This is a genomic window from Asticcacaulis benevestitus DSM 16100 = ATCC BAA-896 (assembly GCF_000376105.1).
GTDB classification, from domain to species: domain Bacteria; phylum Pseudomonadota; class Alphaproteobacteria; order Caulobacterales; family Caulobacteraceae; genus Asticcacaulis; species Asticcacaulis benevestitus.
This window is the reverse complement of the sequence record NZ_AQWM01000002.1, coordinates 340,756-398,426: the sequence shown is the minus strand read 5'-3', so window position 1 is coordinate 398,426 and position 57,671 is coordinate 340,756. Positions and strand designations below refer to the sequence as shown.

Below are 57,671 nucleotides of genomic sequence, written 5' to 3'. Positions count from 1 at the left end.
TTTCGGCGGTATGGCCCCATTTCGGCGCGGTCACATCATAGGCCGGCACATAGAGCTTGCTTTCCGAGCGTTCATATTCGCCACGCGTCGTCAGCGTCGAAGCGGTTTCCGTGCCCACCACCGGCAGGTTCGGGTATTTTTCGCGCACCGGCCCCAAACGTGTCACATAATAATTGACGCCCAGCACATCGAGCGAGGCGGTGATGCCGTAGCCCTGACCATTGTTCATGGCGGCCGTCACCTTGCGCGTCGGGTCGAGGCGCTTGACCAGCCGTACCATGTCGCGCGCGATCTTGGCGCCGCGCGGCGTACCCTGCTGCGGTTCTTCATTGCCGATCGACCACAGGATGATGGAGGGGTGATTGCGGCCGCGGCGGATCAGGGTTTCCAGTTGCCCCAGCCCTTCCGGGGTCGAGGTCATCAGGCGCGTCTCGTCCAGCACCAGTATGCCCAACCGATCGCAGGCTTCGAGCAGTTCGCTGGTCGCCGGATTGTGCGAGGCGCGATAGGCGTTCGAGCCCATCTCTTTCAGTTGCTGCAGCCGCCAGATCTGCAAACCATCGGGTATGGCCGAGCCAACGCCGGCATGATCCTGGTGATTGTTGGTGCCCTTGATCTTCATCGCCTCGCCATTGAGGAAGAAGCCATCAACCTTGAACACCACCTCGCGCACGCCAAAGGTGCTGGCGAAGACATCCACCACCGCCCCGGCCTCGATAATCTCGCTGCGGACGCTGTAGAGGTGCGGGTCTTTCAGCCCCCACAGACGCGGTTCGGTGAGTTTGGTCGTCTGGTTGACCGTGGCCTCGGCTTGCGCCGCCAGCACTACCGGCATTTCCAGCCGCCCTACAGCCTTGCCGTCGCCATCGCTGATCGTGGAGAGCAGGGTGACCGTCTTGTCGGCGTCGGTCGCGTTGACGATGCGCGTTTCTATATCGACCGCGCCGGATATATCCGATTTGATATAGGTGCCCCACTGCGGCACGTAGGTGCGGGCGGTCTTGACCAGCCAGACATGGCGATAGATGCCGGCGCCTTCATAGAACCAGCCCTCACCCAAGGATGCATCAACCCGCACCAGCAGGATATTAGGCTTGTCGTCGGTATTGATGAAGTTGCTGATATCGACCTCGAAGGGCGTATAGCCGCTCTCATGCTGGTTCAGGATATAGCCGTTGAGAAAGACGGTCGAATTGCGGAACACGCCGCCGAATTCCAGGGTCAGGCGCTTCAGCTCATCGCCTTTTTCCAGCTTGAGCACCTTCCGATACCAGCCGACACTGGTTTCGGGAAACTTGCGACCCACCGGCTTGTAGCCATGGGCGGCGGCCTCGTCCTCTTCATACTCACGGCGCTTATCCGGCGCCGGCAGGCTATAGGTGTCGTTATTGACGAAGGGCAGCTCGACCGCCCAGTCATGTGGCAGATCGACCGCGCGCCAGGTGCTGTCGTCGTAATCGGCTTCCGCGGCGGTGACGCCGGACAGGCCCTGCTTGGCGAAGGTCGATTGAAAGCCACCAAAACCGAAATCGCGCGCGATATCGAAGGCATGGCCAAAGGCGAATTTCCAGTCATGATCGAACAGGATGCGCTGGCGAGGCGCCAGATCGTCAGCGACACGCATGGCCGCCGACATATCGGGACGAAGCGCCAGCCCCGCTCCCAGAACCGCAGTGCCCTGCAACAGATGACGACGATTTAACTGGGCCAAGATGCTCTCCTTAAATGTTATGTCGATAGTAAAAGCCGGTTTCGCACGCTACACAAGCATAAAGTATACGATTTGGGTCTAACAGCCGCATTCACACCGGGTTCAGTCGCAAGGTCGTAATACAGCTTGCAGGGCTTTTGCTTATGCAGGCCGTAAAAATGTCGTCAGCCTGTGATGTTTCAAGACATTGGCTTTTTATGATTATTGGATTTATGGGTAAGGCTATGAACGATCTCAACAAACGCACCTTCCTGCTGGGTTTGGCCACGACCGGCCTCGCCCTTTCCGCCACCTCCGGCTTCGCCGAAAGCGGCAAGAACCAGTTCAGCGGCCTGATCACGCCGCCCAGCTTTAATCCGGCCGATAAGGCGCGCATCAAGAAGGCCACCGATTTTCTCGAAGGTCTGCGCACCGGCAAGGGCCGTTTCGAGCAGACTGATTTCAAGGGTCGCAAGACGCAGGGCAACTGGTATATCGCCCGCCCTGGCAAGATGCGCTTTGAATATGACGCCCCGTCATCGCTACTGCTCGTCTCCGATGGCAGAAACGTCAATATGTGGGACCCGCGTCTGCAAAGCTTCGATCGCTATCCTTTGAACGAAACCCCACTTTCGCTTTTCCTGGCACAACATATCCGCTTCGATCAGGGCGTGGTCGTCACCGCCGTCAGTTCCAACGCCACCGGCTTCACGCTGAAAGCGCGCGATCGCCGCAAATCGGCAGAAGGCTCGGTCACGCTTGGCTTCGATCAGGCACCGAATGGCGATGTCATCCTGCGCGAATGGACGATTACCGACATGCAAAATCGTGCCACCACCGTCAGGTTGGCCACATTTGCTCGTGATTCGGCGCTAAAACCCGATTTATTTGTGCTGAATAAGCCTCAGGTAAAAAAATAACGCAGGTTTAACTTTTTCTCTTGTCGTTTTTTTGTGATCGTGTTATTTTTCACACATGGAGATGAGACGGCGGAATAATCTCTGTACACAGGGTTTACACCTTGGGCCCGATCCTTTTCGGGCGTGCGTTTTCCCTTTTTTCTCTTCGTGTTATGTGCCAAATCTTTAAACCGGTCCGTCAGCGCGGATCGGTTTTTTTTGATTTTGTTTCGCTCAAGCGGCGGGGGCCTCCTCGCATCGGCTCGGGCGTGCAGTCGCACTTGCCAATGCCTTACAGCATTGGAGTCACTTGAGAGTATACCCCTATATGCGCCTTAGTCTTGTCTCGTGGAACGTCAATTCCGTTCGCCTGCGCCTGCCCCAGATCGAACAGTTCCTGAAAGACAATGACGTCGACATTATGTGCATGCAGGAAATCAAATGCCAGGAGCATGAGTTTCCGCGCGAAGCCTTTGAGGCGCTTGGTTACACACATATCCAGATCGCCGGCCAAAAAGGCTGGCATGGCGTCGCTCTGGTCTCCCGAATCCCGTTTGAAGCGCTCGGCACCCCGTCATTCTGTCGTCGCGGCGAAGCCCGCGCTCAGGCCATCAAGATAGCCACAGAAAACGGAGAAAGTGCAGAAATCTGGAATTTCTACATCCCGGCCGGCGGCGATTTCCCCGACCGCGAAGGCAATGACAAGTTCGATCACAAGCTGACCTTCTATGAACGCCTGACCGAAACTCTGATCCAGCGCGGCAAGGACAAGCCGCTGCTGATCTGCGGTGATCTCAACATCGCACCGGGTGAATTCGACGTCTGGAGCCATCGCCAGATGCTGAAAGTGGTCAGCCATACCCCGATCGAGATCGAAACCTTCGGCAATTTCATCGCCGCCGGCGAACTGCACGATCCGTTCCGCGTCAGCTATCCCGATCCGGAGAAGGTCTTCACCTGGTGGAGCTATCGCGCGGCCGATTTCCGCAAGAGCAACCGCGGCCTGCGCCTCGATCATATCCTGCTCAATCCCGGCCTGATGGAAATGGTGCAAGGCGATATTGTCGCCGAAATCCATGACAGGGTGCGCGAGTGGGAACGCCCTTCCGATCACGCGCCGATACAGGTAAGGTTTGAGATATAAGACGCAGGGACAAGTCTCTGCACCCACAAGTCATCTGAGAAAATCTATGTCTGAAGCGCTTTTACCTCCCGAAATATTGGCCAAGGCTGATGTCCGTCATGACGAATACGCCTGGCGCATCGGCGATCTGCCCGAAGTGATCGAAGCCGCCCGCGCGCAGGGCCTGCGCAATATCGGCGGTCAGCTTCAGATCCGCACGGAAGATGCCATCGGCGAATGCGACTGGGTGCAGATCGATGCCTGCCAGTTGATCCCTCCCATGCTACCGTGGGAGGCACAGGTGGAAATGGCCGCCAATGTGGCCTTGCAGGATCTGCAACTGCTCAAGGCGGAGTTCAATTTCGCCCGCGAGATCAAGGAAGCTTTTCCGGAACCCGTCGAGCGCCTTCTGGCCGCCGGCGGCAAGATCGAAGACGCCATCTGGTTCGTCTGGTACGCCGACACGGAAGCCGACGCCTAAAAAGCCGGGAATTCCAGCTTGCTGGTGTCGTAACCCAGCTCTTTTGCCTTGGCGACCATGACGGCGCGCGCATCTGCGGAAGGCACCGAGCGGCTATAGATCCACAGGTTCTTCATGGCCGGATCGGCGCTGATAAACCAGCTATGGTCCGGCGCCTCATACAGCACCCAGTAGTTCCAGGTAATGAAGAAAGGGTAGTGTACTTCGAGCTTCGCCTTGGCGCCATTGGCGTCGGTCAGCACGCCGAGTCCCTTGATCGTCTTCAGCTTACCCGTGGGCGTATCCTTGTGGCAGCCGTCCTCGACCGCGATTTCACCCGGTTTTTGACCCGGCGCATAGGTGGTGTAGCCGGCGACGCAGCCATCGGTCAGCCACATTGGCCGGCGGGCAATCTCCAGCCAGGTGCCGGAGTAATGTTCCATCGAAACCTGAGCCGTTTTGGGCGCGGCCTCGCCCGTCGGCAGGGTGGCACAGGCGGAAAGCGCGATAGCCGCAACGGCGCAGGCGGCAAGAGATTTTCTGAGCGGCATAATGACCCTCCTTTGTTGCCCCGTATAACCATACGAACAAAGGGCAAGGTGAGATCATAGACGCGCAAAGAAAAACCGGCGTTTCGCAACGCCGGTTCAACTGATTAACTTATGGGTCAAGGGCTGCGGCCCCTGCTAAAATTGTAACCGGTAGCCACCGGCATCCGTCATCAGCAGACGGGCATTGGCGGGATCGGGTTCGATCTTCTGGCGCAGACGATAGACGTGGGTTTCCAGCGTGTGCGTGGTGACGCCGGCATTATAGCCCCAGACCTCGGTCAGCAATTCTTCGCGGGTGATCGGCTTGCCGCCGGCGCGATAGAGATATTTGAGGATATTGGTTTCTTTTTCCGTCAGGCGCGTTTTCTTCTGCGCCTGATCAACAAGCACTTTCAGCGCCGGTTTGAATTCATAGGGCCCGATGCGGAAGGTGGCGTCTTCGCTGGTCTCGTGCGAACGCACCTGAGCGCGGATGCGCGCCAGCAGGACGGCGAAACGAAACGGCTTGGTGACATAATCATTGGCGCCGGCATCGAGACCGAGGATCGTATCGGAATCCGAGGTCTGACCGGTAAGCATGATGACCGGCGTGGTCAGCCCCCCTTTACGCAGCAGGCGGCAGGCTTCGCGGCCGTCCATATCGGGCAGATCGACATCGAGCAGGATCAGGTCGGCATTGACGCTCTTGCCCAGTTTCAGGCCTTCGGCGCCATTGGGGGCCTGAATGACCTTGAATTCTTCATGAAGTTCGAGCTGCTCGGCCAGGGCTTCGCGCAGTTCATCATCATCATCGACTATGAGCAGGGTTTTTTGTTGCACCATGATCCTGTATCTTTAAGTCTTATCGTTATGAGATTAAGCAGCGGTAGCAAATAAATGATCAATAAGTTTAAGGCCACCGCCGATGGCATGTTCAATATCTATGAACATAGTGTGCGTTGCTCACTAGGGAAAGGGGGCGTGCGTCCCGCAGGTGAGAAAAGAGAGGGTGACGGCGCATCTCCACTGGGAATCTGGCCGATTCGTTATGTTTTCTACCGTTCAGACCGCCTTTCACCACCGCAAACGGCATTGAATGTCGTCGCTTTGTCGCCCGATGACGGCTGGTGCGACGATCCGTCATCCCCGTTTTACAATCAGCATGTGAAGCTCCCTTTTGCGCCGAGCCACGAAAAGCTGTGGCGGGATGACCATGTCTATGATCTGATCGTGGTATTGGGTCATAATGATGACCCGCCTGTATCTGGCATGGGATCGGCCATTTTCGCCCACCTGGCACGGCCGGATTACAGCGGCACCGAAGGCTGCGTGGCCATGAAGCTTGAGGATATGCAGGCCTTCCTGCGTGTCGCTCAGCCAGGCGACGCCATCGAAATTCACGTTTAACAGTTATGGGGCGTGGGGTCCGCGACCCCACATCTGTTCTTCGTTCTTCTTTTCCCTTTCGCCCGGAGGGCGAGAGTAAAAGAAGAAAGGGGAAGGCATGGGGCCACAGGCCCCAAACCCCACACCTATCAGCGCGAACCGAAAATCGCCGACCCGACCCGTATTTCCGTCGAACCAAAAGCCAGCGCCGTCTCGAAATCGTCGCTCATCCCCATGCTGAGGTGAACAATACCGTTACGATCAGCGATCTTTTTCAGCAAAGCGAAATAAGGCCCGCGCGGCCCCTCAACCGGCGGAATACACATCAGGCCGTCGATTTTCAGACCGTAATCCGCACAGGCCCTTAAAAACCCATCGGCTTCCAGTGGTAAAACCCCGGCTTTTTGTTCTTCCTCACCGATATTGACCTGCACATAAAGCGTCGGGTGCCGACCCTGCTTCTGGATCTCTTCCGCAACCACACGCGCGATCTTGTCACGGTCGATGCTCTCGATCACATCGAAGAAAGCCACCGCTTCCGCCGCCTTGTTGCTTTGCAAAGGCCCGATCAGGCGCAGTTCGAGATCGCTGTAGCTTTCGCGCACATCGCTCCAGCGCATCATCGCTTCCTGAACGCGGTTTTCGCCAAAGCGCCGCTGACCGGCAGCCAGAACCGGCGCGATGACCTCCCATGGCTGATTTTTGGAAACCGCCGTCAAATACGCCGCATCCGGCGCACGACCGGCCGCTTTTAAAGCCTTGTGCATCTTCGCCAGGAGCTTAGAATAGGCCATATTCGGCTGAGTATCTGGCAATGACATACAAGACCCGCTTTCAGTATCTGCTCGATAAGGCACGGGATATAGCGCAAGCGCCGTCACCGTTGAAGCGCCAATTGCCGGCGCTGTTTTTCTTTACCGATCCGAAACGTACCCCCCATCCAGAGGATATCGCCATCCATATGCCGGAAGGCTGCGGCGTCATCTATCGTCATTTCGGTGAAAGCCATGCCCCGCAACGCGCCCGCCTGTTGCGCAGGATCGCGAACGATAACGGCCTGACACTGCTGATTGGGGAGGATGATTCCCTGGCGCTTGAGGTCGGCGCCGATGGCGTGCACCTGCGCCAGCAAAGCCTTATCCGGGCCGGCGATCTGCACGCACGATATCCGCATCTGACACTGACCGCCGCCTGTCATGACATTGAGACCCTGCGTACACTGACGGGCGATGAAGGCCTGTCCGCGGTTTTCGTCTCGCCGGTGTTCACCAGCCGCAGCCCGTCGGCGCAAGGCATCGAAGCGCTTGGCGCAAAAGGCGTCCGTGATCTGACCGATGTGGCCAATGTGCCGGTCTATGGATTGGGGGGAATCAGTTGCGACAATATTCTGTCGCTGCGCGACACTGGCCTGTCCGGCATAGGCGCCGTCGAGGCGTTTTCGCTTAGAACTTGAAGGTGGTTTCCAGACGGACGCGCGGTTGCTTCTTGTCCTGCGACAGACGGCGCGATTCCGGCTTCAGCGGATCGGATTTTTCACCGAAACCGACCGTGCCGCCAACGCGAACCGACGGGGTCAGCTTATAGAAAGCGCCGGCATCTATATCGTTGAGGCCCGATTGGGCGGTCTCAGGCTGGTTGACATCGAACTTGACGCCCCACTTGCCATCGAGATTGAACTGATAGACCTTCGATTGCGGCTTGGTGAAGCCGGTATTCTCTTCGCTGATGTAGCTGTCGCCGACCGGTGTGATCAGCGGGGTCAGGCTGGTGATCTCACTTGCCGATTGCGGCTTGACCAGCTTGGTTTGCGCCATGGCATAGGTGCTGCTTCCGGCGATTGCCAGAATCAACATAGAGACAGCCATAGACACGACAGGTTTCATCTTCTCGATCTTTGTAATCCGAACCCCGATTTCCCCTGAAATTTCACCACACTAGGCAAATTCAGATCTATCGGACCACGAACGCGTTCTACACATCTATTTAGACACAGATATGTCAATTCTGAATTAAGGCTTGTCGATAAGTCCGTCAATTCAGCAAGCGGTAAAAACACCCCTTCTGTAACATTCCCTTCCCTGTTGTGTTGAATCCGCCACGGATAGTTAACGAACCATAAGAGAGGTGCCCGCGATGTGTCAGCCCTGATGCAAAGGGCAGATAAGGTATTGAGCTCCGCCCCACATCCGCCCTTATTTGCTGGTGTGTTAACAAACTTGTGAAGGGCCTCTTGTCATACCCCACGGCCTCCATGCTATAGAGGTCATGGTCGACAAGGCCGGGGTGCCGACACGGGCAAAATAATTTAAGCAATTCCGGGATTTTGCCGAGGGCAATCACCGAACTTGAAAAATGCGGAGTGATCATTCTATGACGACCATGCGGAAATCGGCCCTGGTGCTGGCGGCTCTCGGTGTATGCCTGTCCTTTAGCGCCTGCGCCAGCCTTGGCAGCAAGGGCAAGGACGGCGCCACGACTTCCGCCAATGCAACCGTGCCCGAGGAAGAATCTAAAATCGACTTCGGCAATCTCTTCGGTGGTAAAAAGGCCTCCAAGAGCAGCAACGCCGAGCAAGCCGGCATCGGCGTCAACGCCTATCTGTGGCGCGCCTCGCTCGACACCATTTCCTTTATGCCCCTGACCTCGGCCGATCCCTGGGGCGGCGTGATCATCACCGACTGGTACGCCAATCCGCAAACCCCGGACGAGCACTTCAAGGTCACCATCTTCATCCTCGATTCGCGCCTGCGTGCCGATGCGCTCAACGTTGCGGTCCAGAAGGAAGTCCGTTCGGGCGATCGCTGGGTCACAGCCGATGTGTCGCAGCAAACCCAGCTCGACATTGAAAACGCCATCCTGTCGCGCGCCCGCGAACTGCGTCTTTCCGACGTCAAGAACTAGGCTTTCGACACCTGAGACATCATAAAGCCGCCGGGGATCGCTCCGGCGGCTTTATCTATGGTGCGAACACCCGAGAAACAACTGGAATCCCTGCGTAAGCCGCCTTATAAGCGGGCATCATTTCCCTTTATACGCACAAAGACTTATGGCCCGTTACAATCCCAAAGAGACCGAACCCCGTCAGCTCAAACGATGGGATGACAGCGCCGTGTTCCTCACCTCCCAAGACACCGATAAGCCAAGCGCTGATAAGCCGAAATATTATGTGCTCGAGATGTTCCCCTATCCGTCGGGCCGTATCCACATGGGCCACGTGCGCAACTACGCCATGGGCGACCTCGTGGCGCGCTTCAAACGCGCCCGCGGCTTCAATGTGCTGCATCCCATGGGCTGGGACGCCTTCGGTATGCCGGCCGAAAACGCCGCCATGGAACGCAAGATTCACCCGAAAGGCTGGACCTACGATAACATCGCCTCGATGCGCGCCGAGCTGAAGCGCCTGGGCCTCTCGATCGACTGGACGCGCGAATTCGCCACCTGCGATCCGGAGTATTACGGACAGCAGCAAAAATGGTTCAACGCCCTGCTGAAGAATGATCTCGTTTACCGCCGCGAAAGCCTGGTCAACTGGGACCCGGTCGACAACACCGTGCTGGCCAATGAACAGGTTATCGAAGGTCGCGGCTGGCGCTCCGGGGCCGTGGTCGAAAAGAAGAAGCTGACCCAGTGGTTCATGCGCATCACGCGCTTCGCCGACGACCTGATCTCCGGCCTCGATACCCTCGATCGCTGGCCGGACAAGGTCCGCACCATGCAGGCCAACTGGATCGGCAAGTCGCGCGGTCTGAAAATGATCTTCCCGTTCGCTGAGCGTGACGGTGGCGTCGAAGTCTACACGACCCGCCCGGATACCCTGTTTGGTGCGTCCTTCGTCGCCATAGCTGCGGATCACCCGCTGGCGGTGGAAGCCGCTGCCAGCAATCCTGAACTGGCTGCCTTCACCAAGAGCTTAAGCAAGGGCGGCACAACCCAGGCCGAGATCGACACCGGTGAAAAGCTTGGTTTCAACACCGGCATCAAGGTGAAGCACCCCTTCAAAGCGGGCGCCACGCTCGATGTCTGGGTGGCCAATTTCGTGCTGATGGATTACGGCACCGGCGCCATTTTCGGCTGCCCGGCGCACGATCAGCGCGATCTCGACTTCGCCCGCAAATACGACCTGTCCGTCACCGAAGTGGTGCTGCCGAACGGCGCCAACCCCGATGAGTTCAAGGTGGCTAACGAGGCCTATACCGGCCCCGGCACGATCTTCCATTCCGAATTCCTTGACGGTCTGGAGATTGAAGCGGCGAAAAACATCGCTATCGAAAAGATCGAAGCTATGGGCCTTGGCGAAGGCGCCACTGTCTTCCGCCTGCGCGACTGGGGCGTGTCGCGCCAGCGCTACTGGGGTTGCCCGATCCCGGTCATCCACTGCGATGATTGCGGCGTCGTGCCCGTGCCCGATGATCAGTTACCTGTGGTCCTGCCCGAAGACGTTACCTTTGACGTGCCCGGCAATCCCCTGGCGCGCCACCCGACCTGGAAGCACGTCAAGTGCCCCACCTGCGGCAAGGACGCCGCCCGCGAGACCGATACCCTGGATACCTTTGTCGATTCATCGTGGTATTTCGCCCGCTTCACCGATCCGAAGGCCCCGAACCCGATCAACAAGCAGGCTGCCGATTACTGGCTGCCGGTCGATCAGTATATCGGCGGTATCGAGCACGCCGTGCTCCACCTGCTCTACGCCCGTTTCGTCACGCGCGCGCTCAATCACTGCGGCTATCTGGAGGTCAAGGAACCGTTCGCCGGTTTGTTCACGCAAGGTATGCTGACACACGAGACCTACAAGGACGCCAGCGGCCATTGGGTCGAGCCTGCTGATGTCGAGATCTCCAACGAGGGCGGTGCGCGCAAGGCTGTGCAGCTCTCGACCGGTGAAGGCTTGGCGATCGGCGATATCGAAAAGATGTCGAAGTCGAAGAAGAACACCGTGGCGCCGGAAGATATTTTTGACACCTATGGTGTTGATTCGGCACGTCTTTTCGTATTGTCCGACTCGCCGCCCGAACGCGATGTCCAGTGGTCGACCTCCGGCGTCGAAGGCTCCTGGCGCTTCACCCACCGAGTCTGGGATCAGTTCGACACCCTGCCCGATGAAAACATACCGTGTACGGACGAAAATGCTGCCGCTGAGCTGCTCAAGGCAGCTCACAAGGCCGTCAAGTTCGTCACCGAAGGCTTTGAAGGCTTCCGCTTCAACGCCGCCATCGCCAAGCTGTACGAATTCGTCACGGTGATCCGCACCTCAGATATCAGCAAAACCGGCTCACAGGCACGCCGAGAGGCCCTGACCCTGCTGGCCGGCCTGATCGCGCCCGTCACCCCGCACCTGGCTGAAGAATGCTGGACGCGTCTGGGCCACGATGGCCTGATCGCGCAAGCCGCCTGGCCGAAATTCGACGCTGCTCTGGCGCAGGACGATGTTTACGTCATGCCGGTTCAGGTCAATGGCAAGAAGCGCGGTGAGATTTCCCTGCCGGTCGGCGCCACAGAGGACCAGATCCGCGAGATGGCGCTTGCGGATGAAGGGGTTAAGCGGCATCTTCAGGGCGTCTCCATTCGCAAGATCATCATCGTGCCGAACCGGATTCTCAATTTCGTGGTAGGTTAATATGGCTAAAGTCTTCAGAACGCTGGCCCTTTGCGCCGCTGTCGCCCTGCCCGCCTTCAGCCTGAGCGGCTGCGGTTTCGTGCCGCTCTATGCCCAGCAAGGCCTGACGGTCAATCTGGCGCAGATCGATATCGACGCGCCGCAGACACGCACCGGCTATTTTGTCGAACAGGAACTGCGCAACCGCCTGGCCAGCGATGACTCCACGCAGAAGCTGTACAAGCTGGTGATCAGCATGAAGGAACAGCATTATGCGATTGGCTACAGGGTTGATGATACCTCCACCCGTTCCGAAATCACCAGCCAGATTGCCTATAAGCTGATCAATGTCAGCACCAAGGCCGTCATCCTGCAAGACGCTTTTTCGGAGACAGTAACCTACGATACGTCTGTCTCACCCTTCACCGGCGTGATTTCACAGCAAGACGCACAAAAGCGCATCGCCAGCAGTATTTCGCAGAAGATCCAGACCAATCTGGCGCTGTATTTTCATGAGAAGCCGAAGCGTTAAATATGAAGCTGGCCAAACGCGCCGAGATTGATGCCTTTTTCGCCAAGCCGCCCGCCAACATGGTGGGCGTACTGGTTTATGGCAAGGACCGCAGCCAGGTCATCGAGCGTTGCACGGCGCTGGCCAAGCGGATCGTGCCCGACATCACCGACCCCTTCAATGTATCCCTGATCACCGATACCGATATCGAAGGCGACGCCGGTCGACTGGAAGGCGAACTTCAATCCTTGTCGTTGATGGGCGGCAAGCGTCTGGTGCGGCTGAAATTCTTCTCGGAAAAAGCGGTACTCGATAAGGCCGTGGCGGCCAGCCTGAAAGCCCATGCCGCCGGCGATTTCAACAAGGATGCCTTCATTATCATTGAGGCCGGCGGCCTCGGTTCCGATTCCGCTTTGCGCCGTCTCGCCGACGCCGATAAAAACCTCGCCAGCATCGCTTGCTATGAAGATGAAACGGGCGATGTGGTGCGAATGGCCCGTGAGGCCCTGGCGGCCGACGGAGTCTCCTTAAGCAGCGCCGCCATGGACATCTTCGCCCAGCGCCTGCCCAAGGAACGCGGCATCGCCCGGCAAGAGATCGAACGCCTGATCCTGTTTATCGGGCCCGGTTCGCACAAGACGCTGAACGAGGTCGAGCTGCAGGAGTTTCTCGGCGTCGAACCGGAAGCCTCCCTGTTCAAGGCAGCCTCCGATGCCTTCGGTGGCCGCATGAAGGCGGCGCAGGCCGGTTTGCGCCGCGCCTTTGCCGAGGGTGAAAGTGGCCCGGACGCCATGCGCGCCATCAGCCTGCAATACAACAAGCTCAAGCTGCTCAAGAGTATGCTGGAAAAAGGACTGGGCACCAAGGAGGCGGCGCGCAATGCCGGCGTCTTCTGGAAGGACGAGGACGATATGCTGCGTCAGGCGCGGGCGTGGAATTTCGGCACGCTCGATGCTCTGGCCCGCGATCTGATCGATGCCGATAAACAATGCAAGTCGACCGGCATGCCGGACCTGCTGATCGCCGAGCGACTCTATCTGCAAATCGCCGGGCGAGCCAATCGGGCGGGACTATAACGCTTTATATGGCGAATCTGGCGGACTGAGATACGACCATCAAAGCCAAATTCGCCACAGAGCCTATTTGTAAAAAATAGTGAATTATTTCATTAGCTTACGACACAGCTCGTCGAGCTGTTCGAGGCTCGCGTAGCCCAAACGCAGTTCGCCCTTGCCACCCTTGTCGTCCAGCTTCACCGTCAGGCCCAGAGCCTCCTGCAAATCCTGTTCGAGCGACAGGGTGTCGGCATTCGGCTGCGCCTTGGCCCTCGGCGCCGGCGCGGCTTTCGGACCGGCCAATTCCTCACGGACCAGCGCTTCGGTTTGACGGACGGACAGCCCCTTGGCGATGACTTCCTCCGCCAGCGCCGCAGCGTTTTCGGAGGTGATCAGCGCACGCGCGTGGCCCGCCGACAGGCGACCATGCAATACGTGATCCTGCACGGCTTCCGGCAGGGCCAGCAGGCGCAGCATATTGGCGATGTGCGGACGGCTCTTGCCCACCACCTGCGCCAGGGCATCCTGCGTGCGCCCGAAGCGATCCTGCAAAACCTTGTAGGCACGCGCTTCTTCCATCGGGTTCAGATCGGCGCGTTGCACGTTTTCGATGATGCCGATTTCGAGCACATCGAGATCGTCCATCTCACGGATGATGACCGGCACGGTGTGCAGGCCGGCTTTTTGCGCCGCACGCCAGCGACGTTCACCGGCGACAATCTGGTAGTGCCCGGTCTGACCGGGGGCGGGCCTGACAAGAATAGGCTGCAAAACACCCTTCTCCTTGATCGAGGCCGACAGCTCATCAATGTCGGATTCGACGAACAAACGGCGCGGCTGATCGGGATTGCGGACCAGCAATTCGATGGGTTGCTCAAGACCGCGCGCCTGATCGGCACTGCGTTCGGCCGCGCGTTCTGCGACGGCGGCAGCATCCGTCATCGGGCTGTTCGTACCCTGATCGCCGAGAAGCGCGGAGAGCCCGCGGCCCAAACCTCTATTTTTTTCAGACATGTATCGGCTTTCGTATCGTGGGCGTTTTTAAGCGGCAACCTGAGCTTTGCGCGCGCGTTCACGCGCCACAAGCTCCTTGGCCAGCTTGATATAGGCCTGGCTGCCGGAACATTTCATATCATAGATCAGAGCCGGCTTACCGAAGGACGGCGCTTCGGACACCCGCACATTGCGCGGTATGACCGTGTCATACACCAGATGACCAAAGTGCGAACGTACGTCACGCTCAACATGCCCCGAGAGCGCATTGCGCTTGTCGAACATGGTGAGCACGATGCCCTGAAGGCTCAGTTTCGGATTCAGGCTGCCGCGCACCAGATCAATCGTGCGCATCAACTGGCTGAGCCCTTCGAGCGCGAAGAACTCACATTGCAGCGGCACCAGCACGGCATCGGCCGCACTCATCGAATTGACCGTCAGCAGGTTCAGCGACGGCGGACAATCGATCAGAATGTAGTCATAAGGCGGGTTATCCTGGTCAAGTCCGTCAAGCGCATCGCGTAAACGATAGGAGCGGCGCTCGGCCTGAGCCAGCTCAATCTCGACACCCGACAGATCCGGATCGGACGGCAGCAGCCACAGGCCCGGCACCGCCGTACTAACAGCCGTATCACCAATCGGACGCTGATCGACAATCACATCATAAAGCGAGCTGGCGCGCTGCTTCTTGGGTACACCCAGACCAGTAGAGGCATTGCCCTGTGGGTCGAGATCGATCAGCAAGACGCGCTCACCGATAGCGGCCAGGGCCGTGCCGAGGTTAATCGCCGTCGTCGTCTTGCCGACCCCGCCTTTTTGGTTTGCGATCGCCAGAACTCGGGTGCGTTTTTCGGTATTAACGGGCACGTCGCAGCCTCCGGATATGGATCACGCGACCGCGCGGATCGCTCATGGACTCTGACTGTTCTACGTCAAATTTCCACACTTTTCCAGCGTCCACCAGTTCACTTTCAACGTTTTCCCCCTTTAAAAACCAAGCGTCGGCGCCTTTGCGAATAAAGCCCTCGGCAAAGCCCAAAAGCTTGATCATCGGCGCGACGGCGCGCGCTGTCACCACATCAACCTTAACCGAGACGTTCTCGGCGCGGTCATTGATCACCGTTGCGGGGAGGTTGAGATCATCAACGACAGTCTGGAGAAAGCGGCAACGCTTGGTCAGGGATTCAACCAGATAGACGTGCGGTGCAGGGCCGTCGGCCAAAGTTGTAGAATGTTTTAGAAGTATGCTCAGCACGATACCGGGAAAGCCGGCGCCAGCCCCCAGATCAGCCCATGTCCGGGCATCCGGCCGACAGTCGAGCAGTTGCGCACTATCAAGCACATGGCGTGACCAGTAGTCCGGTAAGGTGGCTGGCCCGACAAGGTTCATCACCTCATTGCCATCCGCCAGCACCTGATAAAACTTTTGCAGGTCGGCGATCGCCTCGTGTTTCACGTGAAACATCAGCCGCGCTGACATCTCTTCAGGGGTCATATGGTTCATCAGGCGCTGCGCTTGTTGTGGTTACGCACATAGAACAACAGGGTGGTCAACGCGCCTTGCGTCATGCCTTCGATGCGCCCCGCCTGCCCCAGGGTCTGCGGACGGATGCGGTTGAGCTTCTCACGCGATTCATTGGAAAGACCGGCGATGCCGAGATAGTCGATATCCTGCGGCAAAGCCAGATTCTCATCCTTGCGGAAATTCTCGATCTCGGCCTTTTGCCGCGGCATATAGCCGGCATAAAGCGCATCGATCTCGACCTGCTCATAGAGCACATCCGGCCAGGTTTTGATTTCCGGCCACAGGGTTTCGAGACGTTCCCGCGAACAGCTGTCATAGGCCATGAGTTGCGTGACGTTGCGCTTCTGGCCATCGCCATTGATCTGAATGCCGTGCGACAGCGCTTCTTTCGATGTCGCCACAAGCTCAGCCGAGCGCTGGCGAATAGCATCGAGCGCCGTCTTCTTTTCCAGCCACACGGCCTTGCGTTTTTCTCCAACAACGCCGATGGCCAGCCCCCTGTCGGTCAGGCGCTGATCGGCATTATCGGCGCGCAGAGACAGGCGGAACTCGGCGCGGCTGGTGAACATCCGGTAGGGTTCCGTCACGCCGCGCGTCACCAGATCATCGATCATGACACCGATATAGGCTTCGTCGCGGCCAAGAATGGTCGGGGCATAACCCCCTGCCCGCGCCGCCGCATTGATACCGGCCAGCAGGCCTTGCGCGCCGGCTTCTTCATAGCCGGTCGTGCCATTGATCTGACCGGCCAGGAAAAGACCCGGCAAAGGCTTTAATTCAAGTGTGGGGTGCAGTTCGCGCGGATCGACATAATCATATTCGATGGCATAGCCGAAACGCTTGACCACCACATCTTCCAGACCAACGATGGTGCGTAGAAAGGCTTCCTGCGTCACTTCGGAAACACTCGTCGAGATACCATTGGGATAGACCGTATCGTCGTCGTAGCCTTCCGGCTCCAGAAAGATCTGGTGCGAGGTCTTGTCGGCAAACTTGACCACCTTGTCTTCGATCGACGGGCAATAGCGCGGTCCGCGACCGGCGAGAAAGCCGCCATAGACCGCTGACTCATTGAGGCGATCGGCGATGATGGCGTGGGTCTTTTCGTTAGTATAGGTGATGCCACAGGCAATCTGCTCGCGCGCGATGGCGGGCGTCAGCATGGAAAAAGGCTGGATGGGATCGTCACCCAACTGTTGCTCCAGACGATCCCAATGGATGGTCTTGCCATCGAGGCGCGCCGGTGTGCCTGTCTTGAGGCGACCCATATTCAGTTTGAGATCATAGAGTCTCTGGCCCAGGCCATTGGCCGGCGCATCACCCCAGCGTCCAGCCGCGATACGGGTTTCACCGATATGGATGACGCCGCGCAGAAACGTGCCCGTGGTCAGAACAACCGCTTTGGCGAGATAGGTTGTGCCCTCAGCATCGATTACGCCTGTAACCTGGCCATGATCAACGACCAGATCTTCGGCCGCGCCGGCAATAATGGTCAGGTTCGGAGTCTGAAACAGCTCGGCCTGCACCGCTTCACGATAAAGCTTGCGGTCGATCTGGGCCCGCGGGCCACGCACGGCGGGGCCTTTGGACTTGTTGAGCACCTTGAACTGCATGCCGCCTATGTCGGCCATGCGCCCCATAATGCCATCAAGCGCATCAATCTCACGCACCAGATGGCCTTTGCCCAGGCCACCGATCGCCGGATTGCAAGACATCTCGCCCAGCGTCTCGCGCTTATGCGTCAGCAAAAGCGTTCTGGCGCCCATGCGCGCAGAGGCTGTTGCGGCTTCACAGCCGGCATGACCACCGCCAACGACAATGACATCCCACAAGGATCTGGGTTCGGACATATTCAACTCTCTAAAGGAAGGCGCTGGCTATAACAGATAAGGACGCGAAGGTCGAATCGCCAATGGTTTTGAGCCCGCTTATTTGCCGATGCAAAAGCTAGAAAAGATGACATCGAGCACGCCTTCAACATCATAACGGCCAAAGAGCTGATCAAAACTGTTAACCGCTGAGCGGACGTTTTCAGCCGTTAACTCGGGCACGGCGAGATCGGATCGGCGGGCAATGGCGAGTTGATCGCGCGCTTCGGTCAGGCGCTCGATGTGACGCTGGCGCGTCGCGGCCGGGAAGGTCTGGGCGGAAAGCTGTTCGCTGATGATATGTTCGATGGTTGCGACCAGGTCGGTCATACCCGTAGCCATCGACACGCTGACAGCGAAGACCGATGTTTCACGTGAAACACGCAAGGCCGCCACAGCCTGACGCTCGGAATCCTGAGCCTCATCGATCTTGTTAAAGACCATCAGGTCGCCGTCGCGGAAATCTTCCGGCAGGGCAGGCCCGGTGGAATCGATCACCCATATGCGCAGGTCGGCCTCTTCGGCCTTAGCGCGAGCCCGGCGAATACCCTCTGCCTCGATCGCTTCGTCTGTTTCGCGCAGACCCGCTGTGTCGTAAAGCAAAACCGAATAGGGCCCGATGCGCAACTGCGCCTCAATGATATCGCGCGTGGTTCCGGCGATGGGCGTAACAATCGCCGCCTCAGCTTTTAGCAGCGCATTAAACAGGCTCGACTTGCCCGCATTGGGTTCACCCAGAATAACGATCCGGTAGCCCTCGCGGATTTGGCACCCCCGGTGGGAATCAGCAATGGCAACATCCAGCGCGTGTTCCAGCGAGCGGATGCGATCCAGAATGCTATCGGCCAGTTCGGTCGGCAGGTCTTCGTCAGGAAAATCGATATAGACTTCGAGGCGCGCCAAGAGGTCGATCAGGTCCGATCGCCACGACGTATATTGTGCCTTGAGCCCCCCGCCCAGTTGGGTCAGGGCCTGCCGCCTTTGCGCTTCGGATTCGGCATCAACGAGATCGGCGATAGCTTCAGCCTGGGTGAGATCGAGCTTGCCGTGCTCCAGCGCCCGGCGTGAGAACTCACCCGGCATGGCCAGTTTCAGGCCGAGTTCGAGAAGGATGATATAGAGGCGATCGAGAATGGCCTTTGAGCCGTGGACGTGTAGCTCGACACAATCTTCACCGGTGAAGCTGTGCGGCGCCTTGAACCAGATGATCACCGCCTCATCGATCAGTTCATTCTGATAGGTCAGCGGTGCATAGGTCGCCACGCGCGGCGTCAGGTTTTTGTCGGTGAGCTGTTGCGCGGCCCAAAGGGCTTGCGGGCCTGAGAGGCGAATGATCGACACCCCTGCCCGGCCCTGTGCGCTGGCAAGAGCGAAAATCGTATGTTTCACGTGAAACACGCCTTACTTTTTATCTGTTTTACCAAAGGAGCTCATGCTGGCTTGTGCCGCCGATTGCATCAATTTGAAGAACTGATCCTGCGCGGTGACGCCCAGGCTCGACCAGTTCTTCATCATTTCTTCGGGCTGCATGGAGTGAACATTCTGCGCCATCCGGTCCTTCATGGCGTTCATCATGTAGTCGTTCAGCGGCTGAACATCGGGCAGACCGAGAAAGGTGCGAGCCTCTTCCGGCGTGCATTCGACATTGACCGTGACCTTCATGATGTTCTCCAAAAACCGGAATGTGAAAACGAACCAACCCGATATGATCCTGTCACATCGGGTTGGCAAGTATCATGTCCTAATTGAACTCCAAACGCAAAGCGTTTGGCAGGGCCTGTTATGTGTTCATCGACTGGAAGAACTCGGCATTGTTCTTGGTCTGACGCAGCTTGTCCGACAGGAACTCGATGGCATCCTGGGCGCCCATCGGGTTGAGGATACGGCGCAGGACATAGGTCTTTTGCAGGTTCGACTTGTCGGTGAGCAGTTCTTCCTTGCGGGTGCCAGACTTGAGCACATCCATGGCCGGGAAGACGCGCTTGTCAGCGACCTTGCGATCGAGCACGATTTCCGAGTTGCCCGTGCCCTTGAACTCTTCAAAGATGACTTCGTCCATGCGCGAGCCGGTATCGATCAGGGCGGTGGCGATGATGGTCAGCGAGCCGCCTTCTTCGATGTTACGCGCCGCACCGAAGAAGCGCTTCGGACGTTGCAGGGCGTTGGCGTCGACACCGCCGGTCAGCACCTTGCCGGAGGATGGCACGACGGTGTTGTAGGCGCGGCCAAGACGGGTGATCGAGTCAAGCAGGATGACGACATCGCGCTTGTGTTCGACGAGGCGCTTGGCTTTTTCGATGACCATTTCAGCGACCTGGACGTGGCGCGTAGCCGGCTCGTCAAACGTCGAGGAGATGACTTCGCCGCGCACGGTGCGCTGCATATCGGTCACTTCTTCCGGACGTTCGTCGATCAGCAGAACGATCAGGTAGCAATCCGGGTGGTTAGCCGCCACCGACTTGGCGATGTTCTGCAACATGACCGTTTTACCGACGCGCGGCGGGGCGACGATCAAACAGCGCTGGCCCTTGCCAAGCGGCGCCACGATGTCGATGATGCGGCCGGAGCGATCCTTGAGCGTCGGGTCTTCAATCTCCATCCACAGACGCTCATCGGGATAGAGCGGCGTCAGGTTATCGAAGTGAACCTTGTGGCGGATGTTTTCCGGGTCTTCGAAATTGATGGCCTGGGTCTTCAACAGGGCGAAATAGCGCTCACCTTCGCGCGGCGAACGGATCGGCCCTTCGACCGTGTCACCGGTGCGCAGACCATAGCGGCGGATCTGTTGCGGGCTAACATAGATGTCGTCCGGGCCCGGCAGATAGTTGGCTTCGGGCGAACGCAGGAAACCGAAACCGTCCTGGAGTACTTCCATGACGCCGGAACCGCTGATCTCGACGCCTTCTTCGGCGAGCGCTTTCAGGATGGCAAACATCATATCCTGCTTGCGCATATTGCTGGCGTTTTCGACGCCGAGCGATTCCGCAAAGGTCAGCAGATCGGTGGGAGTTTTGTCTTTAAGGGTTTGCAGCGACATCTTCTGGCCGGTCATCGAACCCTCGACAACCTCCTCATCGCCCTCTTCGCCTTCCATATCCTCGTCGGTCTGATTATTATTTTCGGACTGGGTTTCCAGTTCGGTCTCAGTGGCTTCGACGGGTGTGGATTCGGTTTCGTCAGTCATGGTGATCTCTCGTATGGTGAGATGCGCACGCGACATTGCCTGGGGTTTGAGCCCCTGAGCAATTTGCGATCGCATCCCCTGCCCCTATAGCTTAAACGCTTGAAAAGGCTGATAAATTTTATTTGAAGTGGCGTATTCCACAGAACGTGGGGCCATCGGATATCTGCCGCACCGGCAGAATTCAGGTTGGGAACCTACAGGAATGCCCGTTTTGGTCAAGATATTTATGGGGTTTGGGGCCTGTGACCCCAAGTCCTTCCCTATTCTTTCTTTTCCTCCGCCCAAAAGGCGAAGGAAAAGAAAGAATAAGACAGATGTGGGGTCACCGACCCCACGCCCCATTAGTTCTGCCCAAACTGCAGCGTCACGGCCAACACCATGATAATCGCCAGCACAAACGGAATTTCATTGATCTTGCGCCAGAAGCTTTCCGTGCCGATCGGCTCTCCGCGTTGCAGTTTCTTGAAACGCACCGCCAGAAAATGGTGATAGCCGGTGATCCCGACGATCCCCAGTTCCTTCACGATAAACCACGGCTCCTGAAAAAACTTCCAGCCTTCGAGATCGCGCACATGAATGACGATAAGGGCTATGCCGAAGATCCACACCGCGATCATGGCCGGGTTCATGATCAGGCGCAGCAGGTTGCGCTCCATCACCTTGAACACATCGGTCACAGCGGTCACGTCAGTGTGCTTGATATGATAGATGAACAGGCGCGGCAGATAGAGCAACCCCGCCATCCAGGCGATGACCGCGACAATATGCAGCCCTCTAAACAGGTCATACCAGTTTATTGACCAATTCACGCCATCTTCCTTTTGGGACAGAACTTATGACATTTGGCACAGTCATGATCACCGATCACCGTGTCTGTTGAGCCCAGCGCTTTCAGCACCTCGTCGTTCAGCGCCTTGATGAAGGTCGGGTTCACACCCAGGGCCGGCAGACGAACATAATCCTTCACCCCTGCCCCCGCCGCCAGGTGCGCATATTCGATATCGAGTTCAACGAGGGTTTCGATATGCTCGGAGACAAAGGCGATCGGCACCAGAAGGATCGACTTGCCCTCCTTGCCGGCTTTTTCAATGGTCGCGTCCGTCGAAGGCCCGATCCATTTCATCGGCCCGACCCGGCTTTGATAGCAGATGGTGTGCTCGACAGGCGTCGGGAGCGACGCCATGATACGGGCCACGCCGCTTTCGACCTGTTCCTTGTAAGGATCGCCGCGCGCGATGATGCTCTCCGGCAGACCATGTGCCGAAAACAGCAAACGACAGTCTTGCGGGTTTTTCAGCGTCTTGATCTTCGCGGCAATGGCGTCGGCATGGGCCTTGATGAAATGGTCGTTGTCCGAATAACAACAGATCTGCTTGATCGGAGCCCTGCCCTTATAGGCTTTCTGAAACGCCTGAAACGACGACAGGGTGGTGGTCGAGGAAAACTGCGGATAGAGCGGCAGCAAGACAATCTCATCCGGCGCGTAAGATTCGATCTCCTTCACCGTGGCCTCGACGAACGGATGCCAATACCGCATGCCGATAAATACCTTGGCCTCAATACCCTTGGTGTTGGCGGCGATATAGGCTTCCAGCGCATCAGCCTGCGCCTGTGTCTCCTTCAGGATCGGCGAACCGCCGCCCATATAGGCATAGTTCTTTTTCGCCGACTCCGCGCGACGGCTGGAAATCAGGCTGGCAACGCCCTGACGCAGACCGAACGGCAGGTTGATGATGTTCTTGTCCGCGAACAGATTGTAGAGGAAACCCTGAACGTCTTCCGGATTCTTGGGCCCGCCAAGATTGAATAAAAGTACCGCTACTCTTTTTATGTGCGCTACCGCTTCGCTGTTTGAGCGCTTCATTTATGTCCTGATCCGTTTCAAGGCCTGCTCGACATGGGCAATCGGCGTATCGGGGAAGATGCCGTGACCGAGATTGAAGATCAAGGGCCCCTGCCCCCAGTTTTCCACTATCAGATCAATGGCCTGATCAAGCGCCTTGCCGCCGGAGCGCAAAACCACCGGATCAAGCGCGCCCTGAATCGGCGCCTTCTTTTGCAGTTCGAGGCCCAGTTTCATCGGCGTGGCCGTACCGAGCCCTAAGCCCTGAACCGCAACCTGATCGATGTAATCATGGCAACGCGCTTCGGCGCCACGCGGAAAACCGATAATCGGCAGGGTTACACCGAGCGCCCTCACCCGTGCGATCAGACGGATGTGCGGCTGAATGATCAGGCTGTCGAAATAAGGATCAGGGAAACCTTCCGCCCAGCTCTCGAAGATCTTCAGGACCTGCGCCCCATTATCGGCCTGCATTTTCAGATAATGCGCCGAGGCCTCGATCACAATATCAATGAGATCCAGCACCTGCTGATAATTATCATAGACGAAAGCACGGATCAGGCTGCGGTCATGCGCCTTCTTCCCATTGAGCATATAGGTCATCACCGTCCAGGGCCCGCCGCAAAAACCGATCAGGGTTGTCTCCGGTCCTAGTTCGGCTTTCACACGCGCTACGGTTTCGCCGACATTCTTCAAAGCCTCTCCTGCCGAGACCGCTTTTTCCCGCATGACCTGAAGATCGGGCAGTTCACCGAGGATAGGCCCCTCACCGGCTGCAAACGTCAGGTCTTGCCCCAGCGCCAGCGGGATCATCAGAATATCGGAGAAAAGAATAGCGGCGTCGAAGCCAAAGCGCCTGATCGGCTGCAAGGTGGCCTCGGCCGCCTTCTCGGGCGTCAGGCAAAAATCAACGAACCCCTTGGTCGATGCCCGCAATTCCCGGTATTCCGGCAGGTAGCGCCCGGCCTGACGCATGAACCAGACCGGAGGAACCGCAAGCGTTTGACCGCTGAGAACCGATAATACCGATGAGCCTTGTTTTGTCATGAGTCAATCCTGGGGTTTGGCCTGGGGTTTGGCCACTGGCCTGTCCGCACTCTCATGACCCAAACCTATCTAAAAAGAAAGGTATGTAGAGGTTTATAGAGGGCGGGATAATGCGGAAAAGTGTCGCAGATTTGCCCGGATTCACCGGTTTTTCACAAGCACGCCCGAAAGGTTAAAGAACTTTTAACACCCCTGTGAATGACTTGGATAATTAACCAAATATTAGGATTGCTTAAGAATTTGTTAATGTCCGGGCGCGCTGGCATGTGCATGGTTAATGAAGTCTTAACATACCCACAGCAAGCCATAAGGATTTCATACAGATTTGTGACGGCCGAATAATTGACGCATAAAACACCGCCTTTATCAGCCTTATCCCCGGCCTTGCGGCGTTTGACGAATTGGCCGATGATCATCCCCACACCGTCCCGACTTATACAGGGTTATCATCCACCGTTTCCTGCACAGACTTATTTGGTCCCTCATGTCCTCGCCTACCCAAATCGGCTCTTCGAGCAAGATCGGCAGCTATTTCCACGTTCACCTCTTGTCGGATTCCACCGGTGAAACCCTTAACGCCCTGGCTAAGGCGGCCGCGGCGCGTTTCGAAGGGATTTTGCCGATTGAGCATATCTACGTGCTGATCCGTTCGGAAAAGCAGCTTGAGCGCGCGCTTGTGGAAATCGAGAGTTTCCCGGGCATCGTGCTGCACACCATGGTCGATACCGAACTGCGCGATGCGCTGGAAGCGCGGTGTCGCGAACTCGATATTCCGGCGATCGGTGTGCTCGATCCTCTGGTGGTGGCATTTTCCCGTCATCTTGGCGCGGCGGTCTCGAAGCGGGTAGGGGCGCAGCACCAGCTCGATAATGAGTATTTCGAGCGGATAGAGGCGCTGAACTACGCCATTGCTCATGATGATGGTGCTGCGGCCGATCGCGTGAAGAATGCGGATGTGGTCCTTGTCGGGGTCAGCCGGACATCGAAAACGCCGACCTGCATCTATCTGGCGCACCGTGGCATCAAGGCGGCCAATATACCGCTGGTGCCGGGGCGTGATCCGCCGGATGAACTGGACGATATGAACATTCCGCTGGTGGTGGGGCTGATCGCCTCGCCGGAGCGGTTGATCTCCATCCGCAAGAATCGCTTGCTGACGCTGAATGACGACCGGCCATCGAGCTATACCGATCAGGAAGCGGTGCGACAGGAGATTATCCGCGCGCGCCGGCTGTTCGAGAAAAAGGGCTGGCCGGTGATCGATGTCACGCGAAGGTCGATTGAGGAGACGTCGGCGACGATCATCAGTCTGTTGAATGAAAAGCGGACGGGGAGGCTAGGGGGGATTTAAGGGCAGGGGTCACGGACCCCTGCACCCCATAACGGGAGCGGATAATTGCCTAAATAATCAAAAACCGGGACACTTTGTGTTCCGGTTTTTGATTATTCATGTAAGTAACCTCTGTCCGGTTATGGGGTGCAGGGGCCCCAGCCCCTGCAACTTCAAAGACCCTCATGACCCAGATTATCCTCGCTTCCGCCTCCGCCTCCCGTTCCGCGCTCCTGACCGGTGCCGCCATCACCCACAGTAAGATTCCCGCGCATCTCGATGAGGACGCGCTCAAGGATGAATATCTGCTGCGTGGGCACAGTCCGAAATCGGTCGCCGTGCGGCTGGCCGAGTCAAAGGCCCTGCATGTATCCGCCACAAACTCCGGTCTGGTGCTCGGCGGCGATCAGGTGCTGCAACTGGAAAAAGACCTGATTAGCAAGTCGCACGATATGGACGAGGCGAGGGTATTGCTCAAACGCATGAGCGGTCAGACCCATTATCTCCACGCGGGTATGGCGCTGGCGGAAAATGGCCATCTGGTATGGTCACACGTCGAAACCGCTGAAATGACCGTCCGCCACCTGAGCGACGACTTTATCGATACCTATCTGGCCGAATCCGGCGACAAGATTCTCTCGAGCGTCGGCTGCTATCAGCTTGAAAATACCGGCGTGCACCTGTTCGAGGCCATTCGCGGTGATTATTTTACCGTCCTGGGCCTGCCTTTGCTGCCGCTTTTGGCTCAGTTGCGCAATATGAAGGTGATCACAGCATGAAGAACCTCCCCACAGGCGCGGCCATGGTCGCCGGCATCGTCGGCCAGCCGGTCCATCACTCCTTAAGTCCGTTCCTGCATACGGCCTGGCTGCGCGATCTTGGCCTTAATGGCGTCTATGCGCCGTTTTCGCCCAAGGATGAGCACGGTTTCGAGCGGTTGATCATGTCCTGCCGCTCCAATGGTATCAAAGGTTTGAACATCACCGCGCCTTTCAAGGCGGATGCGCTGCGTCTGGCAGACACCGCCTCGGATATTGCCCGCGATTGCGGCTCGGCCAATCTGCTGACCTTCGATGAGGACGGCTATGTCCATGCCGATTCGACCGATGGTCATGGCCTGATCAGTGCTTTCAAACATCAGGCGCCAACCTGCGATCTGTCGGCCGGGCCGGTGGTGATTATGGGGGCAGGGGGCGCCACCCGCGCCGCCGTCGCTGCCCTGCGTGATGCCGGCTGTCCAGAAGTGCGCATCGTCAACCGCACCCTGGCGCGTGCCGAAGAACTGGTGTTCGCCTTCAAGACCGGCGTCACCGCGTTCGAGCTGTCAAATGTCGATGTTGCCTTCAAAGGCGCTGTTGCCGTGATCAATGCCGCGTCGGGCGGACCCCTGCCATTGTTTGAAACCATGGATAAAAGCGCCGCCGCTATGGACATGACCTATCGTCCGCTCAAAACCAACTGGCTCAAGGCCGCCGAAGCGCACGGCATGACTACGGTCGACGGGTTGGAAATGCTGATCGAACAGGCGCGGCCCAGCTTTCAGGCGTTTTATGGCGTCTTGCCGCACGCCGCTTTCGATATCCGTGATCTGGCGCTGAAATTCCGGGGAGAGACAGCGTGATCAAGCTTGGCCTGACCGGCTCGATCGGCATGGGAAAATCGACCATCGCGGCGATGTTTGCCGATGAGGGCGTGCCGGTATGGGATGCCGACCTGGCCGTACACAGGCTTTATGCCGAATCCGACACGCTGAAATCGCAACTGCGAGATGCCTTTGGCGATGTGCTGAGCGATGGCGTGGTTGATCGGGTCAAGCTGTCAGCGGCATTGAAAGGTGAGGCGGCGCAGTTCGAGCGCTTAAACGCGATCGTCCATCCGGTCACGGTTGATGATCGCAACCAATTCCTCAAGGCCCACGCTGACGCACCGCTGAGCGTGGCCGATATTCCTCTGCTATATGAAACGGGCGCGGAAGCTTATCTCGACAAGGTTCTGGTGGTGAGCGCGCCGGCCGATGTTCAGGCGGCGCGCGTGCTGGCACGCGCCGGCATGACCGAGGCGAAGTTCGAGGCCATACTGGCGCGCCAGATGCCCGATGCGGAAAAACGTGCGCGAGCGGATTTCGTGATCGACACGTCCAAAAGTCTGGATGACTGCCGCGATGCCGTTCGGGCGATCATCGCCTCTTTACAAAATACCCCGGCTTAAGCCAAACAGAGACATGGCTTTAGAAATCGTACTCGACACCGAAACCACCGGCATTGACCACAGAAAAGGTCACCGCCTGATCGAAATCGGCTGCATCGAGATCGAGGATCTGCTGCCGACCGGGCGGACCTTTCACCGCTTTATCGATCCGGAACGCGAGATCGAGCCGGACGCCATCCGTATCCACGGTATCACCAACGACATGGTGCGCGGTAAGCCTAAGTTCGCCGCCATTATTGACGAAATGCTGGAGTTTATTGGCGATCGCAAGATCATCGCGCACAATGCGTCCTTCGACCGCGGCTTTATCAATATGGAGCTGGAGCGCCAAAGCCGGATGCCGCCGCCGACAGAACAGTGGATCGATACGCTGGAAATGGCGCGTCTGAAATTCCCCGGCGCCGCCAATTCGCTCGATGCCCTGTGCCGGCGCTTCAATATTTCGCTGGCCGAACGCGATCTCCACGGCGCCCTGATCGATGCGCGTCTGCTGGCCAGTGTCTATCTCGAATTACTTGGCGGAAAAGAACGCGGGCTTGATCTCGAAATGGTTGGTGCGCGCGCTGCCGCCGCCCAAAGCGCTAATCACGTCAGCTATGGTGCGCGTCCGCGTCCGCTGGCTTCGCGCATAACGTCAGCGGAAGCCGAGGCGCACGAGGCTTTCGTGAAGAAGTATCTCAAAGAAAGAACACTTTGGGCTTAAGCGTCATGCGGCATGTTCTGGGCGCTTGCTGGCGCCCAGGCGCAATAGCCACAACATATCTTCCATGACGTGCATATTGACGGGTTTGACCAGATGCAGGTCGAAGCCGGCTTCTTTGGTGCGCTGACGCATCTCGTCATCGCCCCAGCCGGTCTGGGCAATAATCTTGACGTGTGCGAGATCAGGCATGGCGCGCAGGCGGGCACAAACCTCGATGCCATCCATACGGGGCATGCCGATATCGAGCAGAACGACATCGGGCTTGAAGTCTGCGGCGAGTTTCAGGGCGCTTTTACCGTCATAGCAACTGCGCACGTCATCGCCGAGAAGCTCGACGGCCCAGTGCAGGGTCATGGCGGAAGCTTCATTGTCGTCAACCACGAGGACGCGCAAGGGCAGGGCGGCTGGCTTGGAAGCTAACTTGGAATCTGGGACAGGCAACATAAGGCTACGGTAAATCAGGCTTGGCGAACAGGGATATTGGCGCGGCGCTTCTCTAGCCGGAACGAAATAAAAAATCGCTGTGGCTTTAACAGAAAAGCCCGGTGTTTCCACCGGGCTTCGACTCAGCTCACAAACTCGAATTCCAAACCTAAAGGTTTGGCTAGGGCGACTGCCCGCCCGAGCCTTTGTGAGGTATCTCTTACATAAAATGCAAACTGTTGAGCAAGCTTAAGCTTGCCCAACCGTTTGCTGAGATTGGATATTGCCCTTTTGCGCCACGTAGAGTGCGCCGAAATCGATCGGTTCGAGATAGAAGGGCGGGGTGAAGCCACCGTCGGCGGTCGCATCGGCGATGATGCGGCGGGCGAACGGGAAGAGATAGCGCGGGCATTCGACCAAGAGGGTCGGCTCGATCATCTGCTCGGGGATGTTGCCAAGCTGGAACAGGCCGCCATAGACCAGTTCGATGGCGAACATCGGGCCGTCGGGCGTCGAGGCCTTGACCGTCAGCTTGATGTCGACTTCAAACAGGCCATCGGGACGGCCCTTGGCGCTCATTTCGACGCCGAGATCGACTTCTGGGCGCGAATCCATGCGCAGCGAGTTCGGCGCGCGCGGGTTTTCGAACGAGAAATCGCGGGTAAATTGGGCCAGGACCTGCATTTGCGGAACGGGCGGCTGCTCTGGCGCAGCATTGATATCGGTCATAAACTAAAGCTCCGGTCATTTGTCGGAGGCGAAACGGCGGCCTTCCGGACATGTGTAAAAACGCTGCTAACAGATAAGAAAATTTTAAGCAATCAAACGAAGAGTTCCACTTCGCGAAACTTATCCTATATAGTTGAGGGTACGCATGTTTTAAGCGACCTGAACGTCAAAAAGCCCTACGGAATTTATCCGGGGTCTGGAAATCAAAGAGACTAGCCGTGAACGATGTCATTCCCCTTGTTATTTTTGCCGTTGTCGCGGTGGTGATCCTGGTCAACCTGTACAATGTGCTTGGTCGCAAGGTGGGTTTTCGTGCCGATGAAAAGGCTGCAACACCCAAGACCGAAGAGAGTATGGAGCTGGGTGCCCGGGCTGAGCGCGCTGTCGAAGGTCCGCGCCTGCCCAATCTGGAAAACCTCAAAACACGCGACGCCAATTTCAACGAGATCAATTTCCTTGAAAAGGCGCGTGAAACCTATGAGCAGGTCGTGGTCGCCTTCCACAAGGGCGAGCTCGATGCTGTGAAGGATAAGCTGTCTGATAAGGTCATGACAAGCTTCAGCCAGGCGGTTCAGGCGCGCACGGCGCCGCCGGCCAATACGCTCAGCTTTGTCGATACCCCGAAGACCGATATCGATACCATAGAGTTCAAGGAAGATGTGGCGCAGATCCGCGTGCGCTTCCTGTCCGAACTGGTTTATGAAGACCCGATGCCGGCCGCAACACCTGAGCTGGTAGAGACTGCGGTCGTCGAAACGCCGGCCCCAACGGTGGAACCGGTCAAGAAGACCCGTGCGAAAAAGGTCGAGCCGAAAGTGGAAAGGCCCGCCAAGGTCGAACCCTTCGTGCCGCACAAGACCTATAAGCGCACCGCAGAATACTGGACGTTCCAGAAGGGCCTGAAATCCCCCAACACCCCGTGGCTCCTGACCAAGGTAGAGGCGGCCAAGGCGTGAGGCTAGGATTTACGGCTGCGCTATCTTTGGCGCTTTTGCTTTCCGCCTGCGCCGAAAGCCCAGTGACGTCACCTGTGGTGACCACCCCGAAGCCGCCGGTGACACCTGCCGGCCCGCAAACCCCGCCGGTCTATTACCCGACGCCGGTGCCGGAACATTTGCGGCTGTCCACCCTGCCGGGCTGGAACAAGACCGATCCGTTTATTGCGCTGGAAGCGCTGCGTGCGACCTGCCTGTATAAGAAGGGTCGTCAGTACGCGCCGGTCTGTGACGCCATGAAGGCGCAGGAGTTTCATACCCCGGATCAGGTGCTGGCGTTTCTCAACGCCCACCTGCAGATCGAAGTCGATTACGATAACGACAAGGGCCTGATGACGGGCTATTTCGTGCCGGATTATGACGCGCGTCATACGCAGGATGCTGAATTCTCGCAGCCGGTGCGGCCAAAGCCGGCCGACCTGGTCGTGGTGCCGGGTTCGCAGCTCACGCCGCCATCGAGAGCGGCAAAGGTGGCGGCGCGCAAGGTGGGCGAACTGTACGTGCCCTACTATACGCGGGCGGAGATCGAGGCCCTGCCGGCTGACACCACCTATAACGGCGTCACCTACTATATGCGGCCGGAAGACTATTTCTTCATGCAGTTGCAGGGATCGGGCTTTCTCGATTTGCCCGATGGCAGCCGCGTCTATGCCGCCTATGCCGCCGATAACGGCTGGCCTTTTGTCGGCATCGCCAAGGTGCTGAGCGAACGCGGCATCATGGAAAAGAACCAAACGTCGGGTGACGCCATCCACACCTGGCTGGCCGATCATCGCGGGCCGCAAGCCACCGAGATCATGAACGCCAACCCGCGTTATGGCTTCTTCGCTATCCAGCCCGATGTCACCGAGCCGGTCGGGGCGTCGGGGCTTTCGCTGCCGCCGGGTTCGGCTATCGCGGTTGACCCGGCGCATAATGATCTCGGCGATCTGTTCTGGCTCGACGCCAATGCGGGTACGCTAAGGGAAGCTTTTCCGGAATATCAGCGCATGGTGGCGGCGCTCGACACCGGCGGCGCCATCAAGGGCAAGGTCCGCGCCGATCTCTATGTGGGTCACGGCAAGCGCGCCGGCACCGAAGCCGGTCGTATCAAGCACGAGCTGAGGATGTGGCGGATCGTGCCCTATACCGGCAAGGATAGTTTCGGGAACTAACCCTAAAGCCCGAAACCGATCCAGACGGCCTGGATGCACAACAGACCCAAAACCGCAGAGCTGGCCAGGAACAGGCAGAAGCGAATGATGGTGATGTTGGCGATCACCTGCACCAGCGAATGGATGACGCGCAGGGCGACATAAAGCCAGGCCAGGTATTCGAGATTAGGATTGGACAGGCCGCTTAGGTAGATGCCGAGGCACAGGGCATAGAAGAGCGTCGGCTGTTCCATCAGATTGTTATAATTGTCGGCGGGCCATTGCACCTGCGGCGGCAGGCGGCGCTCCACATTGCTGCTTTGCGGGCGCGCTTCCGAGATCGCATAACGCACAAGGGCGGGCAGCCTGCGGACATAGAGCCAGACAAGCATGATCATCGACCAGGCGATAAGGGCGAGCACGGGTTGTATCATAACGCCGCCATACTGCGCCTGAAATGCTAAGATAATATTGAATAACGGTGCGTTAGTGTCAAATTTTAACGATGATTTTTAGGATGCCTGAACACAGATTGACACATGTTGCGCACACAACTGTGATGCGAGTGGCACTGGCCACGAGTCACGCAAGGTGTTAGAAATTCAGGCATTGGCTCGCGTCTCTCTCACGGGTCAATCCGCTGGATTCGAGCTATGCCCGGCTCGGTTTCATGCGGCAAAAGGTCAAAGACGATTGGCGCGGTTCTTACCGGCCATGGCGCGTACATCAGGCTTACCGCCCGGGCGCGCTGCAAAAAACGGAGTCGTAAAAGCCCCTTCCCCCCATAAAGAGGCTTTTACGTCCGAGCCGCCAGTTCCCCGCCGGACTGGCGGCTTTTTGCTGATTCAATTCATGAGAATTCTAACCTCTTCAGGAGGTTTGGCGAGCACGGCCACGAGCTCGACTGGGCCTGCCGCCTAAGCGGCGCAAGCCTGACATCGGGGGCGCCAGCAGGGAGTGCGAAAAAAGTGATCACAAAGTCGGTTTCATTTGTAAGTTTGTAGTGAATCCGTAATGGCCATTTGTTAAACATTGCGCCGCATAGTCAGAACCCGGAAGTCGGGTAAACATAACGAACTGTGGTTCGGTGCCACCCGATACCGCGGTCAGGATCAAGTGGAAACACGCACATGGACGATTTCAAGCCCGGCGAAAGCCAATCCCCCTCCAAGGACGCGCTGACCAAAGCGTTTCTGCTCGATCGGGGGGCCAGGGATTTTCTCAGGCTTGACGACAGCGAAAAAGCTTTCCTGACTCAGATCCTGGAAGATTTCGACGTTGATGAACTGGCCGATATCGCCGACGCCGACCTTGACCGGGTGATCGCGGGCTTCTGGGCCTATGCCGAAAAGCGCGATGGCGCGCAGACCCTGCGACGCGTGACGCCTGTGCTCGACAGCAAGGGCCAGCCGACGGCCTATGATGTCATCGAGATGGTCCAGCCCGACTCGCCGTTCATCGTCGAAACCGTTATGGGCGAACTGATCGATCAGGGCCTGTCCATCCGCTCGATGTTCCATCCGGTCATTACGCTGCATCGTGATTTCGACGGTAAGCGCGTCAAAACCGGCGATGATGTCAAAGAATCGATGATGCTCGTCTTTATCGAGCGTCAAAGTGCTGAGCGCCACAAGCAGATCATCGAAGGCATAGATCAGAGCCTGAACGACCTGAAACTGGCCGTGCGCGATTTCCCGCGTATGCAGAAGTTGATGGCCGAGGAGATCGTGGCGCTTGAAAAACAGCGCGGCAATGGCGCCATCGAGGCAGCGACTCTGGACGAAAACCTCGCCTTCCTGCGCTGGATCGATCAGAACCATTTCGTCTTCCTGGGCGCACGTGGCTACGCCTATCCGCGTGAAAGCGGTGGCGACTATGCCCGCGAAGAACCGCTGAATCAGATGCAGGAAGGTTTCGGCGTGCTGCGCGATTCCGGTCGTACCGTGCTGCGTCGTTCGAGTGAACCGGCGGTCCTCAGCGAGCAGCTGATGAGCCAGTTGCGCACCTCCGAGCCGGTGACCGTGGCCAAGGCCAATCTCAAATCACGCGTCCACCGTCGCATCTATATGGACTATATCGGCATCAAGCGTTACGGCGCCGACGGCAAGCCTTCCGGTGAGGTCCGCTTCGTCGGCCTGTTCACAAGCGAGGCCTATGATCGCCCGGCGTTTGAAGTGCCGTTGATCCGTAAAAAGGCCGAGCATGTGCTGCACGAAGCGGCGGCGCTTGGCCTTCAAGGCGGCTACAATGAAAAGCGCCTGAAGAATATCGTCGAGACCTATCCGCGCGACGAACTGTTCCAGATGACGGAACACGACCTGCTGCGCATCGCCCGCGGTATCCTGCATCTGTCTGACCGCCCGCGCGTCAAGCTGTTCACGCGCGTCGATCCGTTCGATCGTTTCGTTTCGGTCATGCTCTATATGCCGCGTGAAATCTATCAGTCGCAGATGCAAAAACAGGCCGGTGAAATCCTGGCCGCCGCCTGGTGCGGACGGGTCTCGGCCTCCTACGCCTATATCAGCGACTCGCTGCTGAGCTGTATCCACTATATCATTGGCGTCACCCCCGGCGATCACTTCGATCCGAATGTCACGGATGTTGAAGCCGATATCGAGAACATCACGCGCTCATGGCCGCAAAAGGTCGAGGCTCTTGTTGAAAACACCGGCATTCTGGAAACGCTCGATCAGCCGCACACCGGTATCGACTGGATGCTTTGGGCCGAGGCTTTCCCCGCCGGTTATCAGGAGCGCTACACCACCGGCGAGGCGGTTACCGATACAGCCTATCTCAACGGTCTTTCGATCGAAGCGCCGGTCAATGTGCGCGCCTATCAGCGGATGGAAGACGAAGAGAACCATTTCTGCTTCAAGCTTTACACCCGTGCCGAAAAGGCCATTCCGCTGTCGGATATCCTGCCGGTGCTTGGCAATATGGGCATCAAGACGCTGGAAGAATACGGCTATCACGTTCGCTCGAAGGACATTGGCACCTATTGGGTGCATGAGTTTATCCTGAAATTACCGCGTGGCCACGCCAGTGAATTCAAGACCTTCAAGACCGAATTTGAGCAGACCCTGTTGGCCCTGTGGTACGGCAAGACCGAAGACGATGGCTTCAATGCTTTGGCCCTGACCGGCCAGTCGTGGCGCGAAGTGGCGCTGCTGCGCGCTTTCTGCCGTTACCGCGTCCAGTCCGGCCTTGATCCGAGCCCGGAAATCCAGCAGGCCGCCCTGCGCGATAATCCAGAGGTGGTCGAAGCGCTTCTGACGCTTTTCAATGCCAAATTTGCTCTCGATTGCGGCGATGCCAAGCTGCGCCTGACCGCTGTCGAAGCGGCGAAGGGCGAAATCGAAACCCTGCTGCAAAAGGTCGCCAGTCTCGATCATGACCGCGTCCTGCGCCGCCTGGCCGCGCTGATCGGTGCCATGCGTCGCACCAATTATTTCCAGAAAAACGCGAATAATCAGGATAAGGCCTATATCTCCTTCAAGATCGCCAGCCGCGAGCTGGCAGATTTGCCTGAGCCCAAGCCCTACCGCGAAATCTTCATCTGGTCGCCGGGTGTCGAAGGCGTCCACCTGCGTTTCGGGCCGGTGGCGCGCGGCGGTTTACGCTGGTCCGACCGCAAGGACGATTTCCGCACCGAGGTGCTGGGTCTGGTCAAGGCGCAGCAGGTCAAGAACGCGGTCATCGTGCCGGTCGGTTCCAAAGGCGGCTTCTTCCCGAAGAAACTGCCGAAAAGCGGCACGCCCGACGAGGTGAAGAACGCCGCCATCCTCGCTTACAAAACCTTCCTTTCCGGCCTGCTCGACCTGACGGACAATCTCGACGCGAAGGGCACTATTGTGCCGCCGGTTGATGTCATCCGCTGGGATGATCCCGATCCGTATCTGGTCGTCGCTGCCGACAAGGGCACGGCCACCTTCTCCGATATCGCCAACGGCGTCTCGGCCGACTACAATTTCTGGCTGGGCGACGCCTTCGCCTCCGGTGGTTCGGTGGGCTATGACCACAAGGCGATGGGCATCACCGCCAAGGGCGCGTGGGAAGCGGTCAAACGTCACTTCCGGGAAATCGGAAAAGATATCCAGACCGAAGCCTTCACCGTGGCCGGCGTCGGTGATATGTCTGGCGATGTCTTCGGCAACGGCATGTTGCTGTCGAAGGAAACCCTGCTGGTGGCCGCCTTCGATCACCGCGATATCTTCATCGACCCTAACCCCGATGCAGCGAAAGCCTTTGCCGAGCGTGAGCGCATGTTCGCCCTGCCGCGCTCAAGCTGGCAGGATTATAATAAAGAGCTGATCTCGAAGGGCGGCGGCGTCTTCCCGCGCAGCCAGAAATCGATCCCGCTATCGCCGGAAATCAAGGCCCTGCTCGATCTCGACGCCAACGAAGTGTCGCCGTTCGAGCTGATGCAGGCCATCCTGAAAGCGCGCGTCGAACTTCTCTATTTCGGCGGCATCGGCACCTATATCAAGGCGCCGGCGCAAGCCCATCTTGATGTTGGCGATAAGGCCAATGACGCTATCCGCATCGACGGCCCTGAGGTCCGGGCCAAGGTGATCGGTGAGGGTGCCAATCTCGGCATCACTCAGGCCGGACGCATTTCCTGCGCCGAATCCGGCGTGCGACTCAATACCGACGCCATTGATAATTCGGCTGGCGTCGATTGCTCCGACCACGAGGTCAATATCAAGATCCTGCTTAGCCAGGTGATCGCCTCAAACAAGCTCAAGGCCGAAGACCGTGATGCGCTTCTGGCCAGCATGACCGACGATGTGGCGCGCCATGTCTTGAAGCACAATTACGATCAGACCCTGGCGCTTTCGTTGCAGGAAGCGACCTCGGCGGCGGACAATACCGCGCAACAGGCCTTTATGTCGGGTCTGGAAAAGCGCGACCGTCTTGATCGGAAGGTTGAAGGCTTGCCGTCCAATTCGGCGCTCGAAGCCCGCAAGGCCGGTCATCACGGGCTTTATCGTCCGGAACTGGCCGTCATCACCGCCTATGCCAAGCTGGTGCTGTTCGATGACATCGTGGCGGGCACGGCGCCGGATGATACCGGATTCGAACCCGTCCTGATCGGCTATTTCCCGCCGGCGCTACATGGCTATGTCGATGCCATCCGCAAACACCGTCTGCAGCGCGAAATCATCGCCACAGTGCTGAGCAACACGATCGTCAATATCGCCGGGCCGAGCTTCGCCATGCGCCTGACCCGAAGCGCCGGCGTTGATACCACCGCCATGGTGCTGGCCTTCGAGGCCACGCGTCAGCTTTTCGATATCCATAGCCTGTGGGGCGAGGTGAGCGCACTCGACAACCGTATTCCGGCCGCCGCGCAAACGGCGCTCTATAACGACCTGTCGACCTTTGTCCGTCACCAGACCTATTGGATGGCGCGCCGCTTCTCCGGACACTCGCATGATTTGGCACACGATTTGGCGGCCATGCTCAAACCCTATGCCGAGGGCATCAAAGGTGTGATCGCGCAAGGATCGGCGCCCTTGAGCGGCCCGACGAAAGCGCGGGTGGCTGTGCGCGTCGCCGAGCTGGAAGCCCTGGGTTGCCCGGTTGATCTGGCCACGCGCATTACAGCCTTGAGCGCCTGCCATCATGTCGGTGATGTTATCGATCTGGCGGCGGAGAAGAAGAAGCCGCTCGACCGGACACTGGAACTTTACGCCCTGACGGGTGAACGCTTCGGCTTTGACAGTCTGCAGGTTGGCGCCGGTAATCTGGCGTCGAGTGATCCATGGGACCGTATCGCTACCCGTCGCCTGATCGAGGATGTTCTGGCTGAGCAGAAGGCGGTGGTGAAGGCCATGATGACGCGCATGTCACCGTCGGAAAGCCCATTACAGATCATCGAGAACTGGGAAGCCGAAAACAAGGCGCTGATCGAGCCGTTACAGTCGATGATGACCGATATGGAATCTGGTGGCTGGAGCTTCGCCAAGCTGACCATCGTCAATGCCTTGATCCGTGAATGGGCCGCGAAGTTGTAGAAGGCGAGGGGTCGCAAGGCCCCTCGACCCCGCAACACAAGATGCCTCTTGTTTTGACATCGCTTTAGGCCCATTTACAGCGCAGTTACAGTTTAAGGCGCTGCCATGTTTATCCAGACCGAAGCCACCCCAAACCCGGACGTTATCAAGTTCCTGCCTGGCCAGACCGTTCTGGAAACCGGCACGAAAGAATTCCGCACGGCCGACGATGCCAGCGCATCACCGCTGGCGGAAAACCTGTTTGCCATTGATGGCGTGGCCGGTTTGTTCTTCGGCAGTGACTTCCTGACCGTGCGGCGCTCGCCGGATTCCGATTTGATCTGGGCACAACTGAAGGCGCCGATCCTGGCCGCCATCATGGACTTCTACGCCTCCGGCCAACCGATCCTGCGTGAAGCCGCTGTGAGAAACGACATCGTTTATGAAGGCGAACTCGGTCAGATCGTCGCCGAAATCAAGGACCTGCTCGATACGCGCGTCCGTCCCGCCGTGGCGCAGGATGGCGGCGATATCGAGTTTGACAGTTTCGACATGGATAGCGGTACGCTTTACCTGCATATGCGCGGCGCCTGTTCGGGCTGTCCGTCGTCCTCGGCCACCCTGCGCCAGGGCGTCGAAAGCTTGATGAAACACTATGTGCCGGAAGTGAAGTCGATCGAGCAGGTCCTCTAGCTTGGGCCTGCGTCTCGTCATTGACACGTCGCTGAACGGCTGTGGTCTCGGGCTGTTCGATGACAGCGGTTGTCTGTTTCATATCATCGAGGGCATGACGCGCGGCCAGCAGGAACGCCTGCCGGTCATGGCGATGGAAGCTTTTGCGGCCACCGGCATTAAGCCCACAGACCTGACCCTGATCGGTGTGACGCTCGGACCCGGGTCGTTTACCGGCGTGCGCGTCGGCTTGTCGTTCGCCAAGGGATTGGCGGCGGGGGCAGGGGTGCCGCTGAAAGGCATCGGCACGCTCGAGGCGCTGGGTTCTCATCCGGAGCTTTTGGGCAAGAGCCGCATGGCGGTGGTGAATGGCGGTCGCGGGCAGGTCTATGTGCAAAGGTTTGAAGGCGGATCTGCGGTAACGCTCGATCTCAACACACCCGACACCATAACCGCTTTTGCCGCCGATAGCCCCACAGACATCCTGACCGGCCCGGCGGCGGGCCTGCTGGCGGAGTTCTGGCCTACGGCGGTGGAATTCCCCCAAACGTGGCCATCGCTTGACGCCCTTTCCGTGCTCACCCTAGATGCGGGTTCTGACGATCTGACCCCCCTCTATATGCGTGAAGCCGATGCCATTGCCTCGACCCGCGGTATTATAAGTCTGAATGAACCCGCCGTATGACAACCATCCGCCAGCTCGACGCCCCATCGAAACAGCTTGAGGATATCCATACCCGCTGTTTCGACTATGGCTGGAGCGAAGGAGTTTTCGCTGACCTGCTGATCAAGCCGCACCACCGCACCTATGTGTTCGAGACCGATGGCGAGATTGTCAGTTTCGTGGTGATGACGGTGGTGGCCGGCGAGGGCGAGATCCTGACCATCGCCACCGATCCGGATTTCCAGAAGCAGGGCCTGGCGCGCATGTTGCTCGATCAGGTGATCAAGACCCTGAAAGCAGAGGGCGCCGAGTCGCTTTTCCTGGAGGTGGCCATTGATAATCCGGCGGCGCTGCGGCTTTACGAGGCGTGCGGTTTCAAGAAGACCGGCCGGCGCAAGGCCTATTACAGCCGTAAGGACAAACCCCCGGTGGACGCGCATATTCTTAGGCTTGCGCTCTGAGACGCAACACCTTACATTCGACGCTTCTAAACTAATAATAGCTCGCAAAATCAGCCCTATAGGGTGATTGCACGCTCAGGAGTCACGGCATGGACCGCATCGAAAGGCAATGTATCGAAAAGGGTATGCGCATGACCGACCAGCGTCGGGTTGTGGCGCGTGTCCTGTCGGCGGCCGAGGATCATCCGGATGTCGAGGAGCTGTATCATCGTGCGGCGGCGGTTGACCCCAATATCTCGCTGGCCACGGTCTATCGCACCGTGCGCCTGTTTGAAGAGGCCGGTGTGGTCGAGCGTCATGACTTTGGCGATGGCCGTTCGCGCTACGAAGAAGCCGGCAACGAGCATCATGACCACCTGATCAATATCAAGACCGGCGCGGTGATCGAGTTCTTTGATGAGGAAATCGAGAAGATGAAGGAAGCCCTGGCGGAAAAGCTGGGCTACAAGCTGGTCGGTCATAAGCTGGAGCTTTATGGCGTGCCGATTGGCGAAGAGAAGTAAGATTGCACGGGCACAGCCAACTGCACCTCGAAACTATTTGTATAAACACTAAAAAGCCGGGCCAAAGGGTCCGGCTTTTTAGTGTTTTCTCGAATAACTTAGGGGGTGTAGGGGTCTGCGACCCCTGCATACCTTGAATTTCTGTCCACAAACGACCATAACCCCCTGATGAACGATCACGTCCCCCTCAAAAAGCTCCACATCAAAACCTACGGCTGTCAGATGAACGTCTATGACAGCGAGCGCATGGTCGATATCCTGCGTCCGCTCGGCTATGAGGTTTCGGACAAGCCCGAGGGGGCCGATCTTGTCCTGCTCAACACTTGCCACATCCGCGAGAAGGCTGCCGAGAAGGTCTATTCGGAAATTGGTCGCCTGCGCGAGATGCGTGAGGAAAAAGAAGCGCGCAATGAGGGCCGCATGACCATCGTCGTGGCCGGCTGCGTAGCCCAGGCCGAGGGTCAGGAGATCATGCACCGCGCCCCGGCCGTCGATCTGGTCGTCGGTCCGCAGGCCTATCACCAACTTCCCGAACTGATCGCCCGCGCCCACCGCACCAAGGGCGAACGCCTTTCCGCCGATTTCGCGCCGGAAGCCAAGTTTGACGCGCTTGCTTCAGGTTCTTTGGCCGCCGATCGCGCCGTCTCCGGCCCCACCGCCTTCCTCACCGTGCAGGAAGGTTGCGACAAGTTCTGCACCTTCTGCGTTGTGCCCTATACGCGCGGCGCCGAGTGGTCGCGCCCGGTCAAGTCCATCCTCGATGAAGCGAAAGCCCTGGCCGCCAAAGGCGTGCGCGAACTGACCCTGCTCGGTCAGAACGTCAACGCCTATAATGGTCTGGGTGCCGATGGTCAGGAATCGACCCTGGCGAAACTGATGTACGCGCTGGCCGATATCGAAGGCATTGATCGCCTGCGCTACACCACCTCGCACCCTAACGACATGGGACAGGATCTGATCGACGCGCACCGCGACCTGCCCGCCGTCATGCCCTATCTGCACCTGCCGGTGCAGTCCGGCTCGGACAAGATCCTGCGCGCCATGAACCGCAAGCACGGCCGTCAGGCCTATTTCGACTTGATCGAGCGTATCAAGGCCGCGCGCCCCGATCTGGCGCTTTCGGGCGATTTCATCGTTGGCTTTCCCGGTGAGACCGACAAGGATTTCGAGGATACGCTCGATCTGATCCGCCGCGTCGGTTATGCCTCGGCCTTCTCGTTCAAATATTCGCCGCGTCCGGGTACGCCCGCCTCCGGTATGCCGGGTCAGGTGCCGGACGAGGTCGCTGATGCGCGCCTGCAAACCCTGCAGGCCCTGATCATCGAGCAACAGCAGGCCTTCAAGGCCAACCTGATCGGCCAGACGCTCGATATCCTGTTTGAAAAACCGGGCCGTCTGGCGGGTCAGGCCATCGGCCGCTCACCCTATCTGCAATCGGTATTCGTGGAAGACGCCGCCGATCTGATCGGGCAGATTCATAAAGTCAAAATCGTCGCCAACAGCAACAATTCGCTGCGCGGCGAATTGCTCAAGGTGCTTGCCTGATGGCCGCCGTCAAGGACGATTTCATCAATCTGACCGATCCATGCGTGCTGGCCGTGGTCGGACCATCTGAGCGCTACCTCGCCATGATCGAAGGTGCCTTCAAGGTGCTGGTCGAAATGCCGGGCGGTGGTCTGGTCATTTCGGGCGATGCCCGTGCGCGCCAGAAGGCGAAAGCCGTGATCACCACCATGGCGGACATGTACGATCAGGGTGTCGATATTGCCGAAGCCGATGTGCGACGCCTGATCAATGAGCCGCAACTGACCGGCCAATCGGGTCATTCGTCATCCGCACCCTCCGTGCCGCTCGACCAGCGCAACACCATTGTCATGGGCCGTCGCGGCGCCATTGCCGCCAAGACCGCCGGTCAGGCCGCCTATATCCACGAACTGGCGCGCAATGATCTGGTGTTCGCGCTGGGGCCGGCCGGTTCCGGCAAGACCTTCCTGGCCGTGGCGCACGGCGTATCGCTGTTGCTCAAAGGCGCGGTCGATAAGCTGATCATCACCCGTCCGGCGGTCGAGGCCGGCGAACGGCTGGGCTTCCTGCCGGGCGATCTCAATGAGAAGATCGATCCGTATCTGACGCCGATCTGGGGCGCGCTTGATGATATTCTGGGCGCTCAGGTCCTGGCCAAGAAGCGCGAGACCAAGGAAATCGAGGTCGCACCACTGGCCTATATGCGTGGTCGCACGCTTTCCTATGCCTATGTCATCATCGACGAGGCGCAGAACACCACGCGGATGCAGATGAAGATGATCCTGACCCGCCTGGGCGAAGGCTCGAAAATGGTCGTCACCGGCGACCCTTCGCAGATCGATTTGCCGAACCGTGGCGACAGCGGTCTGGTTCATGCCGTGCATCTGCTCGATAAGGTCGAAGGCGTTGGCAAGGCGGAACTCAAGGCCGAGGACATCGTGCGTCACGAACTGGTGGCGCGCATCGTCCGCGCCTATGATAATGAGTTTAAGAGCTGATGGAGATGGCAAAAGTTGATTACTTTGGTCGTCGACCAGCGCCCAACCGGGCGCCGGGCACGTTTGCCCGCCCTCGCGGAGCATCGAACGCAGTGAGATTGGCGTGAGCGAAAAGATGGAACCTTTGATAGACATCGAGATCGAGGAAGACGGCTGGCTGGATGTCTTGCCGGATGCCCAGATCGTCGTCGAAACCGGTATTCAGGCGGTCTTCAAGGCGATCGAATTCAACGATCAGGTCGATATCGTTGTGCTGTTGTGCGACGACAAGGAGATGAAGGCCCTCAACAAGGAATACCGCCAGAAGGACGCGCCAACCAATGTGCTGAGCTTCCCGGCGCCGAAGATGCCGGGCATTGCCCACCTCGGTGACATGGCGCTAGGTCTGGAAACCTGCGTGCGTGAGGCCAAAGAACAACAAAAGACGCTGAAAAATCACGTTTTGCACCTCTCGATCCATGGCGCTTTGCATTTATTGGGCTATGATCATATGAACGATGAAGACGCGAACGAGATGGAAAACCTCGAACGCGACATTCTGAAGACCCTTAACGTCGCCGATCCCTACGGACCCGATCACGCCAATGGCTGACCCAGACGACTCGTCTAAGAAATCCCTGTTTTCACTGTTCGGCTTCAAATCGAAAGCCCAGGAAAAGGCCGAAAGCGACGCCGCCGAGCTGGACGATAGTCCGGCCGCCACCAATCTGATCGACCATGCGCGGGCGTTTCAGTCCTTAAGCGTCGCCGACGTCATGACGCCGCGGGTCGATATCGTCGCCATCGAACTGTCCAGCACCCTGGCTGATGTCGTGCGCATCTGCGTCGAGAGCGAACATTCGCGCCTGCCGATCTACCGCGACGGCCTCGATGATCCGGTCGGCGTGGTCCATATCAAGGATATCCTCAAGCTTCTGTCGCCGGAAACCGGCCGTGCCGCGCCGAACTGGGCCGAGCCGGTGCTGCACCGCCTGCGCCGCGAACTGCTCTATGTGCCATCGTCCATGACCACCTCGGATCTGTTGCTGCGCATGCAGGCGCAGCGTATCCACATGGCGCTGGTGATCGATGAATTCGGCGGCACCGATGGCCTGGTGACACTGGAAGACCTGATCGAGGCTGTGGTCGGCAATATCGACGACGAGTATGACGAGGCCGGTGATGAGGAAATGCGTGAGCTCAACAATGGCCAATATGAGATCGACGGCCGCGTCGAACTGGTGACGCTGGAAGAAAAGCTCGGCCTGTCGCTCTATCCGGAAGATACCGAGGAAGAAATCGACACGCTCGCCGGTCTGGTGACTGTGCTGGCCGGCCGCGTGCCGCAGCGTGGTGAGGTGGTGCCCTATCCGGCCGCCGGTTTCGATATCGAGGTCCTCGATGCCGATGCCCGCCGCATCAAGCGCTTGCGTCTGCACCGCCGTTCGCCCGATCAGGCGGATCGCGAGACAACGGATGTTCGGCCTGCCGCTAAAACGACCCATGCCTAAGATATCGGCGGTCCTGCAACATCCCCATATCGTCAGCCTGATGCGCCTGATCCAGGCCTTAAGCCGCCGTCCGCGCGCGATGGCAGCCTTGTCCGGGCTGTTCGCCGCGCTGGCGCAACCGCCTTTTGGCTTATTACCCGGCCTGCTCGGCTACGGCCTTTTGCTCTATGCCCTGGAACGTGATCTGGGCCTCAAGCCAAAGCGCACCGCCTTCTTCATGGGCTGGCTGGCCGGCTTTTGTTATTTCCTCGTCTCGTGTTTCTGGGTGGCGGAGGCCTTTCTGGTCGATGCCAAGACCTATGGCTGGATGGCGCCCTTCGCGGCCACCTTGCTGCCTTCGGGTATTGCCCTGTTCTGGGGCGCTTTCGCTGTGCTCTATACTTGGCTGAGGCCGAAGAACTGGACGCGCTTTTTGTTCTTCGCGTCGCTGTTTTCGCTGTTTGAGATCACGCGCGGCACGGTACTTTCGGGCTTTCCGTGGAATCCGGCGGGATCGAGCTGGAAGGCCGGCAGCGCCATGTCGCAGATGGCGGCCTATGTTGGGGTCTATGGCCTTGGCTTCGTCACGGTTCTGGCCTTTTCCGCCGTCGGTGTTGTGCGGCGCGGACGTGGCGTGGCTGGGTATGCGCCGGCTATTTTCGGCGGGCTCGTCCTGATCGGCTGCTTTGCGGTGGGCGAGACGCGTCTGCTGACGACGAAGGTCAGAGATACCGGCTATGCCATCCGCTTTGTGCAGCCGGCTTTCAGCCAGGAAGCCAAGTGGACGCGCTCAAACTTTGCCGATCTGTTCGAGACCTATGTCCGCATGAGCAAGGCGAAGCCCTTGCCCGGTCATCGGACGCCTGACCTGATCATCTGGCCTGAAGGCGCGCTGCCGATGATGTGGGAAACCCTGACCGATCCGGACAACTGGATGCTGCCCTATATGACCAGCCTGCTGGCCGACAAGCAGTCACTCATGATCGGCACCAGCCGGCAGGAACTGGATACCACCGGCCATCTTGTTTATCGCAATTCGATGCTGGTTCTGCGCAGTGAAGATGGCCAGACGCGCGTGACCGGCGCTTATAACAAGTTCAAGCTGGTGCCGTTTGGCGAGTTCACGCCCTATCAGGATATCGCCAACAAGATCGGCATATCGGCCCTGACACATTTCGACGAAAGCTTCACGCCGGGCGAGCGCACGAAGCCGCAGAGCTTTCCCGATATTCCGCGTGTTTTGCCGCTGATTTGCTATGAGGGCATTTTCCCCAGCCTCGACATGACCCGCTATAAAACTCAGGACACAATGCGGCCCAAATGGATCGTTAACATTTCCAACGATGCCTGGTTTGGGCCCACAACGGGTCCCGTTCAACATCTTAATCTCGCCAGTTTTCGCGCCCTCGAAGAGGGCTTACCTATGGTAAGATCAACGCCTACGGGTATTTCTGTTGTTATTGATCCGCTTGGACGCCCTGTTTCAGGTACAGACCTGGGTCTGAGTAAGGCTGGATACATGGATGTAACTTTACCGGGTGCGGTAACCACTACCCACTTCGCTCAAGAACGTAACCTGATTGTTATATTCATATCGCTTTTTTGCTTGATTGTTTGGGTAGTCGACATGGCTATTCTGCGAAAAAAGGGACGATTTAAGCCCTATTAACACAGAAAAGTGTAGCGGGCTGTGAACAGTTTCGCTATGCCGGATCGTATAATATAAGTTGGCCCCTTAACGGGCCGCTGGTTGAAAAAAGTAAGAGGCGAAGTTGGACGATATTATTAAGGCGGAGCGCGGCCCCAATCCGGTTGATTTGCATGTGGGTGCTCGCGTCAGAATGCGCCGCAAGTTCCTGGGCATGTCCCAGGAAGGTTTGGCTGAAACAATCGAACTGACGTTCCAGCAGGTTCAGAAGTATGAGCGTGGTTCCAACCGTATCAGCGCCTCCAAGCTTTATGAAATTTCCCGTGCCCTCAAGGCGCCGGTGGCCTATTTCTTTGAAGGTTATGGCGAAAACGAAGCGGTTGAGGGTTTTTCGGAATCCGAGTCCGAGCAGTTCGTCCACGGCTTCCTGATGACCACCGAGGGCATCGAACTCGCCGAAGCCTTCCCGCGCATCAAGAACGCCAAGCATCGCCGCCGCATTCTTGAACTGGTGCGCGCGCTCGCCGAAGACGACGACGCTTAAAACGGATCTGACCTATTGGTTTGAAACCAAAAGCCCCGCTTTTTCGAAGGTGGGGCTTTTTGCTGCCCTGCGTTCCCCTTTTGGGCGAATTTTGGCCGGCCGCGCGGGTCTTAATAAGATATGGCGAACTTTAAGGTTATAATCTTCTTGATCATATAAACATATCTTTATATGCTTATGCCAAATTGTTTAGGAAGTTCACGCCCATGCGCTCAAACTACATCTTCACCAGCGAAAGCGTCTCCGAAGGCCATCCTGATAAGGTGGCTGATCGTATTTCTGACGTCGTGGTCGATGCCTTTCTCGCCCGTGACCCCGAAGCGCGCGTGGCCTGTGAAACCCTGGTGACGACCAATCGCATCGTTCTGGCCGGCGAAGTCCGCGCCGGCGATGATCAGATCCAGGAAATCATCGCCGGTCTGGAAGACAAGGTGCGTCACGCCGTCAAGGATATCGGCTACGCCCAAAAGGGTTTCCACTGGGCCATGGCCGATTACGCCTGCCACCTGCACGCCCAGTCGGCTGATATCGCGCAGGGCGTCGATTCGAGCGACAACAAGGATGAAGGTGCCGGCGATCAGGGCATCATGTTCGGTTACGCCACGGATGAAACGGCGGAACTGACCTCGGCGCCGCTGCAATGGTCGCACAACATCCTCAAGCGCCTGGCCGCCGCCCGTCACGCCGGCGAAACCGCGCTCGAGCCGGACGCCAAGAGCCAGGTCACCGTCCAGTATGAAAATGGCAAGCCGTCGCGCATTCTCAAGATCCTGGTATCGCACCAGCATAAGGATGGCCTGACGCCTTCGGACGTTGAAGCCATTATCAAACCCTACGCCCTCGAAGCCCTGCCCGCCGGCATGGTGACCGATGAGACCGAGTGGCTGGTCAACCCGACCGGCAATTTCGTCATTGGCGGCCCGGACGGCGACGCTGGCCTGACCGGCCGCAAGATCATCGTTGACACCTACGGCGGCGCGGCCCCGCATGGCGGCGGCGCCTTCTCCGGCAAGGACCCGACCAAGGTCGATCGTTCGGCCGCCTATGCCCTGCGCTATCTGGCGAAGAATGTCGTGGCCGCTGGTCTGGCGAAGAAGTGCACACTTCAGGTCTCCTACGCCATCGGCGTGTCGCATCCCCTGTCCTTCTATGTTGATACCCACGGCACCGGCCAGGTCGATGAAGAAAAGCTGGAGCTGATTCTGCCGCAGCTCATCGGCGGCCTGACACCGAAGTCGATCCGCACGCATCTCGGCCTCAATAAGCCGATCTACGAGCGCACTACGGCCTATGGTCACTTTGGCCGCACGCCCGATGCCGAGGGTGGTTTCTCCTGGGAGAACACCGATCTGATCGAGGCCCTGAAGGCCGAATTCTAGGCGAACGCCTAATTCGCTTTGGCAAATAGAACCGAGGGGGTTATACGGCGCGTATAATCCCCTCTTTTACGTTTTGAGTTTCATGTCCGAAGACACCACCACGCCGCCGACCGAATGGGGCCCTATGCGCTCGTTCGGCCGGATCAAGTCGCGCAAGCTCAAGCCCTTGCAGGCCACTTTGTTTGATACCCTGCTGCCGGAGATTGAGGCCACGGATGAGCGTGTGGCCCTGGCCCTGGCGTCTGGCCGTGACATCTGGCTGGAAATCGGCTTTGGCGGCGGCGAACATCTGGCGGCGCAGGCTTTGAAGCACCCTGACGTGACCTTCATAGGCTGTGAGCCCTTTCTGAATGGCGTCGGTTCGGTGCTGCGCCATATCGAGGACGGCGGTCTGAAAAACGTGCTGATCCTGGCGGGTGATGCACGTCCCCTGCTCGATAAATTGCCGGATACTGCCCTGAGCCGTATCTTTATCCTGTTTGCCGACCCGTGGCCGAAGGCGCGCCATAACAAACGCCGCTTTATCCAGCCGGAAACCGTTGCCACCTTTGCGCGCGCCCTGAAACCCGGCGGTTCGGTACGGTTCGCCACCGATTGGGCCGATTACGCCGACTGGGCGCTGGAACGCTTTCTGGCAAATCCCGATCTCGACTGGCGTGCCGGATCGCCCGCCGATTGGAACAATCCGCCCGCGGATCACGTCACCACGCGCTATGAGGTCAAGAAACTGGGCGATTGCGCGCCGGTGTTCCTCGATTTCTACCGCCGTTAAGATAAACTGACATCGCCTTTTCACAACTGCGTGATGTAGGCCCTAGCCAAGCCGCAAAAAGTAAGACATCGTTAACCCTGTTCATGTGGGGGATGACGTATGGAGCGGTTGCATAAGGTTTCGGCGGGTTTTGTCTTCGCCTTTCTATGCCTGCACTTCGCCAATCATTTTGTCGGTTTGCTGGGTATCGACGCGCATCAACAATTTATCGAGGCCGCACGTCTGGTTTACCGTCATCCGGTGGTGGAAATGGCGGTGCTGTTGGCCTTCTTCGTGCAGATCCTGACCGGCGTCCCGCTGATCATCGAAATCTGGACCAAGAAGAAAGATGTCATCCATCAGCTTCAGGCGGCGTCAGGCCTGATCATGGTTGTCTTTCTTTTGGGCCATGTCGGCTGGATCGCGGCGGCGCGTCTCATTTTCAATCTCGACACCAATTTCACCTTTGCCGCCGCCGGTTTCAGCCCGCCCTATACCTATGCCGCCTATGGTTTCTATGGCGCCGGCGTCTTCTCGCTGTTCGTCCATATGGGCTGCATTCTCTATGATATCTTCAAGAAGTCCAACAAGCCTATTGGCTGGGCCTTCCTGATCGTCACGGTTGGTATCGGCGGCTACGTGACCTACCTGCTTTTGATGATGTATTCCGGTCATCTCTATCCGGTGGTCATACCCGAAGATTACCAACACCTGCGGCCGCTTTGAGGGCGCTCATGAAATTCCGCTTGGCAAACGGGAATGGCAGGCCTATATAGCTCACCAACATGTCCGATTGCCGAAAGGCGACGGCGGCGGCCATCAGAGCCTGCCGCCTTTTTTATTGCTTAAAGAAGTCAAACTATTGCGCGCCAAAACCACTGAAGAACGCAAATTGCTTGAGGTATTCGATCCGCTCGCTGAAGAGATGGAACTCGATATCGTCCGCGTGCGCCTGCAAGGCTCACGTGATCCCGGCGGTTCGCGCTTCCTCCAGATCATGGCCGAGCGCAAGAGCGACGGCGATATCAATGTGACGCAGTGCGCCCGCCTGTCGCGCGCCATCTCCGCCTATATCGATGAAGTCGATCCCATTCCCGGTGAGTTCACGCTTGAGGTGTCGTCGCCCGGTATCGACCGTCCGCTGACCCGCCTGAAGGATTTCGAGACCTATGAAGGTCTTGAGGCCCGTATCGAACTCGACCGTCTCGCCGAGGGCCGCAAGCGTTTCCGTGGCATTCTGGCCGGTATCGAGGATGATCATATCGCCATCGACCTGGAAGGTGAGGCCGAAACCGCCCTCATGCCATTCGACTGGGTGGTTGAGGCCAAGCTGATCCTCAATGACGAACTTCTGAAACGCGGCGCCGAGGCCAAGGCTGCGCGTGGTGAAGAAGATGATCTGGAAGACGAAGACTTTGATGACGACGACTTCGAGGATGAAGACGACCTCGAAGACGACGCTGCAAATGAAAATGACTAAGCTCATTTTCTTCGCAATTTAAACTGTATTGCCGATTTGATCTTCGACCAAATCGGTGGGCCAACGACGATAAATAAGGAACTCACATGAGCTTCACCGGTATCAGCGCCAACCGTCAGGAACTGCTGCAAATTGCAGAGGCTGTCGCGCGCGAAAAATCGATCGACAAGTCCGTGGTCATCGCCTCCATTGAGGAAGCGATCCAGAAGGCCGCCCGTTCGCGTTACGGCGCCGACCATGACATCCGCGTCTTCATCGATCCGAAGTCCGGTGAAATGACCATCACCCGCCACGTCACCGTGGTGCCGGATGAGGAACTGGAAAACGAATACGCCCAGAAGTCGCTGACCGAAGCGCTCAAGGACGACAAGGAAGCCTTCGCCGGCAAGGAATATTCCGAAATCCTGCCGCCGTTCGAACTGGGCCGCGTCCAGACCCAGATGGCCCGCCAGGTCGTCACGCATAAGGTGCGTGAAGCCGAGCGTGAGCATCAGTACGAAGAATTCAAGGACCGTGTCGGCGATATCGTCAACGGCACCGTTCGTCGCGTCGAATACGGCAATGTCATTGTCGATCTCGGCAAGGGCGAAGGCATTATGCGCCGCGATCAGTCGATCCCGCGCGAAGCCTTTCAGGTCAATGATCGCATCCGCGCCTATATCTATGACGTGCGACGCGAAACCAAGGGCCCGCAGATCATGCTCTCCAGAGCGCACGGCGGCTTCATGGCCAAGCTGTTCGCGCAGGAAGTGCCGGAAATCTATGACGGCGTGATCGAAATCAAGTCGGTGTCCCGCGACCCGGGTTCGCGCGCCAAAATGGCCGTGCTGTCGAATGACAACTCGATCGATCCGGTCGGCGCCTGCGTCGGTATGCGTGGTTCGCGCGTTCAGGCCGTCGTGGCCGAACTGCAGAACGAAAAGATCGACATCATCCAGTGGTCGCCCGATGAGGCCACCTTCATCGTCAACGCCCTGGCCCCGGCCGAAGTGTCGAAGGTCGTGCTCGACGAAGAAGAAGACCGCGTCGAAGTGGTTGTGCCTGACGAACAACTGTCGCTGGCCATCGGCCGTCGTGGCCAGAACGTTCGCCTCGCTTCGCAACTGACCGGCTGGCAGGTCGATATCATCACCGAGTCGCAAGACTCCGAGCGCCGCCAGAAGGAATTCGCCGAACGCACCGCCCTGTTCCAGGAAGCGCTCGATGTCGACGAAGTCATCGCGCAACTGCTGGTCACCGAAGGCTTCACCTCGATCGAGGACCTGGCCTTCGTTGATGAAAACGAAATCGCCGTCATCGAAGGCTTCGATGAAGACACCGCGTCCGAACTGCAGGCCCGCGCCCGTGACTTCCTGGAACGCGAAACCGCTGAACAGGATGCCAAGCGCAAGGAGCTGGGCGTTGAGGACGGCGTGCTCGATATCCAGGGCGTGACCATGCCGATCGCCGTGGCGCTCGGCGTCGCCGGCGTCAAGACGATCGAAGACCTCGCCGATCTGGCGACCGACGAAATCCGTGGCGGCTTCGAGCAAAAGGGCGGCGAGCGCGTGCGCGTCCCCGGCGCGCTGGAATCGTTCAACCTGTCGGTGCCGGACGCTGAAAACCTGATTCTCAACGCCCGTATCGCGGCCGGCTGGATCGAAGCCCCGGTCGTGGAAGAGGTTGAGGAAGCCTACGAAGAGGGCGATCTCGCAGCCGACGCAGATGCTGAAGTGACCGATCTTGAAGTGGAAGGGGGCGAAGCTGATGCAGACGCCACCACCGAACAATGAGTTCGCGCCACTAACCCACATCGACTCCGATACCGGCTCCGCCTCTGATCAAGAGGCGGAGGATGCGGTCCTGTGCGAAGACGCCAAGGGCCGCATCCTGCAACGCCGCGATATCGCCACCGGCAAGACCGTCACCACCGATGGCCTGCTGCGCTTTGTCGTGTCGCCGGAAGGCGTGCTTACGCCGGATATCGCCCACAAGCTGCCAGGACGCGGCATGTGGATCGAATCGAGCCGTGCCGCCCTTGAAATCGCGCTGAAAAAGAACATATTCAGCCGTGCGGCCAAGCGTCAGGTGAAGGCCGACCCCCAAACCATACCTTTGGTCCATGATCTGTTACGCCGCCGCTGTCTTGATCTTCTCGGTCTGGCGCGTCGTGAAGGCGGGATCGTCAATGGCTTTGAAAAGGCGCTCGCCACCGTCAAATCGGGCAAGGCGGGCTGGATCATCGAAGCTTCGGACGGTTCGGAAGACGGCCGCAAGCGTATTTTATACGCCGGCAGCCAGCAAACCCCCTCGCCAAACGTTTGCGGAAGCTTTAGTAACGCCGAATTAAGTTTGGCTTTAGGCACAGAAAATGCCATACACGTCGCACTCCTGTCGGGGCGGCGCGTGCAGCGTTGGTCTTTAGAGATGAAAAGACTGTCGGGATTTGAGCCCCTGGTGCCGCAAGGCTGGGGCCGGAGACCGGAGCCATAGGCGCTTTTTTAGCGCACGACGACGAGTGTTAGTTCCTCTGCCTTGACTGTTACGGCCACGGTGACGATCTCCGCTCGATAGGGTTGCGACGGCTGACGCCTTTGTCAGACGTTACAACCCTGATATATTTTTGAAACAGAAGTCCGGTACTTTGGTCGGATTTCATAAGGGTTAGTAAGCAGCCGGATGAGCGACGACGATAAGAATAACGACCAGCCACGCGAGCGCGCACCGCTCACGCTGAAGCCGCGCGTAGGCGGCAATGTTTCGACGGGCACCGTCAAGCAGAGCTTCAGCCATGGCCGCTCCAAGACGGTGGTGGTGGAAACCAAGCGCCGCATCAGCGCGCCTGCTCCCGGCAGTCAGCCCCAGCACGTCCGTCCGTCCGCGCCGGAGGTAAACCGTCCGCAACAGACCCAGGCGCCGCGCCCGGCCCAGTCGTCGCAACGTCCGCAAGGCGGCAATGCCGGCGGTCTGCGTCAGGAAGAACAGGACGCCCGTCAGCGCGCCCTGCAGGCCGCGCTCGCCGAACAGGAACGCAAGGCCGCCGAGGCTCGCGCTGCCGCTGCACGTACCGCTGCGGCTGCCGCCGCTGCCGCGCAAGCCGCACCGACGCCGCCGCCAGCGTCAACGCCTGCCTCAACCATTGTGCCGCAAGCGCCGCAACCTACGACGGCTGCTCCCGCTGAGGCGCGTGTCGAAGCCGCGCCTGCACCGGCTGTGACGCCTTCGGCGCCGCAACCCGTAGCGCCAGCGCCCAAGCCGGCCGCACCGGCACAACCCGCCTTCCGCAACGAACGCGCCCCGCGCTTTGAAGCACGCCCGGGCGGTGATCGTCCGCAAGGCGATCGCCCTCAGGGTGACCGTCCGCAGGGTGGTTATCAGGGCCAGCGCAGCGATGCGCGCCCAACCGGCGAACGCACGCCTTATCCGTCGCGTGATCCGAACACCTCGCGCCCGCCTTACCCACCCCGTGATGGCCAGCGCACAGATGCGCCACGTGGTGATCGTCCGCAAGGCGATCGTCCGTTCACCCCGCGTGACCCGAACGCCCCGCGTCCGCCGCGCGATCCGAACCGTCCGTTCACGCCGCGCGATCCGAACGCACCGCGCCCGCCGCGCGATCCGAATGCGCCCCCGCGTGCCGATCGTGGCGAAACCGTGCGTTACAACGTCAACTCGCCGCGTCCGCCGCGTCCGGGCCAGGGCGTTTCCGCCAATGCGCCTTCGGCGCCTGAAGTCGACCGTATCCGCTCGACGCGCGGCGCCACCGGTGCCGTCAATAAGACGCCCGAGCAACGCAAGGCCATCGATGACGAGGAAATCGCACGCGGCAAGCGTGGCGGCAAGGGTGGCGCAGCCGCCAAGGCCGTGTCGCAGACCCGTGGCGAACCCAAGCGCCGCGAAGGCCGCCTGACCCTGCAAGCCGTTGTCGGTGACGACGAGGGCAGCGCCGATCGTATGCGCTCGCTGGCTTCGGTCCGCCGCGCCCGTGAACGTGAGCGTGAAAAGCGCAAGGGCAACACGACCGAGCAGGCCCGCACGGCCCGCGAAGTCATTATCCCTGACATCATCACCGTGCAGGAACTGTCCAACCGGATGGCCGTGCGCGCCGTCGATATCATCAAGTTCCTGATGCGTCAGGGCATGATGCTGAAGATCAACGACGTGATCGACACCGATACCGCCGAACTGGTGGCGTCTGAATTTGGTCACACCGTCAAGCGCGTGTCGGAATCCGACGTTCTGGAAGGCTTCATCGACGCCGAAGACCACTCGGACGACACCGTGTCGCGTCCGCCCGTCGTTGCCGTCATGGGTCACGTCGACCACGGCAAGACGTCCTTGCTTGACGCCTTGCGTTCGGCGGATGTGGCGTCTGGCGAAGCCGGCGGCATCACCCAGCACATCGGCGCCTATCAGGTTCGCCTGCCAGCCGGTGAAAAGGTGACCTTCCTCGATACGCCGGGCCACGCCGCCTTCTCGGCCATGCGTGCCCGTGGCGCCAACGTGACGGACATCGTCGTGCTGGTGGTGGCGGCGGATGACGGCGTCATGCCGCAGACGATCGAAGCCATCAACCACGCCCGTTCGGCCCATACGCCGATCATCGTGGCCATCAACAAGATGGACAAGCCGGGCGCCAAGCCTGAGCGCATCATCAACGAGCTGCTGCAACACGAAATCGTCGTGGAAGCGCTCGGCGGCGACACGCAGGTGGTTGAGGTTTCGGCCAAGACCCGCGTCGGTCTCGACAACCTGATCGAAGCCATCCTGCTGCAATCCGAAGTGCTCGATCTGCGCGCCAATCCGGACCGCACAGCCGAAGGTATCGTCATCGAAGCCAAGCTCGACAAGGGTCGTGGTCCTGTGGCCACCGTTCTGGTCAAGCGCGGCACGCTCAAGCGTGGCGACATCGTCGTCGCCGGTTCGTCGTTCGGTCGCGTCCGCGCCCTGATCAACGAGCGTAACGAGCAACTGAGCGAAGCTGGTCCTTCGGAGCCGGTGGAGATCCTCGGTCTCGACGGCGCGCCCGATCCGGGTGAAGCTTTCGCCGTGGTCGAAAACGACGCCCGCGCCCGTGAAATCACCGAGTACCGCGAACGTGTCCGTCGTGAAAAGACGCTGGCTCCTGTCGGCGCCGTCTCGCTCACCGACATGATGAGCAAGCTGGCCGACAAGAAGGTCAAGGAACTGCCGCTCATCATCAAGTCGGACGTTCAGGGTTCGGGCGAAGCCATTGTCGGTTCGCTGGACAAACTGGGCACCGATGAAGTGCGTGCGCGCATCATTCACTCGGCCGCCGGCGCCATAACGGAATCCGACGTGCAACTGGCCAAGGGTTCCGGTTCGCCGATCATCGGCTTCAACGTCCGTGCTTCCAAGCAGGCGCGTGACCTGGCCGAGCGTGAAGGTGTCGAGATCCGCTACTACGCCATCATTTATGATCTGATCGACGACATCAAGGGCGTGCTGTCTGGCATGCTGGCGCCGATCCAGCGCGAAACCTTCCTCGGTAACGCCGAAATCCTCGAAGTCTTCGATATCTCGAAGATCGGCAAGGTGGCCGGTTGTATCGTCAAGGAAGGCAAGATGCAGAAGGGTGCGCGCATCCGGATCATCCGCGACGATGTGGTCATTCAGGAAATGGGTCTTCTGTCGACGCTCAAGCGCTTCAAGGACGAAGTCAACGAGGTGCAGGTGTCGCAGGAATGCGGTATGGCCTTCAACGGCTTCCACGATCTCAAGAAGGGCGATTTCATCGAGTGCTTCACGGTCGAGGAAATCAAACGCACACTTTAATCTTCAAAAAGTCTTTGGCCCGCCTCGTGCGGGTCAAATGCTTTTTGGGGTTTGAGTTCGCTTGAGCTTCTGAGAGTGTTACGGGGTGTGGGGTCTGCGACCCCACGAATTTTTGATTAGAGATCGCAAATGCCAGCCATAATCTATAAGCAGGGCGACCTTCTCGTGGCACCTGAGCGCGTTATTTGCCAGGGTTGCAATGCTTTAGGTAAAATGGGCGCGGGCATTGCGGTGCCCATTAAAAATAAATACCCGGAAGCTTTCAAGGCCTATCGCTCAACCTATGAGCAACAAGGTAACCGGCTAGATTTAGGACAGTCTATATGGGTCGATTGCTCAGATGGGCGAACTGTCATTAATGCCGTCACGCAGGAGATTTACGGGCGTGATCCAAATGTTGTTTATGTGAGCTATGAAGCCGTGCGGCAAATCATGCGTGACATTGATATATGGGCAAAGGCGCAACAAAGCATGCCCTACATCGCCTTTCCAAAAATCGGGGCAGGACTGGCGAATGGTGATTGGGAAGTGATAGCGAAGATTATCGAGGACGAAGCTAAGAACTTTCAACCGGTCGTTTACACGCTATAGGATAATTGCTTTCTTCTGAAACCTTTGACTTTTCGCAAGCTTTATCGCCTATAACCTGCTCATGCTCGACACCACAGACTTTGACCCCGCCCATTACGTCCTGATCATCAAGTGCCCGGATACCCGTGGCATTGTGGCCGCTGTTTCCGGTTATCTGAATGACAACGACATTTCGATTGTCGAGTCGGCGCAGTTCAACGATGCTTTAGGCGACATGTTCTATGTCCGTGTCGTCTTCAAACAGGCCGGGCCGAAAATGCCGCCGATGGCCACTCTGCATGATGGTTTCAAACCGATCGCCCACCGTTTCTCGATGGCCTGGGACATCTATAACCTGTCGAACAAGCCCCGGGTGCTGATCGCGGTGTCGAAATTTGGCCACTGCCTGAATGAACTGCTCTACCGCTGGCGCTCAGGCCTGCTGCCGGTCGATATTGTCTGCGTCATGTCCAATCATGATGATATGCGCTCGCTGGTCGAATGGAGCGGCATTCCTTATGTCTGCCTTCCCACGAAAGGCATCGATAAGGCGGCGCAGGAGGCTGAGTTCCTTAAATTAATCGAGGACTATCAGGCCGATCTGGTCGTGCTGGCGCGCTATATGCAAATTCTCTCGGACGATCTGGCGCGCAGGCTGGAAGGCCGCTGCATCAATATCCACCATTCGTTCCTGCCGAGCTTCAAGGGCGCCAAGCCCTACCATCAGGCCCATGCGCGTGGTGTGAAGATCATCGGCGCCACGGCGCACTATGTCACGTCCGATCTCGACGAAGGCCCGATCATCGAGCAGGACGTTCAGCGCGTCCACCATGGCCTGACACCCGAACAACTGGTGGCCATCGGTCAGGATATCGAAGCGCGCGTTCTGGCCCGCGCTGTCACCTGGCACGCCGAGCGCCGCGTGATTATCAACGGCTCGAAAACGGTCGTTTTTTCCTGAAGCGTCAGATTATCCACAGACGTTGTTATTCGAAACCGTCTCTACCCAAGGTTAAGACTTGATTAAGGCTATTGCGCACCGCAATATCAACAACGAATCGTTGTTGCGTAAGCCTTTCCCTTCATATCTTCAGCTTTGAAAGGCCGGACCCCATGTTCGAGCTCGCGCCTGACGTCGTGCCTCATACGCGAATAATTCCCGCCAGACGCCCTCCCAAAAAGGCTGCTGCTCCCGCACTCGCTATCACCGCCTATGCGGAACATGACGGTATGGGGATGGGCACGCTGAGCGATGGTTCGGGCTATCTGACCCAGCGCGGACTGGCGCATTTATGCGGTGTACAGAATGCTCATATCGGCACGATCAGCCGCGACTGGCAGAGCGACAAACCGCGCATCGTTGCCATCAGGACGCGTCTGGAACGTCTCGGACATGAACGCGAAGCCGCGCATCGGGTGCTGATCTGGGACGGTCGGCGGCAGTATAGCTACGATCCGGCGGTCTGTGAGGCCATTCTCGACTATTACGCGCTGGAGGCCGGCGATCATATCCAGGCCGAGGCGCAGACCAACCGCCTGCGTTTCAAGCGTGTCGATCTCGGGGGCTGGATCGTTGACCAGTTCAAACCGAAGCCTGAACCCGAAGCGCCGATGCCCTTGAAATTCGTTCCCCTGGCGACACACGCGCCTGAAACCTTCGAGGCGGTTGACGCGGTCATCCTCTATATATGCGGACTATACGCCCTGTCGGTGTGGATGGCGGCCACCTACTTTGAGGGGCTCAAGCAAAGGGCGATGAACGCTTCGTGGAATCGTCTGGGGCTTTATCTGCCGCTCAAGGCCATGCTGGAAATTCAGGCGGAGGCCATACTCCGCGCGCAAAAAAGTCTGTCTTTTTAAGACAGACCTATCGGCTTGTGCGCCGGCCGGTTGATCATGTCACACCGGAATAGCCAGCACCGCGGGTGCCTGGTGACACCTGCGGCGCGGCGCTTGTCAATTATCAGGCGATCTGGTTTTCGCCCAGCCATTCAAGCAACTTCGCC

The 57,671-nt window shown here is 58.4% G+C and carries 56 protein-coding genes (2 of these 56 only partly in view); 37 read left to right on the top strand and 19 right to left on the bottom strand.

All coding sequences use genetic code 11. The features are described 5' to 3' along the window. Window positions 1–1,711, bottom strand: partial view of a beta-galactosidase GalA gene (galA, locus tag B060_RS0105295; protein WP_018080723.1) — the 5' portion only. 743 nt of this gene lie to the left of the window's left edge; the window shows 1,711 of its 2,454 coding nt (coding positions 1–1,711); its start codon is at window positions 1,709–1,711; its stop codon lies off the left edge, out of view. Between the two features lie 224 nt (window positions 1,712–1,935). Between galA and B060_RS0105290 the strand changes: the two genes are divergently transcribed. From B060_RS0105290 to B060_RS0105280, 3 genes are all read left to right on the top strand, one after another. Continuing rightward, entirely contained in the window at window positions 1,936–2,610 is a 675-nt protein-coding gene (locus B060_RS0105290) for a LolA family protein (protein WP_035423209.1), read from the top strand. Between the two features lie 307 nt (window positions 2,611–2,917). Continuing rightward, window positions 2,918–3,733: an exodeoxyribonuclease III gene (gene xth / locus B060_RS0105285; RefSeq protein WP_018080721.1), complete on the top strand. Its 816-nt coding sequence runs from the start codon at window positions 2,918–2,920 to the stop codon at window positions 3,731–3,733. A gap of 46 nt (window positions 3,734–3,779) precedes the next feature. Further along, window positions 3,780–4,193 (top strand): hypothetical protein, encoded by a 414-nt coding sequence (locus tag B060_RS0105280; protein ID WP_018080720.1) that lies wholly within the window; start codon window positions 3,780–3,782, stop codon window positions 4,191–4,193. Here B060_RS0105280 and B060_RS23885 read toward each other — a convergent pair. Further along, window positions 4,190–4,723, bottom strand: a complete 534-nt coding sequence (locus B060_RS23885) for a lipocalin family protein (protein ID WP_018080719.1) — start codon at window positions 4,721–4,723, stop codon at window positions 4,190–4,192. The genes B060_RS0105280 and B060_RS23885 overlap by 4 nt on opposite strands. Before the next feature lie 135 nt (window positions 4,724–4,858). Continuing rightward, window positions 4,859–5,545 (bottom strand): response regulator transcription factor, encoded by a 687-nt coding sequence (locus tag B060_RS0105270; RefSeq protein WP_018080718.1) that lies wholly within the window; start codon window positions 5,543–5,545, stop codon window positions 4,859–4,861. 54 nt (window positions 5,546–5,599) lie between these two features. Here B060_RS0105270 and B060_RS0105265 point away from each other — a divergent pair, with 54 nt between their 5' ends. After that, the gene (locus tag B060_RS0105265) at window positions 5,600–6,109 is read left to right on the top strand and encodes a L,D-transpeptidase family protein (RefSeq protein ID WP_018080717.1); all 510 of its coding nucleotides are present in this window, start codon (window positions 5,600–5,602) and stop codon (window positions 6,107–6,109) included. Window positions 6,110–6,237: 128 nt separating this feature from the next. Here B060_RS0105265 and B060_RS0105260 read toward each other — a convergent pair whose 3' ends face one another. After that, the gene (locus B060_RS0105260) at window positions 6,238–6,909 is read right to left on the bottom strand and encodes a YggS family pyridoxal phosphate-dependent enzyme (protein WP_051081014.1); all 672 of its coding nucleotides are present in this window, start codon (window positions 6,907–6,909) and stop codon (window positions 6,238–6,240) included. Here B060_RS0105260 and B060_RS0105255 point away from each other — a divergent pair. Next, window positions 6,903–7,541 (top strand): thiamine phosphate synthase, encoded by a 639-nt coding sequence (locus B060_RS0105255; protein ID WP_018080715.1) that lies wholly within the window; start codon window positions 6,903–6,905, stop codon window positions 7,539–7,541. The genes B060_RS0105260 and B060_RS0105255 overlap by 7 nt on opposite strands. On the opposite strand, the gene B060_RS0105250 is transcribed toward B060_RS0105255, so the two are convergent. After that, window positions 7,531–7,941: an NtrZ family periplasmic regulatory protein gene (locus tag B060_RS0105250; protein WP_018080714.1), complete on the bottom strand. Its 411-nt coding sequence runs from the start codon at window positions 7,939–7,941 to the stop codon at window positions 7,531–7,533. The genes B060_RS0105255 and B060_RS0105250 overlap by 11 nt on opposite strands. A gap of 517 nt (window positions 7,942–8,458) precedes the next feature. Between B060_RS0105250 and B060_RS0105245 the strand changes: the two genes are divergently transcribed. The 4 genes from B060_RS0105245 to holA all read left to right on the top strand — a co-directional run bounded on the left by B060_RS0105245 (window position 8,459) and on the right by holA (window position 13,271). Further along, entirely contained in the window at window positions 8,459–8,989 is a 531-nt protein-coding gene (locus B060_RS0105245) for a DUF3576 domain-containing protein (RefSeq protein WP_018080713.1), read from the top strand. A gap of 145 nt (window positions 8,990–9,134) precedes the next feature. Then, a complete protein-coding gene (leuS, locus tag B060_RS0105240) occupies window positions 9,135–11,705 on the top strand; it encodes a leucine--tRNA ligase (RefSeq protein WP_018080712.1) in 2,571 nt (856 codons plus the stop codon). A gap of 1 nt (window position 11,706) precedes the next feature. Beyond that, complete coding sequence (locus tag B060_RS0105235) at window positions 11,707–12,216, top strand: hypothetical protein (RefSeq protein ID WP_018080711.1); 510 nt, start codon at window positions 11,707–11,709, stop codon at window positions 12,214–12,216. A gap of 2 nt (window positions 12,217–12,218) precedes the next feature. Further along, window positions 12,219–13,271 carry a DNA polymerase III subunit delta gene (gene holA / locus B060_RS0105230; RefSeq protein WP_018080710.1) on the top strand — a complete coding sequence of 351 codons (1,053 nt, stop codon included), beginning with the start codon at window positions 12,219–12,221 and terminating at the stop codon, window positions 13,269–13,271. A gap of 84 nt (window positions 13,272–13,355) precedes the next feature. On the opposite strand, the gene B060_RS0105225 is transcribed toward holA, so the two are convergent. From B060_RS0105225 to hemE, 10 genes are all read right to left on the bottom strand, one after another. Next, on the bottom strand, window positions 13,356–14,264 hold the full coding sequence (locus B060_RS0105225) for a ParB/RepB/Spo0J family partition protein (protein ID WP_026172612.1): 909 nt from the start codon (window positions 14,262–14,264) through the stop codon (window positions 13,356–13,358). 27 nt (window positions 14,265–14,291) lie between these two features. Continuing rightward, on the bottom strand, window positions 14,292–15,110 hold the full coding sequence (locus B060_RS0105220) for a ParA family protein (RefSeq protein WP_018080708.1): 819 nt from the start codon (window positions 15,108–15,110) through the stop codon (window positions 14,292–14,294). Continuing rightward, window positions 15,100–15,738 carry a 16S rRNA (guanine(527)-N(7))-methyltransferase RsmG gene (rsmG, locus tag B060_RS0105215; RefSeq protein ID WP_031220573.1) on the bottom strand — a complete coding sequence of 213 codons (639 nt, stop codon included), beginning with the start codon at window positions 15,736–15,738 and terminating at the stop codon, window positions 15,100–15,102. The genes B060_RS0105220 and rsmG overlap by 11 nt, the downstream gene beginning before the upstream one ends. Before the next feature lie 8 nt (window positions 15,739–15,746). After that, on the bottom strand, window positions 15,747–17,618 hold the full coding sequence (gene mnmG / locus B060_RS0105210) for a tRNA uridine-5-carboxymethylaminomethyl(34) synthesis enzyme MnmG (RefSeq protein WP_018080706.1): 1,872 nt from the start codon (window positions 17,616–17,618) through the stop codon (window positions 15,747–15,749). Between the two features lie 78 nt (window positions 17,619–17,696). Further along, a complete protein-coding gene (gene mnmE, locus B060_RS0105205; protein ID WP_035423205.1) occupies window positions 17,697–19,025 on the bottom strand; it encodes a tRNA uridine-5-carboxymethylaminomethyl(34) synthesis GTPase MnmE in 1,329 nt (442 codons plus the stop codon). A gap of 12 nt (window positions 19,026–19,037) precedes the next feature. Next, on the bottom strand, window positions 19,038–19,298 hold the full coding sequence (locus B060_RS0105200; protein ID WP_018080704.1) for a DUF6489 family protein: 261 nt from the start codon (window positions 19,296–19,298) through the stop codon (window positions 19,038–19,040). A gap of 118 nt (window positions 19,299–19,416) precedes the next feature. Beyond that, a complete protein-coding gene (gene rho / locus B060_RS0105195; RefSeq protein ID WP_026172611.1) occupies window positions 19,417–20,820 on the bottom strand; it encodes a transcription termination factor Rho in 1,404 nt (467 codons plus the stop codon). Between the two features lie 341 nt (window positions 20,821–21,161). Further along, complete coding sequence (locus B060_RS0105190; RefSeq protein ID WP_018080702.1) at window positions 21,162–21,629, bottom strand: CopD family protein; 468 nt, start codon at window positions 21,627–21,629, stop codon at window positions 21,162–21,164. Continuing rightward, entirely contained in the window at window positions 21,626–22,684 is a 1,059-nt protein-coding gene (gene hemH / locus B060_RS0105185) for a ferrochelatase (RefSeq protein WP_018080701.1), read from the bottom strand. The genes B060_RS0105190 and hemH overlap by 4 nt, the downstream gene beginning before the upstream one ends. Continuing rightward, window positions 22,685–23,710 (bottom strand): uroporphyrinogen decarboxylase, encoded by a 1,026-nt coding sequence (gene hemE, locus B060_RS0105180; protein ID WP_026172610.1) that lies wholly within the window; start codon window positions 23,708–23,710, stop codon window positions 22,685–22,687. 484 nt (window positions 23,711–24,194) lie between these two features. On the opposite strand from hemE, the gene B060_RS0105175 reads away from it, so the two are divergent. The 5 genes from B060_RS0105175 (at window position 24,195) to dnaQ (ending at window position 27,951) form a co-directional block, all read left to right on the top strand. Further along, on the top strand, window positions 24,195–25,061 hold the full coding sequence (locus B060_RS0105175) for a pyruvate, water dikinase regulatory protein (RefSeq protein ID WP_018080699.1): 867 nt from the start codon (window positions 24,195–24,197) through the stop codon (window positions 25,059–25,061). A 164-nt stretch (window positions 25,062–25,225) separates the two neighbouring features. Continuing rightward, window positions 25,226–25,819 (top strand): Maf family protein, encoded by a 594-nt coding sequence (locus B060_RS0105170; RefSeq protein ID WP_018080698.1) that lies wholly within the window; start codon window positions 25,226–25,228, stop codon window positions 25,817–25,819. Beyond that, window positions 25,816–26,661, top strand: a complete 846-nt coding sequence (locus B060_RS0105165) for a shikimate dehydrogenase family protein (RefSeq protein WP_018080697.1) — start codon at window positions 25,816–25,818, stop codon at window positions 26,659–26,661. The genes B060_RS0105170 and B060_RS0105165 overlap by 4 nt, the downstream gene beginning before the upstream one ends. Beyond that, window positions 26,658–27,248 carry a dephospho-CoA kinase gene (coaE, locus tag B060_RS0105160; protein WP_018080696.1) on the top strand — a complete coding sequence of 197 codons (591 nt, stop codon included), beginning with the start codon at window positions 26,658–26,660 and terminating at the stop codon, window positions 27,246–27,248. Before B060_RS0105165 ends, coaE begins: the two co-directional genes overlap by 4 nt. 13 nt (window positions 27,249–27,261) lie before the next feature. After that, window positions 27,262–27,951 carry a DNA polymerase III subunit epsilon gene (gene dnaQ / locus B060_RS0105155; RefSeq protein WP_018080695.1) on the top strand — a complete coding sequence of 230 codons (690 nt, stop codon included), beginning with the start codon at window positions 27,262–27,264 and terminating at the stop codon, window positions 27,949–27,951. Between the two features lie 3 nt (window positions 27,952–27,954). Here the strand turns inward: dnaQ and B060_RS0105150 are convergent, their stop codons facing one another. Further along, entirely contained in the window at window positions 27,955–28,395 is a 441-nt protein-coding gene (locus tag B060_RS0105150) for a response regulator (RefSeq protein ID WP_018080694.1), read from the bottom strand. A gap of 228 nt (window positions 28,396–28,623) precedes the next feature. Continuing rightward, the gene (gene secB / locus B060_RS0105145) at window positions 28,624–29,103 is read right to left on the bottom strand and encodes a protein-export chaperone SecB (RefSeq protein WP_018080693.1); all 480 of its coding nucleotides are present in this window, start codon (window positions 29,101–29,103) and stop codon (window positions 28,624–28,626) included. Window positions 29,104–29,321: 218 nt separating this feature from the next. Here secB and B060_RS0105140 point away from each other — a divergent pair, with 218 nt between their 5' ends. After that, the gene (locus tag B060_RS0105140) at window positions 29,322–30,059 is read left to right on the top strand and encodes a Tim44/TimA family putative adaptor protein (RefSeq protein ID WP_018080692.1); all 738 of its coding nucleotides are present in this window, start codon (window positions 29,322–29,324) and stop codon (window positions 30,057–30,059) included. Between the two features lie 62 nt (window positions 30,060–30,121). Next, a complete protein-coding gene (locus tag B060_RS0105135; protein WP_236621593.1) occupies window positions 30,122–31,252 on the top strand; it encodes an MltA domain-containing protein in 1,131 nt (376 codons plus the stop codon). Between the two features lie 2 nt (window positions 31,253–31,254). On the opposite strand, the gene B060_RS0105130 is transcribed toward B060_RS0105135, so the two are convergent. Beyond that, complete coding sequence (locus B060_RS0105130) at window positions 31,255–31,653, bottom strand: MAPEG family protein (protein WP_236621592.1); 399 nt, start codon at window positions 31,651–31,653, stop codon at window positions 31,255–31,257. Between the two features lie 708 nt (window positions 31,654–32,361). Here B060_RS0105130 and B060_RS0105125 point away from each other — a divergent pair. The 21 genes from B060_RS0105125 to B060_RS0105025 all read left to right on the top strand — a co-directional run bounded on the left by B060_RS0105125 (window position 32,362) and on the right by B060_RS0105025 (window position 57,525). Further along, window positions 32,362–37,248 carry an NAD-glutamate dehydrogenase gene (locus B060_RS0105125; protein WP_018080689.1) on the top strand — a complete coding sequence of 1,629 codons (4,887 nt, stop codon included), beginning with the start codon at window positions 32,362–32,364 and terminating at the stop codon, window positions 37,246–37,248. 105 nt (window positions 37,249–37,353) lie between these two features. Beyond that, window positions 37,354–37,920, top strand: coding sequence for a NifU family protein (locus B060_RS0105120; RefSeq protein WP_018080688.1), 567 nt, complete (start codon window positions 37,354–37,356; stop codon window positions 37,918–37,920). 1 nt (window position 37,921) lies between these two features. Continuing rightward, window positions 37,922–38,584: a tRNA (adenosine(37)-N6)-threonylcarbamoyltransferase complex dimerization subunit type 1 TsaB gene (tsaB, locus tag B060_RS0105115; RefSeq protein WP_018080687.1), complete on the top strand. Its 663-nt coding sequence runs from the start codon at window positions 37,922–37,924 to the stop codon at window positions 38,582–38,584. Then, window positions 38,581–39,024: a ribosomal protein S18-alanine N-acetyltransferase gene (gene rimI, locus B060_RS0105110; protein WP_018080686.1), complete on the top strand. Its 444-nt coding sequence runs from the start codon at window positions 38,581–38,583 to the stop codon at window positions 39,022–39,024. Before tsaB ends, rimI begins: the two co-directional genes overlap by 4 nt. 89 nt (window positions 39,025–39,113) lie before the next feature. After that, window positions 39,114–39,527: a Fur family transcriptional regulator gene (locus B060_RS0105105; protein ID WP_018080685.1), complete on the top strand. Its 414-nt coding sequence runs from the start codon at window positions 39,114–39,116 to the stop codon at window positions 39,525–39,527. Window positions 39,528–39,695: 168 nt separating this feature from the next. Continuing rightward, window positions 39,696–41,072 carry a tRNA (N6-isopentenyl adenosine(37)-C2)-methylthiotransferase MiaB gene (miaB, locus tag B060_RS0105100; RefSeq protein WP_018080684.1) on the top strand — a complete coding sequence of 459 codons (1,377 nt, stop codon included), beginning with the start codon at window positions 39,696–39,698 and terminating at the stop codon, window positions 41,070–41,072. Further along, window positions 41,072–42,049, top strand: a complete 978-nt coding sequence (locus tag B060_RS0105095; protein ID WP_018080683.1) for a PhoH family protein — start codon at window positions 41,072–41,074, stop codon at window positions 42,047–42,049. The genes miaB and B060_RS0105095 overlap by 1 nt, the downstream gene beginning before the upstream one ends. A 115-nt stretch (window positions 42,050–42,164) precedes the next feature. Next, entirely contained in the window at window positions 42,165–42,641 is a 477-nt protein-coding gene (gene ybeY / locus B060_RS0105090) for an rRNA maturation RNase YbeY (protein WP_018080682.1), read from the top strand. Next, on the top strand, window positions 42,634–43,539 hold the full coding sequence (locus B060_RS0105085; RefSeq protein ID WP_018080681.1) for a hemolysin family protein: 906 nt from the start codon (window positions 42,634–42,636) through the stop codon (window positions 43,537–43,539). The genes ybeY and B060_RS0105085 overlap by 8 nt, the downstream gene beginning before the upstream one ends. Further along, window positions 43,532–45,187, top strand: a complete 1,656-nt coding sequence (lnt, locus tag B060_RS0105080; RefSeq protein ID WP_018080680.1) for an apolipoprotein N-acyltransferase — start codon at window positions 43,532–43,534, stop codon at window positions 45,185–45,187. Before B060_RS0105085 ends, lnt begins: the two co-directional genes overlap by 8 nt. 103 nt (window positions 45,188–45,290) lie before the next feature. After that, window positions 45,291–45,710 carry a helix-turn-helix domain-containing protein gene (locus B060_RS0105075; protein ID WP_018080679.1) on the top strand — a complete coding sequence of 140 codons (420 nt, stop codon included), beginning with the start codon at window positions 45,291–45,293 and terminating at the stop codon, window positions 45,708–45,710. Window positions 45,711–45,916: 206 nt separating this feature from the next. Further along, window positions 45,917–47,089, top strand: a complete 1,173-nt coding sequence (gene metK / locus B060_RS0105070; protein ID WP_018080678.1) for a methionine adenosyltransferase — start codon at window positions 45,917–45,919, stop codon at window positions 47,087–47,089. A gap of 82 nt (window positions 47,090–47,171) precedes the next feature. Continuing rightward, window positions 47,172–47,861, top strand: coding sequence for a tRNA (guanosine(46)-N7)-methyltransferase TrmB (gene trmB / locus B060_RS0105065; protein ID WP_018080677.1), 690 nt, complete (start codon window positions 47,172–47,174; stop codon window positions 47,859–47,861). Between the two features lie 99 nt (window positions 47,862–47,960). Next, complete coding sequence (locus B060_RS0105060; protein WP_018080676.1) at window positions 47,961–48,566, top strand: hypothetical protein; 606 nt, start codon at window positions 47,961–47,963, stop codon at window positions 48,564–48,566. 136 nt (window positions 48,567–48,702) lie between these two features. Then, window positions 48,703–49,320: a ribosome maturation factor RimP gene (rimP, locus tag B060_RS0105055; RefSeq protein WP_026172608.1), complete on the top strand. Its 618-nt coding sequence runs from the start codon at window positions 48,703–48,705 to the stop codon at window positions 49,318–49,320. 86 nt (window positions 49,321–49,406) lie between these two features. Next, the gene (gene nusA / locus B060_RS0105050) at window positions 49,407–51,092 is read left to right on the top strand and encodes a transcription termination factor NusA (RefSeq protein ID WP_018080674.1); all 1,686 of its coding nucleotides are present in this window, start codon (window positions 49,407–49,409) and stop codon (window positions 51,090–51,092) included. After that, window positions 51,067–51,792, top strand: coding sequence for an RNA-binding protein (locus B060_RS0105045; protein WP_018080673.1), 726 nt, complete (start codon window positions 51,067–51,069; stop codon window positions 51,790–51,792). Before nusA ends, B060_RS0105045 begins: the two co-directional genes overlap by 26 nt. A gap of 186 nt (window positions 51,793–51,978) precedes the next feature. Next, complete coding sequence (gene infB, locus B060_RS0105040; RefSeq protein WP_018080672.1) at window positions 51,979–55,095, top strand: translation initiation factor IF-2; 3,117 nt, start codon at window positions 51,979–51,981, stop codon at window positions 55,093–55,095. A 129-nt stretch (window positions 55,096–55,224) separates the two neighbouring features. After that, complete coding sequence (locus B060_RS23880; RefSeq protein ID WP_018080671.1) at window positions 55,225–55,686, top strand: macro domain-containing protein; 462 nt, start codon at window positions 55,225–55,227, stop codon at window positions 55,684–55,686. 61 nt (window positions 55,687–55,747) lie between these two features. Next, entirely contained in the window at window positions 55,748–56,626 is an 879-nt protein-coding gene (purU, locus tag B060_RS0105030) for a formyltetrahydrofolate deformylase (protein ID WP_018080670.1), read from the top strand. A 152-nt stretch (window positions 56,627–56,778) separates the two neighbouring features. Continuing rightward, window positions 56,779–57,525: a hypothetical protein gene (locus tag B060_RS0105025; protein ID WP_018080669.1), complete on the top strand. Its 747-nt coding sequence runs from the start codon at window positions 56,779–56,781 to the stop codon at window positions 57,523–57,525. 103 nt (window positions 57,526–57,628) lie between these two features. On the opposite strand, the gene trxA is transcribed toward B060_RS0105025, so the two are convergent. Beyond that, window positions 57,629–57,671, bottom strand: the final stretch of a protein-coding gene (gene trxA, locus B060_RS0105020; protein ID WP_018080668.1) for a thioredoxin. It continues 284 nt past the right edge of the window; 43 of the gene's 327 nt are visible here — the last part of the coding sequence; the start codon falls outside the window, past its right edge — the gene reads right to left on this strand; its stop codon occupies window positions 57,629–57,631.

Bases quoted from the DNA above. Each gene is read 5' to 3' on its own strand.
- dnaQ (WP_018080695.1), top strand. From the start codon at position 27,262: ATGGCTTTAGAAATCGTACTCGACACCGAAACCACCGGCATTGACCAC.
- hemE (WP_026172610.1), bottom strand. From the start codon at position 23,710: ATGACAAAACAAGGCTCATCGGTATTATCGGTTCTCAGCGGTCAAACG.
- rho (WP_026172611.1), bottom strand. From the start codon at position 20,820: ATGACTGACGAAACCGAATCCACACCCGTCGAAGCCACTGAGACCGAA.
- xth (WP_018080721.1), top strand. From the start codon at position 2,918: ATGCGCCTTAGTCTTGTCTCGTGGAACGTCAATTCCGTTCGCCTGCGC.
- B060_RS0105290 (WP_035423209.1), top strand. From the start codon at position 1,936: ATGAACGATCTCAACAAACGCACCTTCCTGCTGGGTTTGGCCACGACC.
- lnt (WP_018080680.1), top strand. From the start codon at position 43,532: ATGCCTAAGATATCGGCGGTCCTGCAACATCCCCATATCGTCAGCCTG.
- metK (WP_018080678.1), top strand. From the start codon at position 45,917: ATGCGCTCAAACTACATCTTCACCAGCGAAAGCGTCTCCGAAGGCCAT.
- infB (WP_018080672.1), top strand. From the start codon at position 51,979: ATGAGCGACGACGATAAGAATAACGACCAGCCACGCGAGCGCGCACCG.
- B060_RS0105260 (WP_051081014.1), bottom strand. From the start codon at position 6,909: ATGTCATTGCCAGATACTCAGCCGAATATGGCCTATTCTAAGCTCCTG.
- mnmG (WP_018080706.1), bottom strand. From the start codon at position 17,618: ATGTCCGAACCCAGATCCTTGTGGGATGTCATTGTCGTTGGCGGTGGT.
- B060_RS0105045 (WP_018080673.1), top strand. From the start codon at position 51,067: ATGCAGACGCCACCACCGAACAATGAGTTCGCGCCACTAACCCACATC.
- miaB (WP_018080684.1), top strand. From the start codon at position 39,696: ATGAACGATCACGTCCCCCTCAAAAAGCTCCACATCAAAACCTACGGC.
- rsmG (WP_031220573.1), bottom strand. From the start codon at position 15,738: ATGACCCCTGAAGAGATGTCAGCGCGGCTGATGTTTCACGTGAAACAC.
- B060_RS0105200 (WP_018080704.1), bottom strand. From the start codon at position 19,298: ATGAAGGTCACGGTCAATGTCGAATGCACGCCGGAAGAGGCTCGCACC.
- B060_RS0105150 (WP_018080694.1), bottom strand. From the start codon at position 28,395: ATGTTGCCTGTCCCAGATTCCAAGTTAGCTTCCAAGCCAGCCGCCCTG.
- secB (WP_018080693.1), bottom strand. From the start codon at position 29,103: ATGACCGATATCAATGCTGCGCCAGAGCAGCCGCCCGTTCCGCAAATG.
- hemH (WP_018080701.1), bottom strand. From the start codon at position 22,684: ATGAAGCGCTCAAACAGCGAAGCGGTAGCGCACATAAAAAGAGTAGCG.
- holA (WP_018080710.1), top strand. From the start codon at position 12,219: ATGAAGCTGGCCAAACGCGCCGAGATTGATGCCTTTTTCGCCAAGCCG.
- B060_RS0105095 (WP_018080683.1), top strand. From the start codon at position 41,072: ATGGCCGCCGTCAAGGACGATTTCATCAATCTGACCGATCCATGCGTG.
- B060_RS0105235 (WP_018080711.1), top strand. From the start codon at position 11,707: ATGGCTAAAGTCTTCAGAACGCTGGCCCTTTGCGCCGCTGTCGCCCTG.
- B060_RS23885 (WP_018080719.1), bottom strand. From the start codon at position 4,723: ATGCCGCTCAGAAAATCTCTTGCCGCCTGCGCCGTTGCGGCTATCGCG.
- B060_RS0105105 (WP_018080685.1), top strand. From the start codon at position 39,114: ATGGACCGCATCGAAAGGCAATGTATCGAAAAGGGTATGCGCATGACC.
- ybeY (WP_018080682.1), top strand. From the start codon at position 42,165: ATGGAACCTTTGATAGACATCGAGATCGAGGAAGACGGCTGGCTGGAT.
- B060_RS0105125 (WP_018080689.1), top strand. From the start codon at position 32,362: ATGGACGATTTCAAGCCCGGCGAAAGCCAATCCCCCTCCAAGGACGCG.
- B060_RS0105280 (WP_018080720.1), top strand. From the start codon at position 3,780: ATGTCTGAAGCGCTTTTACCTCCCGAAATATTGGCCAAGGCTGATGTC.
- B060_RS0105270 (WP_018080718.1), bottom strand. From the start codon at position 5,545: ATGGTGCAACAAAAAACCCTGCTCATAGTCGATGATGATGATGAACTG.
- B060_RS0105255 (WP_018080715.1), top strand. From the start codon at position 6,903: ATGACATACAAGACCCGCTTTCAGTATCTGCTCGATAAGGCACGGGAT.
- B060_RS0105060 (WP_018080676.1), top strand. From the start codon at position 47,961: ATGGAGCGGTTGCATAAGGTTTCGGCGGGTTTTGTCTTCGCCTTTCTA.
- B060_RS0105250 (WP_018080714.1), bottom strand. From the start codon at position 7,941: ATGTTGATTCTGGCAATCGCCGGAAGCAGCACCTATGCCATGGCGCAA.
- rimI (WP_018080686.1), top strand. From the start codon at position 38,581: ATGACAACCATCCGCCAGCTCGACGCCCCATCGAAACAGCTTGAGGAT.
- B060_RS0105085 (WP_018080681.1), top strand. From the start codon at position 42,634: ATGGCTGACCCAGACGACTCGTCTAAGAAATCCCTGTTTTCACTGTTC.
- B060_RS23880 (WP_018080671.1), top strand. From the start codon at position 55,225: ATGCCAGCCATAATCTATAAGCAGGGCGACCTTCTCGTGGCACCTGAG.
- B060_RS0105265 (WP_018080717.1), top strand. From the start codon at position 5,600: ATGATCAATAAGTTTAAGGCCACCGCCGATGGCATGTTCAATATCTAT.
- B060_RS0105025 (WP_018080669.1), top strand. From the start codon at position 56,779: ATGTTCGAGCTCGCGCCTGACGTCGTGCCTCATACGCGAATAATTCCC.
- trmB (WP_018080677.1), top strand. From the start codon at position 47,172: ATGTCCGAAGACACCACCACGCCGCCGACCGAATGGGGCCCTATGCGC.
- nusA (WP_018080674.1), top strand. From the start codon at position 49,407: ATGAGCTTCACCGGTATCAGCGCCAACCGTCAGGAACTGCTGCAAATT.
- B060_RS0105165 (WP_018080697.1), top strand. From the start codon at position 25,816: ATGAAGAACCTCCCCACAGGCGCGGCCATGGTCGCCGGCATCGTCGGC.
- B060_RS0105245 (WP_018080713.1), top strand. From the start codon at position 8,459: ATGACGACCATGCGGAAATCGGCCCTGGTGCTGGCGGCTCTCGGTGTA.
- B060_RS0105175 (WP_018080699.1), top strand. From the start codon at position 24,195: ATGTCCTCGCCTACCCAAATCGGCTCTTCGAGCAAGATCGGCAGCTAT.
- B060_RS0105120 (WP_018080688.1), top strand. From the start codon at position 37,354: ATGTTTATCCAGACCGAAGCCACCCCAAACCCGGACGTTATCAAGTTC.
- purU (WP_018080670.1), top strand. From the start codon at position 55,748: ATGCTCGACACCACAGACTTTGACCCCGCCCATTACGTCCTGATCATC.
- B060_RS0105225 (WP_026172612.1), bottom strand. From the start codon at position 14,264: ATGTCTGAAAAAAATAGAGGTTTGGGCCGCGGGCTCTCCGCGCTTCTC.
- leuS (WP_018080712.1), top strand. From the start codon at position 9,135: ATGGCCCGTTACAATCCCAAAGAGACCGAACCCCGTCAGCTCAAACGA.
- B060_RS0105170 (WP_018080698.1), top strand. From the start codon at position 25,226: ATGACCCAGATTATCCTCGCTTCCGCCTCCGCCTCCCGTTCCGCGCTC.